Source organism: Acidiphilium sp. AL (assembly GCF_025499445.1).
In the GTDB taxonomy this organism is placed as follows: domain Bacteria; phylum Pseudomonadota; class Alphaproteobacteria; order Acetobacterales; family Acetobacteraceae; genus Acidiphilium; species Acidiphilium iwatense.
Window position 1 is genome coordinate 55,950 of the sequence record NZ_JAIMBZ010000002.1, and the last position, 56,566, is coordinate 112,515.

General features: G+C 65.1%; 51 protein-coding genes and 1 tRNA gene (1 of these 52 running past the window's edge). 19 read left to right on the forward strand and 33 right to left on the reverse strand.

Annotated elements, in window-relative coordinates; translation table 11 throughout:
- From AiwAL_RS01680 to AiwAL_RS01715, 8 genes are all read right to left on the reverse strand, one after another.
- Positions 1 to 389, reverse strand: partial view of an EipB family protein gene (locus tag AiwAL_RS01680; protein WP_235703473.1) — the 5' portion only. 442 nt of this gene lie to the left of the window's left edge; only the first 389 of its 831 coding nucleotides appear in the window; it begins with the start codon at positions 387 to 389; the stop codon falls past the left edge of the window.
- Positions 386 to 2,569 (reverse strand): excinuclease ABC subunit UvrB, encoded by a 2,184-nt coding sequence (uvrB, locus tag AiwAL_RS01685; RefSeq protein WP_235703474.1) that lies wholly within the window; start codon positions 2,567 to 2,569, stop codon positions 386 to 388. Before uvrB ends, AiwAL_RS01680 begins: the two co-directional genes overlap by 4 nt.
- Positions 2,570 to 2,599: 30 nt before the next feature.
- Positions 2,600 to 3,097: a phasin family protein gene (locus AiwAL_RS01690; RefSeq protein WP_235703475.1), complete on the reverse strand. Its 498-nt coding sequence runs from the start codon at positions 3,095 to 3,097 to the stop codon at positions 2,600 to 2,602.
- A gap of 102 nt (positions 3,098 to 3,199) precedes the next feature.
- Positions 3,200 to 3,847 (reverse strand): TetR family transcriptional regulator, encoded by a 648-nt coding sequence (locus tag AiwAL_RS01695; protein WP_235703476.1) that lies wholly within the window; start codon positions 3,845 to 3,847, stop codon positions 3,200 to 3,202.
- 52 nt (positions 3,848 to 3,899) lie between these two features.
- Positions 3,900 to 4,454: a demethoxyubiquinone hydroxylase family protein gene (locus tag AiwAL_RS01700; RefSeq protein WP_235703477.1), complete on the reverse strand. Its 555-nt coding sequence runs from the start codon at positions 4,452 to 4,454 to the stop codon at positions 3,900 to 3,902.
- Positions 4,451 to 4,930, reverse strand: coding sequence for a disulfide bond formation protein B (locus AiwAL_RS01705; protein ID WP_235703527.1), 480 nt, complete (start codon positions 4,928 to 4,930; stop codon positions 4,451 to 4,453). Before AiwAL_RS01705 ends, AiwAL_RS01700 begins: the two co-directional genes overlap by 4 nt.
- Positions 4,931 to 4,935: 5 nt before the next feature.
- A complete protein-coding gene (bcp, locus tag AiwAL_RS01710; protein ID WP_235703478.1) occupies positions 4,936 to 5,409 on the reverse strand; it encodes a thioredoxin-dependent thiol peroxidase in 474 nt (157 codons plus the stop codon).
- On the reverse strand, positions 5,406 to 8,330 hold the full coding sequence (locus AiwAL_RS01715) for a bifunctional [glutamine synthetase] adenylyltransferase/[glutamine synthetase]-adenylyl-L-tyrosine phosphorylase (protein WP_235703479.1): 2,925 nt from the start codon (positions 8,328 to 8,330) through the stop codon (positions 5,406 to 5,408). The genes bcp and AiwAL_RS01715 overlap by 4 nt, the downstream gene beginning before the upstream one ends.
- A 17-nt stretch (positions 8,331 to 8,347) precedes the next feature.
- Between AiwAL_RS01715 and AiwAL_RS01720 the strand changes: the two genes are divergently transcribed.
- The 6 genes from AiwAL_RS01720 to nagA all read left to right on the forward strand — a co-directional run bounded on the left by AiwAL_RS01720 (position 8,348) and on the right by nagA (position 15,512).
- Positions 8,348 to 11,407, forward strand: a complete 3,060-nt coding sequence (locus AiwAL_RS01720) for a DUF3971 domain-containing protein (protein WP_235703480.1) — start codon at positions 8,348 to 8,350, stop codon at positions 11,405 to 11,407.
- A gap of 118 nt (positions 11,408 to 11,525) precedes the next feature.
- Complete coding sequence (locus tag AiwAL_RS01725) at positions 11,526 to 12,275, forward strand: electron transfer flavoprotein subunit beta/FixA family protein (RefSeq protein WP_235703481.1); 750 nt, start codon at positions 11,526 to 11,528, stop codon at positions 12,273 to 12,275.
- Between the two features lie 2 nt (positions 12,276 to 12,277).
- Positions 12,278 to 13,213, forward strand: a complete 936-nt coding sequence (locus AiwAL_RS01730) for an electron transfer flavoprotein subunit alpha/FixB family protein (RefSeq protein WP_235703482.1) — start codon at positions 12,278 to 12,280, stop codon at positions 13,211 to 13,213.
- 1 nt (position 13,214) lies between these two features.
- Positions 13,215 to 14,090, forward strand: a complete 876-nt coding sequence (locus AiwAL_RS01735) for a 3-hydroxybutyryl-CoA dehydrogenase (protein ID WP_235703483.1) — start codon at positions 13,215 to 13,217, stop codon at positions 14,088 to 14,090.
- An 80-nt stretch (positions 14,091 to 14,170) separates the two neighbouring features.
- A tRNA-Met gene (locus tag AiwAL_RS01740) sits at positions 14,171 to 14,245 on the forward strand.
- 55 nt (positions 14,246 to 14,300) lie between these two features.
- Entirely contained in the window at positions 14,301 to 15,512 is a 1,212-nt protein-coding gene (gene nagA / locus AiwAL_RS01745; RefSeq protein ID WP_235703484.1) for an N-acetylglucosamine-6-phosphate deacetylase, read from the forward strand.
- Positions 15,513 to 15,528: 16 nt separating this feature from the next.
- Here nagA and AiwAL_RS01750 read toward each other — a convergent pair whose 3' ends face one another.
- The 5 genes from AiwAL_RS01750 to AiwAL_RS01770 form a co-directional block, all read right to left on the reverse strand.
- Complete coding sequence (locus tag AiwAL_RS01750; RefSeq protein WP_235703485.1) at positions 15,529 to 16,698, reverse strand: M20 aminoacylase family protein; 1,170 nt, start codon at positions 16,696 to 16,698, stop codon at positions 15,529 to 15,531.
- Position 16,699: 1 nt separating this feature from the next.
- Entirely contained in the window at positions 16,700 to 17,539 is an 840-nt protein-coding gene (locus AiwAL_RS01755) for an ABC transporter permease (protein WP_235703486.1), read from the reverse strand.
- A gap of 7 nt (positions 17,540 to 17,546) precedes the next feature.
- Positions 17,547 to 18,257: an ABC transporter permease gene (locus tag AiwAL_RS01760; RefSeq protein ID WP_235703487.1), complete on the reverse strand. Its 711-nt coding sequence runs from the start codon at positions 18,255 to 18,257 to the stop codon at positions 17,547 to 17,549.
- Between the two features lie 19 nt (positions 18,258 to 18,276).
- Positions 18,277 to 19,068: a transporter substrate-binding domain-containing protein gene (locus tag AiwAL_RS01765; RefSeq protein ID WP_235703488.1), complete on the reverse strand. Its 792-nt coding sequence runs from the start codon at positions 19,066 to 19,068 to the stop codon at positions 18,277 to 18,279.
- 66 nt (positions 19,069 to 19,134) lie between these two features.
- Positions 19,135 to 19,956 carry an ABC transporter ATP-binding protein gene (locus AiwAL_RS01770; protein WP_235703489.1) on the reverse strand — a complete coding sequence of 274 codons (822 nt, stop codon included), beginning with the start codon at positions 19,954 to 19,956 and terminating at the stop codon, positions 19,135 to 19,137.
- 228 nt (positions 19,957 to 20,184) lie between these two features.
- Here AiwAL_RS01770 and AiwAL_RS01775 point away from each other — a divergent pair, with 228 nt between their 5' ends.
- From AiwAL_RS01775 to AiwAL_RS01790, 4 genes are read left to right on the forward strand one after another with little or no spacing between them, the layout of a single operon-like run.
- Entirely contained in the window at positions 20,185 to 21,012 is an 828-nt protein-coding gene (locus AiwAL_RS01775) for a dimethylarginine dimethylaminohydrolase family protein (RefSeq protein WP_235703490.1), read from the forward strand.
- Positions 20,976 to 21,650 (forward strand): TetR family transcriptional regulator C-terminal domain-containing protein, encoded by a 675-nt coding sequence (locus tag AiwAL_RS01780; RefSeq protein ID WP_235703491.1) that lies wholly within the window; start codon positions 20,976 to 20,978, stop codon positions 21,648 to 21,650. Before AiwAL_RS01775 ends, AiwAL_RS01780 begins: the two co-directional genes overlap by 37 nt.
- A 2-nt stretch (positions 21,651 to 21,652) precedes the next feature.
- Entirely contained in the window at positions 21,653 to 22,852 is a 1,200-nt protein-coding gene (locus AiwAL_RS01785; protein WP_235703492.1) for a pyridoxal phosphate-dependent aminotransferase, read from the forward strand.
- A complete protein-coding gene (locus AiwAL_RS01790) occupies positions 22,849 to 24,453 on the forward strand; it encodes a 5-guanidino-2-oxopentanoate decarboxylase (RefSeq protein ID WP_235703493.1) in 1,605 nt (534 codons plus the stop codon). Before AiwAL_RS01785 ends, AiwAL_RS01790 begins: the two co-directional genes overlap by 4 nt.
- 9 nt (positions 24,454 to 24,462) lie before the next feature.
- Here AiwAL_RS01790 and AiwAL_RS01795 read toward each other — a convergent pair whose 3' ends face one another.
- Genes AiwAL_RS01795 through AiwAL_RS01805 form a run of 3 tightly spaced genes read right to left on the reverse strand, consistent with a single transcriptional unit; the run spans position 24,463 to position 26,002 of the window.
- Positions 24,463 to 25,110 carry an FMN-dependent NADH-azoreductase gene (locus tag AiwAL_RS01795; protein WP_262311977.1) on the reverse strand — a complete coding sequence of 216 codons (648 nt, stop codon included), beginning with the start codon at positions 25,108 to 25,110 and terminating at the stop codon, positions 24,463 to 24,465.
- Positions 25,107 to 25,541, reverse strand: a complete 435-nt coding sequence (locus tag AiwAL_RS01800) for a GNAT family N-acetyltransferase (protein WP_235703495.1) — start codon at positions 25,539 to 25,541, stop codon at positions 25,107 to 25,109. Before AiwAL_RS01800 ends, AiwAL_RS01795 begins: the two co-directional genes overlap by 4 nt.
- Complete coding sequence (locus AiwAL_RS01805) at positions 25,538 to 26,002, reverse strand: carboxymuconolactone decarboxylase family protein (protein ID WP_235703496.1); 465 nt, start codon at positions 26,000 to 26,002, stop codon at positions 25,538 to 25,540. Before AiwAL_RS01805 ends, AiwAL_RS01800 begins: the two co-directional genes overlap by 4 nt.
- Positions 26,003 to 26,090: 88 nt before the next feature.
- Here AiwAL_RS01805 and AiwAL_RS01810 point away from each other — a divergent pair, with 88 nt between their 5' ends.
- Positions 26,091 to 27,509 carry a PLP-dependent aminotransferase family protein gene (locus AiwAL_RS01810; protein ID WP_262311978.1) on the forward strand — a complete coding sequence of 473 codons (1,419 nt, stop codon included), beginning with the start codon at positions 26,091 to 26,093 and terminating at the stop codon, positions 27,507 to 27,509.
- Here AiwAL_RS01810 and tcuB read toward each other — a convergent pair.
- The 8 genes from tcuB to AiwAL_RS01850 form a co-directional block, all read right to left on the reverse strand.
- Positions 27,489 to 28,586, reverse strand: coding sequence for a tricarballylate utilization 4Fe-4S protein TcuB (gene tcuB / locus AiwAL_RS01815; protein ID WP_235703498.1), 1,098 nt, complete (start codon positions 28,584 to 28,586; stop codon positions 27,489 to 27,491). The two genes, AiwAL_RS01810 and tcuB, sit on opposite strands and share 21 nt — an antisense overlap.
- Complete coding sequence (tcuA, locus tag AiwAL_RS01820) at positions 28,573 to 29,955, reverse strand: FAD-dependent tricarballylate dehydrogenase TcuA (protein WP_268920155.1); 1,383 nt, start codon at positions 29,953 to 29,955, stop codon at positions 28,573 to 28,575. The genes tcuB and tcuA overlap by 14 nt, the downstream gene beginning before the upstream one ends.
- A 3-nt stretch (positions 29,956 to 29,958) precedes the next feature.
- The gene (locus tag AiwAL_RS01825) at positions 29,959 to 31,281 is read right to left on the reverse strand and encodes an MFS transporter (protein WP_235703499.1); all 1,323 of its coding nucleotides are present in this window, start codon (positions 31,279 to 31,281) and stop codon (positions 29,959 to 29,961) included.
- A gap of 66 nt (positions 31,282 to 31,347) precedes the next feature.
- Complete coding sequence (locus tag AiwAL_RS01830) at positions 31,348 to 32,745, reverse strand: amidase family protein (RefSeq protein WP_262311979.1); 1,398 nt, start codon at positions 32,743 to 32,745, stop codon at positions 31,348 to 31,350.
- 91 nt (positions 32,746 to 32,836) lie between these two features.
- Positions 32,837 to 34,252, reverse strand: coding sequence for a rhamnulokinase family protein (locus AiwAL_RS01835; protein ID WP_235703501.1), 1,416 nt, complete (start codon positions 34,250 to 34,252; stop codon positions 32,837 to 32,839).
- Complete coding sequence (locus tag AiwAL_RS01840) at positions 34,242 to 36,320, reverse strand: bifunctional aldolase/short-chain dehydrogenase (RefSeq protein WP_235703502.1); 2,079 nt, start codon at positions 36,318 to 36,320, stop codon at positions 34,242 to 34,244. Before AiwAL_RS01840 ends, AiwAL_RS01835 begins: the two co-directional genes overlap by 11 nt.
- Before the next feature lie 20 nt (positions 36,321 to 36,340).
- Complete coding sequence (gene rhaI, locus AiwAL_RS01845; protein ID WP_262311980.1) at positions 36,341 to 37,522, reverse strand: L-rhamnose isomerase; 1,182 nt, start codon at positions 37,520 to 37,522, stop codon at positions 36,341 to 36,343.
- Between the two features lie 7 nt (positions 37,523 to 37,529).
- On the reverse strand, positions 37,530 to 38,303 hold the full coding sequence (locus tag AiwAL_RS01850; RefSeq protein WP_235703504.1) for a DeoR/GlpR family DNA-binding transcription regulator: 774 nt from the start codon (positions 38,301 to 38,303) through the stop codon (positions 37,530 to 37,532).
- A gap of 248 nt (positions 38,304 to 38,551) precedes the next feature.
- On the opposite strand from AiwAL_RS01850, the gene AiwAL_RS01855 reads away from it, so the two are divergent.
- The 4 genes from AiwAL_RS01855 to AiwAL_RS01870 are packed head-to-tail and all read left to right on the forward strand — an operon-like array spanning position 38,552 to position 43,054.
- Entirely contained in the window at positions 38,552 to 39,565 is a 1,014-nt protein-coding gene (locus AiwAL_RS01855) for an autoinducer 2 ABC transporter substrate-binding protein (RefSeq protein ID WP_262311981.1), read from the forward strand.
- An 11-nt stretch (positions 39,566 to 39,576) separates the two neighbouring features.
- Positions 39,577 to 41,091, forward strand: coding sequence for a sugar ABC transporter ATP-binding protein (locus tag AiwAL_RS01860; protein ID WP_235703506.1), 1,515 nt, complete (start codon positions 39,577 to 39,579; stop codon positions 41,089 to 41,091).
- Positions 41,088 to 42,074, forward strand: coding sequence for an ABC transporter permease (locus AiwAL_RS01865; RefSeq protein ID WP_235703507.1), 987 nt, complete (start codon positions 41,088 to 41,090; stop codon positions 42,072 to 42,074). Before AiwAL_RS01860 ends, AiwAL_RS01865 begins: the two co-directional genes overlap by 4 nt.
- A 2-nt stretch (positions 42,075 to 42,076) precedes the next feature.
- Positions 42,077 to 43,054, forward strand: a complete 978-nt coding sequence (locus tag AiwAL_RS01870) for an ABC transporter permease (protein ID WP_235703508.1) — start codon at positions 42,077 to 42,079, stop codon at positions 43,052 to 43,054.
- A gap of 55 nt (positions 43,055 to 43,109) precedes the next feature.
- Here AiwAL_RS01870 and AiwAL_RS01875 read toward each other — a convergent pair whose 3' ends face one another.
- The 8 genes from AiwAL_RS01875 to uxuA form a co-directional block, all read right to left on the reverse strand.
- Complete coding sequence (locus AiwAL_RS01875; RefSeq protein ID WP_235703509.1) at positions 43,110 to 44,453, reverse strand: 8-oxoguanine deaminase; 1,344 nt, start codon at positions 44,451 to 44,453, stop codon at positions 43,110 to 43,112.
- 4 nt (positions 44,454 to 44,457) lie between these two features.
- Positions 44,458 to 45,831: a carbohydrate porin gene (locus AiwAL_RS01880; RefSeq protein WP_235703510.1), complete on the reverse strand. Its 1,374-nt coding sequence runs from the start codon at positions 45,829 to 45,831 to the stop codon at positions 44,458 to 44,460.
- 60 nt (positions 45,832 to 45,891) lie between these two features.
- Entirely contained in the window at positions 45,892 to 47,280 is a 1,389-nt protein-coding gene (locus tag AiwAL_RS01885) for a nucleobase:cation symporter-2 family protein (protein ID WP_235703511.1), read from the reverse strand.
- 278 nt (positions 47,281 to 47,558) lie between these two features.
- Entirely contained in the window at positions 47,559 to 48,395 is an 837-nt protein-coding gene (locus tag AiwAL_RS01890; RefSeq protein ID WP_235703512.1) for an SDR family oxidoreductase, read from the reverse strand.
- 30 nt (positions 48,396 to 48,425) lie between these two features.
- Positions 48,426 to 49,394, reverse strand: coding sequence for an ABC transporter substrate-binding protein (locus AiwAL_RS01895; RefSeq protein WP_262311982.1), 969 nt, complete (start codon positions 49,392 to 49,394; stop codon positions 48,426 to 48,428).
- A 29-nt stretch (positions 49,395 to 49,423) separates the two neighbouring features.
- A complete protein-coding gene (locus AiwAL_RS01900; RefSeq protein WP_262311983.1) occupies positions 49,424 to 50,470 on the reverse strand; it encodes an ABC transporter permease in 1,047 nt (348 codons plus the stop codon).
- The gene (locus AiwAL_RS01905) at positions 50,467 to 51,279 is read right to left on the reverse strand and encodes an ATP-binding cassette domain-containing protein (protein WP_235703515.1); all 813 of its coding nucleotides are present in this window, start codon (positions 51,277 to 51,279) and stop codon (positions 50,467 to 50,469) included. The genes AiwAL_RS01900 and AiwAL_RS01905 overlap by 4 nt, the downstream gene beginning before the upstream one ends.
- A gap of 107 nt (positions 51,280 to 51,386) precedes the next feature.
- Positions 51,387 to 52,577: a mannonate dehydratase gene (gene uxuA, locus AiwAL_RS01910; protein ID WP_235703529.1), complete on the reverse strand. Its 1,191-nt coding sequence runs from the start codon at positions 52,575 to 52,577 to the stop codon at positions 51,387 to 51,389.
- Positions 52,578 to 52,648: 71 nt separating this feature from the next.
- On the opposite strand from uxuA, the gene AiwAL_RS01915 reads away from it, so the two are divergent.
- Positions 52,649 to 53,374 carry a GntR family transcriptional regulator gene (locus AiwAL_RS01915; protein ID WP_235703516.1) on the forward strand — a complete coding sequence of 242 codons (726 nt, stop codon included), beginning with the start codon at positions 52,649 to 52,651 and terminating at the stop codon, positions 53,372 to 53,374.
- Between the two features lie 12 nt (positions 53,375 to 53,386).
- On the forward strand, positions 53,387 to 54,016 hold the full coding sequence (locus tag AiwAL_RS01920; protein WP_262311984.1) for a YncE family protein: 630 nt from the start codon (positions 53,387 to 53,389) through the stop codon (positions 54,014 to 54,016).
- 51 nt (positions 54,017 to 54,067) lie between these two features.
- Here the strand turns inward: AiwAL_RS01920 and AiwAL_RS01925 are convergent, their stop codons facing one another.
- On the reverse strand, positions 54,068 to 55,462 hold the full coding sequence (locus AiwAL_RS01925) for a PLP-dependent aminotransferase family protein (RefSeq protein WP_262311985.1): 1,395 nt from the start codon (positions 55,460 to 55,462) through the stop codon (positions 54,068 to 54,070).
- Between the two features lie 96 nt (positions 55,463 to 55,558).
- On the opposite strand from AiwAL_RS01925, the gene AiwAL_RS01930 reads away from it, so the two are divergent.
- Together AiwAL_RS01930 and AiwAL_RS01935 are read left to right on the forward strand one after the other, a co-directional pair.
- Positions 55,559 to 56,161 carry a LysE family translocator gene (locus AiwAL_RS01930; RefSeq protein WP_262311986.1) on the forward strand — a complete coding sequence of 201 codons (603 nt, stop codon included), beginning with the start codon at positions 55,559 to 55,561 and terminating at the stop codon, positions 56,159 to 56,161.
- A 4-nt stretch (positions 56,162 to 56,165) separates the two neighbouring features.
- Entirely contained in the window at positions 56,166 to 56,336 is a 171-nt protein-coding gene (locus AiwAL_RS01935; protein ID WP_262311987.1) for a hypothetical protein, read from the forward strand.
- The last annotated feature ends 230 nt before the right edge of the window (positions 56,337 to 56,566 follow it).

Sequence of the window (56,566 nt, forward strand, 5' to 3'; positions counted from 1 at the left end):
ACCGTATAGTTCACCACGCCGCCTTTTGGTCCGGTGGTCGCGGTGCCCTGATCCTCCACCTTGGTCTTGCCGTCCTCGCTCTGGCGCAGCAGGAAAGTCAGCCGATGGCCGGATTTGCTCTCCCAGGTATCGTAATCGCTGATCGTGCGGGTCAGGCTGCCATCCTGATTACGGATCAGTAATGTCATATGCTGGCTGACCGTATAGGCGCGGCAGGTTTCCAGAACGTCGAACCGCAGGCGCCCCGTAGCGCCGGTCACCGAATGGCCGCGCACTTTCGACAGGCTGAGCGTGTAGGTCGCATTCTGCCCGGTCAGCGTCACCGGCGATGCCGCGAATGCGCTCGAGCCCAACAACAGGCCACACGTTGTCAGGAAGATCCGCTTCATGGTCCGCGCCGCCTTCTGCCGCCGCGCCGTTTGTCCGGGTCGTAACCGCCGCCGCCCGGCCCCAGCGGTTCCGGCGTGCGGTCGCGCGAGCGGCGGGACGCACTCGGCATCGGCGCAGGCGTCAGGCCGAGTTCCAGCGCCTCCAGACGCTTGATTTCGTCGCGCAACCGCGCCGCCTCCTCGAACTCCAGATTGGCCGCCGCATTACGCATCCGTTTCTCCAGCTCGGTGATGGTGGATTTCAGATCCTTACCGATGAATTCGGTGGCCAGGCTGTCCTTGATCGGCGCGACGGTGACGTAATCCTGCTCGTAGACCGAATGCAGGATCTCGCCGACCTGCTTCTTCACGCTCTGCGGCGTGATGCCGTTCGCCGCGTTCCAGGCGGTCTGCTTGGCGCGCCGCCGGTCGGTCTCGTCGATCGCGTATTTCAGGCTGCGCGTCATGGTGTCGGCATACAGGATGACGCGGCCATCGACATTGCGCGCCGCACGGCCGATGGTCTGGACCAAAGAAGTCGCGGAGCGGAGAAAACCCTCCTTGTCGGCATCGAGAATGGCGACCAGCATGCATTCGGGAATGTCGAGCCCCTCGCGCAGCAGATTGATGCCGACCAGAATGTCGTAGACGCCGAGCCGGAGATCGCGAATGATCTCGATGCGCTCCAGCGTGTCGATATCCGAGTGCAGATAGCGCACCTTCACGCCATGTTCGGTGAGATATTCGGTCAGATCCTCGGCCATGCGCTTGGTCAGCGTCGTCACCAGTACCCGCCCGCCGGCCTGGGCGACGATGCGGCATTCGGCGAGAAGATCGTCGACCTGATGCTCGACCGGCCGCACCTCGACCTCTGGATCGACGAGGCCGGTGGGGCGGATCACCTGTTCGGCGAATACCCCGCCGGTACGTTCCATCTCCCACGGGCCGGGCGTTGCCGAAACGAAGGTGGTCTGCGGCCGGAACCTCTCCCATTCCTCGAATTTGAGCGGGCGGTTGTCGATGCAGGAGGGCAGGCGGAAACCGAATTCCGACAGGATCGATTTGCGCGCGAAGTCGCCTTTGAACATGCCGCCGATCTGCGGCACGGTGACGTGGCTTTCATCGACGATCAGCAGCGCGTTCTCCGGCAGGTATTCGAACAGAGTGGGTGGCGGCTCGCCCGGATTGCGCCCCGAGAGATAGCGCGAATAGTTCTCGATTCCCTTGCAGGACCCCGTGGTTTCCATCATCTCGATGTCGAAGGTGGTGCGCTGCTGCAGCCGCTCCACTTCGAGCGGCTTGCCCTGTGCGGTCAACTCGGCGAGCCGCGCCTGCAACTCCTGCTTGATCCGCCCGACCGCCTGCGCGAGCGTCGGCCGCGGCGTGACATAGTGGCTGTTCGCATAGACCGCGACCGACGCAAGCTCGGTGATGCGCTCGCCGGTCAGCGGATCGAACTCGGCGATGCTCTCGATCTCGTCGCCGAACAGCGTGACCCGCCAGGCGCGATCCTCGTACTGGCTCGGAAAGATGTCGACGGTTTCGCCGCGCAGCCGGAACGTACCGCGCTGGAACGCGGCGTCGTTGCGGCGATACTGCAACTCGACCAGCGCCTTGGCGAGGCGGTCGCGATCAATCCGGCCGCCGGTTTCAAGGCGCACCACCATCTGGCTGTAGGTTTCGACCGAGCCGATACCGTAGATGCAGGACACCGAGGCGACGATGACGACATCGCCGCGCTCCAGCAGCGCCTGGGTCGCGGCGTGGCGCATCCGGTCGATCGCCTCGTTGATCTGCGCGTCCTTCTCGATATAGGTGTCGGTGCGCGGCACATAGGCTTCGGGCTGATAGTAGTCGTAATAGGACACGAAGTATTCGACCGCATTGTCCGGGAAAAACCCCTTCATCTCGCTGTAGAGCTGGGCGGCGAGCGTCTTGTTGGGCGCAAGGATCAAGGCGGGGCGCTGCACCGCCTCGATCACCTTGGCCATGGTGAAGGTTTTGCCGGAACCGGTGACGCCGAGCAGAACCTGATCGCGTTCGTTGGCCGAAATTCCGAGCACCAACTCGGCGATCGCCTGCGGCTGATCGCCGGCCGGCTGATAGTCGGAAACGACGCGCAAAGGTTTGTGCAGCGGCCGCGCCACCTGGCGTTCGGGGATGAAAAGCGGCGACGGCGGCGCGGCAAGGAGCTGGGACATCGAATTGAGATCAGGTGTTCGGGTGACAGATCAAGATTTTTTGTCGATCAGCGTCTTCATTTCGTCCATCGCCTCGGAAAACCGGCGGTTGAGCTTCTCGACCGCGTCGTGATTCGAGCGCTGGATAAGGTCGCCGAGGTCGCGCATATTGGTCACAGCACTTTCATAGGCGTGCTTGAGCAGTTCCGCCTGCTTGGTGGCACGAATCTGCGGCGAATCATGCGCCGACACGCTGCGCAACTGCTCGGTGAGATCGGTCATGGTCTTCTGCATGATTTCCATGTGCCGCTTTGCCACCGCCTGCGCGCCTTCGAGCGCCACGCGGTTGGCTTCGGAAAGCGCCTCCAGATTCCGCCGATAGGCGCCGATCACGACCTCCATATCCGGCATGGCGGGCATTTTCAGCGCGCCGAAGGCCTTGGTGAAATCGAAATCCGGCATGAACATGGACCTCGTCTTCTGCGCCGAAGCGGTCTTCCTGGGATCGGTGCCGGCGCCGGACGGTTTCGGTTTGCTGGCATGGGCCATGGCTCGGTTCCTCTCGCTATGATCCGGGCGGTATTGCTTCCGGGATGACAGGTTAATCCGTCCGCCTTGGAATCGCGAGATGATAATGCAAGGATTTCCGCTTCAACCGGGCCGGTCGGGGTTTTCGGAATCGGGTTGGAAGGACGCGTCCGGCTCCGCGTCCGCCGCGGGCGCGGGGGTTGCGGCGCGCCCGTGCGCGCATTGTGCGGCGGCCCGATCGGCGCGCGTCAGCGCCTTGTCGAGCGCCGCCATGGTCGCCGCCAGATCCGCGCTCTCGTCACGCAGCCAGGCGCGCAGCGTCCAGGCCCACACCGCGAGCAGACCCTTTTTGCGGATTTCGCCGCGCAGGCCGCGCGCGGAAATGCCTGCACCTTCCAGCATCCAGCCCATCGCGGCGAGATTGGCGCGGGCGAGCCAGAGCGTCAGCGCGGGATCGAACGGCGCGTGGCGCAACAGCGCGATCACGCCATCGCGGTGCTGTTGCAGGAAATCGATCCGCCGCATCATGATATCGAACAGACGGTCGCGCACGACGCCCTCGGTCATCGCGCCGTCGAGCGCGTGGGCATCGGCGAGGCGGCCGAACCGCGCGAGGATCGAGACAGTGCCGGTGAAGCGGCGGCGCGCCTCGGCGAGATCGAGCCCACCATGCCGGGCGGCGGCGGCCACCGACACAAGCCGCCATCCCTGCTGTCCGGCCAGATCGAAAGCGGCCTTGACCAGATCGCGCTCGAAGGATGTCTCGCTCATGAGGCGAGATGTAGGACGGCGGCCATGGCTTGCCAACCGGATTATATCGTAATCAGATATTTTCGCTGAGCGCGATCGCCGTCTTGCAGCCGGTGCGGATCGCCGCCGAGAGCAAGCGGTAGAATGGCGCCTGCTCGGCCTCGTTGGCGAGGCCGATATCCCGGTGCTCCAGCTCCTCGGCGCGGAATTCCTCGATGGTTGCGCGCAGCACCGATTCATCCTCGCCGAGTGCTGCCGCCTGTCTTGCGTAATGTGCGTCGATCGTCTCCTCCACGGCGACGGTGCAGGCCATCGCGGCGCGCGGGCCCAGAGCCGCTGTCACAGCACCGAGGGCGAAGCCGGCGACGCGCCAGACCGGCAGAAGTGCGGTGGGCCGCACCCGCCGCTCGGCGATTAGGCGCGAGAACGTATCCAGATGATGCTGTTCCTGCTCCTGCATGTGGCGCAGGGTCTCGGCATGGCGCGAGCGGCCCAATACGGCGAGCTGGCCGGCATAGATCTGCTTCGCGCCGAATTCGCCCGCGTGATCGACCCGGATCATCCGCGCGACCGCCGCGCACGGAGCAGGGTCGCCCGGCAGGCGCGGCAAATCGGCAGGTTCGCTCATGGCAGGCTCCTTTTGCTGCGTTTCAGATAGGCAAGAATCGCCAGCGCGAAACCCAGCGCATAAACGAGATCCATGGTCGCGAACGAGACCGGAAATCCCGGAATCAGATAGGTCGGCGCGTCGCACGAGGCCGAAGGCCGCAGTGGCAGCGCGCCGAAGCCGGGCGGTGGCGCGTTGCATTCGGGCAGCGGGCTGTTCCACCAATGCTGCTCGGCGCCGACATGAACGAAGGCGATCGCCGCGTCACCGAGCATGACTAGGGCGGCGAGCGCAAGCAGCGCCCGCCCGGCGCGTGGCGGGGCGACGGCGACGAGAATCCCGAGCACGATCGCGATCCGGTAGGGCCAGCGCTCGATATAGCAGAGCGGACAGGGAACCAGATGGAGGACGAACTCGGCGTAATAGGCGATGCCGAGCGCAAGCGCGGCCGCCACGGCGGCGGCGGCTCCGGCCTGCCGGGATGAAATCGCCGTCATCGCGGTCACGATCTCGCCAGCGCCGATGCCGCGTCCATCACCGCCTTGGCGTGGCCGGGCACTTTCACCCCACGCCAGATGCGCGCGATCCGGCCGGCAGCGTCGATCAGAAAGGTCGAGCGGTCGATGCCCATGTATTTCCGGCCATACATCGATTTCTCGACCCAGGCGCCATAGGCTTCGACCACCGTGCCATCCTCATTCGAAGCGAGCGGGAACTTGAGGTCGTATTTTGCGGCGAATTTCTCGATCGCCGACATCTTGTCCTTGGAGACGCCCACCACCTCGATTCCGATATGGCCGAGTTGCGGCAGGGCTTCCTGAAAGGCGCAGGCTTCCTTGGTGCAGCCGGGCGTGTCGGCCTTCGGGTAGAAATAGAGCACGAAGGGCCTGCCCTTGAAGCCGGCGAGCGACACGCGCCGGCCGCTTGATGCCGGCATGTCGAATGACGGGGCCTTGTCGCCTTCGGTCACGCTCATGGTTGAACTCCCTGTTCGTCGCGTTGCGGGTCGCCGATATGGCGGAGAAACGCGCCGCGCACCAGTTCGGCCGCCGCCGTCATCCTGGCCGCGAGCGCCGCGAAATCGGCAGCCTCGGCGGCTTTCAGAATCGGCGCCAGCGCGCCCGGCGCCGAATCCGGGCCGGGTTCTGCGAGCCCGGTGATGCGCATCATGCCCTGGATCGTGCGGAACAGGCGGTCCGCCGCGATCAACTCAGCCGCTTCGGCCTCGGTCAGAATCTCCGCACCGGCGAAACCGGCCAGCGCATCCCGCGTGCCTGGATGAAACAAAGCGGGCGATGCGGGACCGTGGATGAGCTGCAGCGCCTCGGCGATGAAGCCAAGTTCCATCGTGCCCCCCGCGCGATGCTTGAGGTCGAAATCATCGCGCGGCGGGGCGTCGCGGGCCAGCCGGGCGCGCATCGAGGCGGTATCCCGCCGGATCGTCCCGGCGGGTATCGCGCGGCACAGCGCCGAGCGGATCGCGGCGTCGAGCACCGGCGCGAAACCGCGCGTGGCGGCCATCACCCGCGCGCGGGTGAGAGCGAGGCGCTCCCAGGTCCAGGCGTCTTCGGCATGATAGCGGCGGAACGCGGCGAGCGAGACGGCGACCGGCCCTTTATTGCCCGAAGGCCGCAGCCGCATGTCCACCTGGTAGATCGGTCCTTCCGCGCCGGCAGCCGTGATCGCGCCGACCAGCGCGTGGGCGAAGCGCAGAAAATACTGGCTTGCCGGCAGCCGCGCCGACGATGCATCCGGCGGATGATCGTAGATCAGCATAAGATCGAGATCCGACCCCGCGAGCATTTCCCCGGCACCGACCCGGCCCAGTGCGACGATGCCGAACCGCCCGCCGCGCAGCCTGCCGTAGCGCCGCGCGAAATCCGCCATCACCCTGGGCAGCAGGATACCGAGCGCGGCCTTCGCGAGTTCGGCCCTCAAGGTGCCCGCCGCGTCGACGTCGAGGCGGGATTCCAGGGTCGCGACCGACAGATGAAACTCCTCGCGTCGCACGAACCGGCGCAGCGTGGCGAGAGTTTCCTCGAGATGCCCGGCATCGCGCAGCAGGCGCCGCAGCGCGGGGGCTGGGTTGGTAAAATGCGCGACCGGCGCCAGCAGCGCGTCCAGCGCGCCGGCATGGGCGGCGAGATGCTCGGCCAGCGGCGGGGCGGCACCGAGCACGGCGGCGAGCCGCCCAAGCAGCGCCTGGTTGTGCTGAAACAGCGACAGCAGGGCAATCCCGGCGCGCTGGCGTTCGAGCAACTGGTCGAACCGGCGGAACGCGAGATCTGGGTCGGGCTGGCGGGACAATGAATCGAGCAGCGACGGCAGGATCGCATCGAGCAGATCGCGGGCCCGCGCCGCGCGCAGCGCGGGCAAGGCACCGCCGCGCCACGCCCGCAGCCGTGCGGCGAGATGCCGGACATCCCTGAACCCGAGCCCGGTCAGATGATCGCGGAAAGCCGCCGGCACCGCACCGTTTTCACCAACATTCAGCGCCGGTACCCCGCCATTGCCGTCTCCCGCGGTTCCGGCGTCGAAAAATATCGAAAAATGCCCGTGAACCGTCTCGAAGAGTTGATCAAGCCGTTCGGCGAAGCCTGTGGGTTCGGCCACGCCCATGAAGACCGCGAAGGCGGCGAACCCGGCCCCGGTCTCCGGCAGGCTATGCGTCTGCCGGTCCTCGACCATTTGCAGCCGGTGCTCGATGCGCCGCAGCGTGCGATAGGATTCGGCGAGTTCGCGCGCGACCTCGCGCGGCAAATGCAGCGCTGAAGCCAGCGCGCGCAATGCCGCCAGCGTGCCGGGAATGCGCAGCGCCGGTTCGTGCCCGGCCCAGACCAGTTCGAGCGTCTGGACGATGAATTCGATCTCGCGAATCCCGCCCCGGCCGAGCTTCACGTCGCGGCCGAGAACGGCACCGGGGGAATTGCGCCGGCGCTGATCGATCCGGCGCTTCATGTCGTGAATGTCGGCGATCGCCGCGAAATCGAGATTGCGGCGCCAGATGAACGGGCGGATTTGGTCGAGAAAAGCGGCTCCGAAACCGAGATCGCCGGCGACCGGCCGCGCCTTGGATAACGCGGCGCGTTCCCAGGTCCGGCCATGGCTTTCATAATAGGCGAGTGCGGCGCCGAGGCTGACGACCGGCGGCGTCGCGGCCGGATCGGGACGCAAGCGCAGATCGACGCGAAACACCATCCCATCGCCATCCCGCTCGGCAAGCAGTGGCACCAGATCGCGCGCCAGCCGGACCATGGCGGCTTGCGCATCGTCCCGATAAACGGGAGATGAAGGATCGAACAAGAGCACGAGGTCGATATCGCTGGAGTAGTTCAATTCGCCCGCACCGAGCTTGCCCATGCCGAGTACGGCGAAGCGGCACGCCCGCTCCGGGTCCGTGGGATCGGGAAGGCTGATCGTGCCGTTCTCGTGCAGGACGCGGAGCAGATGGCGCAGTGCCGCGGAAATGCTGACATCGGCGAGTTCGGACAGCGCCGCGGTGACTTTTTCCACACTCCAGGCACCAGCGAGATCGGCCAGCGCGATGGCGAGCGCCGCCCGGCGCTTGGCGCCGCGCAACGCGCGCGCGGTGGCGGCACGCGACGCGAGGGGATCGATGCCGCGAAGCTCCGCCACGATTCGCGCGAATGTCGGTTCGGGACCATCCCGCTGGACCGCGATCACGATATCCGGCTCGCGCAGCGCCAGCCCGGCGAGATAGGGCGCATTGCCGCCGAGGCACGCGAGCGCCGCCCGCCCGGCTCGGCTCTTGGCAAAGCGCGCCTCGGCCCGGCCAAGTTCGGCATAGGATTCGAGCAGCCGTGCGGCAGCCTCGCGGTCGGCCGGGCCGGGAAAATCCGCTTCGAAACCGTCCCGCGAAACGATGGATCTGTTCATGCCGAGGCGATCCTTCGATGAGGCGCCGGTTCCGTCAAGCGGGGCAGGTCGCCAGCCATGCGGGCCATCACGGCGCGCGGTTCGTCGGCACCATCGCCCTGGTGCTTCTGCTGCTGTTCGGCGCGGCGTCCTGGCGGCTCGCGCGCGGGCCGGTCGATCTGCCGCCGCTCGCGTCGCGGATCGCGGCGGCGGTGGCGCGAGCACTGCCGGGCTCGACGGTTACGGTGGGGCGCGCCGCTCTGGCCTGGGAGGGATTTCATCGCGGCGGCGCGCCGCTCGATCTTCGCCTGTCGGACATCGTGGTAAGCGGACCAAACCGGGCCGCCGCGTTGAAGATTTCCTATCTGCGCGTCACGCTGGCGCCGCTCGCCCTGCTGCGCGGACGGATCGCGCCGATTCGCATCATCGCCCATCGCACCGCGATCACGCTGCGGCCGGATCGGGCGGGGGCAACGCCGTCACAGTTGCGCAACGATCTGCTCGCGACGATCGCGATGAAACCGGGCACGCACGGCATCGATTTCACCGATCTCCGCGCCGTTCGGGTCAGCGGCGCGCTTCTCGCCCTGGACGACGACACGCTGCATCTCGAACTCGCGGCGCGGGATAGCCGGTTCGACCTGTCCCGCGCCGCCGACGGCACGATCACCGGCGCGGGACACGCGGTTCTGCGCCATGGCGGGGCGATCGCGCCGCTCACGGTCGAACTTCGCGCGGCGCAGGGGGTGGGACGGATTCGCGCAATGCTCGGTCCGGGCGATCCCGCCTCGCTCGCGCCACGGAACGCGGCGCTCGTGCGGTTCGACCTGCCCGTCACCCTGACCGCGCGCTGGCCGCTCGGCGCGGCGCGAGCCGGGCTCGAGGTTTCCGTCGATACCGGCGACGGCACGGTGGCGCTCGGGCAGAGCAAAATTCCGGTCGCCCATGCGGAACTCGCCGCGACGGTCGATGACCATGACCTTGAACTCACGCGCGGCCAAATCGCCCTCGCGCCGCGCGCGGGCTCGGCGCCGGTCATCGGCTTCGATGGCAGGCTCGGCCTCGCCCCGCCATTTTCCGGGGTGCTGCACGCGACGGTGGACCGGGTTTCCGCCGCCGCCCTGCCCGCCTACTGGCCGCAGGCGCTGGCAAGGCACGCAAGGCACTACGTTCTCGGGCATATTCCCGCCGGAACAGCGTCGGACGGCAAATTCACCGCGCATCTGAGTCTCGGCAAGGCGCCCTATCTCACGGGATTTTCGGGAGGCTTCGCCGCCTCGGGAGTTTCGCTCGACTGGTTCAAGGGTGCCGCGCCGATGACCGCGCTTGCCGGCACCCTGACCTTCCCCGACGAGGATACGCTGGTCATCGCCGCGACATCCGGCGCGCTCGGCGGGTTGGCGCTGCGCGGCGGGATGCGGATCACCGGGCTGAACCTGCACGACCAGATCGCCCACATCGCGGCAAGCCTCGGCGGCCCGATCACCGCGGCCCTGCCCTTGCTCGACGCGCCGCCGCTGCGCCTTGCCTCCCACGGCGTCGCGCTGGCGGGAGCGACCGGGCAGGTTGCCGGCACGATCAACGCGACCTTGCCGCTCGACAAGCATTTGCCGCTGGCGAAGGTCGATCTCGACGCGGCCGCGCAACTCACCGCGCTGCATCTGCCTTTGCCGGTGCACGATCTCGCGCTCGATGGCGGGACGATCGCGCTGACCGCGAGCCTGCACGATCTGGCATTGCGCGGCATCGGGCGCCTCGCCGGGCAAACTGCCAAGTTCACCGCCTCGATGAAGCTGCCGGGCGGCGATTTCGACCTGAAAGCCTCCACACGGGCGGGGCGCGCGCTGCTCGATTCGTTCGGCGCCGCGCCGGATTTCTGGCGTTACGGCACCGCACCGCTCACCATCGCTTACGACAACGATGGCGGTCATGGCACGCTCGATCTGAACGCCGATCTTACCCCGGTCGATCTGGCGCTGCCGATCTTCGGCTGGACCAAGGCGGCGGGCCAGCCGGGCCATGCCGCCATCCGTCTCGGCCTTGCGCAGGGCAGCCCCATCGATCTCACCACGCTCGATATCACAGCACCCGGCCTCGCCCTGAAGGGCCGGCGGCAGGGCGCTGCGATGACGATTGGCGAGGCACGGATCGGCGACACCAGAGCGACCGGCAAGCTGACCCCGCCCGACGGCTCCGGCCATCCCTGGACCATCGCGCTGGCGGGGCGGCTGCTCGATCTCTCCGCCCTGTTGCGCCGCGCGCGCGCCAGCGCGACCGCGCCGTCGAAAGCACAGGCCGAAACGGCCGGCGCCATCGGCCCCTCCTGGCGGCTGCAAGCGGCGTTCGATGCGCTGCGCCTGTATCCCGCCCCGGCGCCGCCGCTCGGGCCGGTGCATATCGCCGCCAGCAGCAAGGCCGGAACCCTCGACACCCTGGCCGCGACTGCGCTGGTCGGCGGCGCGCATCATGCCAATCTGACGGTCGGCCGTGAAGGCGCCGCGATGCGTGTGGCGTTGACTAGCGGCGATGCCGGCACGTTGCTCGCCGCTCTGGGCGCCACCACCGAAATCGCCCATGGCAGGCTCGACCTCACCGCTTCGAGTACCGGCGGCGCGACCAAGGGTCGCGCCGTGCTGACCGATTTCCGCCTGCGCCACGCGCCGGTGATGGCGAAAGTGCTGCAGGGCCTGTCGCTCTACGGCGTGCCGGCGGCAACCTCCGGGCCGGGTCTCGCGATCACCCGACTGACCGCGCCGTTCAGCATCGCCGGGCCGATCGTCACCCTACACAACGGCCGCGCCTTTTCCGCGTCCCTCGGCTTCACCGCCGCCGGGTCGGTCGATCTCGCCCGCAAACGATATGATCTGGCCGGAACCATCGTGCCCGCCTATGCGCTCAACACATTGCCGGGGCGAATTCCGGTCATCGGCAAATTGTTCAGCCCGGAGAAAGGCAGCGGCCTGTTCGCCGCACGCTATACGATCGACGGGCCGTTCGATGCACCGCGTATCATGGTCGATCCGCTCGCCGCCCTCGCACCCGGCCTGCTGCGCGACATTTTCGGCTTCGGACCGCCGGACAAAATGCCGGGCAAATAAATCCACGCCGTGTATGCCGTTAACGTCATAATATATCCGTATAGGTTGACTTGCGGCGACGCCGCCGATAGATCATCCACCGATCACCCGCCACGAAACGCAACCGCATGGTGAACCGATGAAGCTGCTCGTCCCCGTCAAACGCGTCGTCGATTTCAACGTCAAAGTCAGGGTCAAATCCGACGGCACCGGCGTCGAGACGGCCGGCGTGAAAATGTCGATGAACCCGTTCGATGAAATCGCCGTCGAGGAAGCCGTGCGTCTGAAGGAAAAGGGCCTCGCGACCGAGATCGTCGCGGTGTCGATGGGGGTCGCTTCGTGCCAGGAGACCATCCGCACCGCGCTGGCAATGGGGGCGGATCGCGGCATCCTGGTCGAGACCGATGTGGAGCTGCAGCCGCTCGCGGTGGCCAAGTTGCTGAAGGCATTGGTCGAGAAGGAACAGCCGCGCCTTGTCATCATGGGCAAGCAGGCGATCGACGACGACATGAACGCGACCGGCCAGATGCTCGCCGCCCTCCTCGGCTGGCCGCAGGGCACATTTGCCAGCAAGGTGGTCATCGAAGGCGACACCGCAACGGTGACCCGCGAGATCGATGGCGGGCTCGAGACCGTGGCGCTGACCCTGCCGGCGGTGGTGACGACCGATCTTCGTCTGAACGAGCCGCGCTACGCCTCGCTGCCGAACATCATGAAGGCGCGCAAGAAGCCCATCGAGACGATCAGGCCGGCCGATCTCGGGGTCGATCCGGCGCCGCGCCTGACCCTGGTGAGCGTCGCCGAACCGCCGAAGCGCAAGGCCGGCATCAAGGTCAAATCGGTTCAGGAACTCGTCGAGAAACTCCGCAACGAAGCGAAGGTGATCTGATCATGACACTGGTTCTGGTTCTGCTCGATCACGACGGCAAGAGCGTCAAACAGCCGGCGCGCAGCGCCATCGCCGCCGCCGCGAAGCTTGGCGAGGTCGTTGCGCTCGTCGCCGGCGAAGGCGTCGGCGAGGCCGCCAAGGCCGCCGCCGCCATCAAAGGTGTCGCGAAAGTGCTGGTCGCCGATCATGCCGCCTTCGCTCACGCGCTGGCCGAGCCACTCGCCGCTCTGATCGTCAAGCTCGCCGACGGCTATTCGCATATCCTCTCGGCCTCGACGGCGACCGGCAAGAACGTGATGCCGCGCGTGGCCGCCCTACTCGATGCGCAGCCGATCAGCGACATCGCCGCCGTGATCGACGCCGATACCTTCATCCGCCCGATCTATGCCGGCAACGCGATGGCGACGGTGAAGTCATCTGACACGAAAAAGGTGATTACCGTGCGCGCCGCGAGTTTCGATCCCGCGCCGGAAGAGGGCGGCTTGGCGGCGATCGAGGCGATATCGGTGCCGATCGAGAACGCGACGTCGAAATTCGTCGGCGCGGAACTCTCGAAGAGCGAACGCCCCGAACTCACGGCAGCGAAAATCGTGATTTCCGGCGGGCGTGGGATGCAGAACGGCGAGAATTTCGGCAAGCTGCTCGAACCGATCGCCGACCGGCTGCACGCCGCCGTGGGTGCCTCGCGCGCCGCCGTCGATGCCGGGTTCGTGCCGAATGATTATCAGGTCGGCCAGACCGGCAAGATCGTCGCTCCCGATCTCTATGTGGCGGTCGGCATTTCCGGCGCGATCCAGCATCTCGCGGGGATGAAGGATTCCAAAGTCATCGTCGCGATCAACAAGGACGAGGAGGCGCCGATCTTCCAGGTCGCCGATTACGGCCTGGTCGGCGATCTGTTCCAGATATTGCCGGAGCTGCAAAAGGAACTCGGCTGACATGGCGATCCAGCTTATCGGCGTGCTCGGCGCCGGCGCGATGGGCAACGGCATCGCCCATGTCGCGGCGACGTCCGGGCTCGATGTCGTCCTGGTCGATACCGCTCAGCCGGTGCTCGACAAAAGCCTTGCCACCATGGCGAAGAACCTGGAACGGCAGGTGCAGAAAGGCACGATCGACGGAGCCGCGCGGGACGTCGCCCTGGCACGGGTTAAAGCATCGACCGCGCATGACGCGCTGGGGGCGTGCGACGCCGTGATCGAGGCGGTACCCGAGCGCGAGGAGATCAAGCGGAAGGTTTACGCGCAGATCATCCCGCATCTCAAACCCGATGCCATCCTTGCCTCCAACACCTCGTCGATCTCGATCACCCGGCTGGGGGCGGCGAGCGGCATCGCGGATCGGTTCGTCGGGATGCATTTCTTCAACCCGGTGCCGATGATGAAGCTGGTCGAGGTGATCAGGGGCCTCGCAACCTCGGATTCGACGGTCGCCGCCGTCGAGGCGCTGGCGAAGCGAATGGGCAAAACCACCGTCGCCGCCGCGGATTTTCCGGGCTTCATCGTCAACCGCATCCTGGTGCCGATGATCAACGAGGCGGTGTTCGCGCTGCATGAGGGGATCGGCGACGTGATCTCGATCGACAACGGCATGAAGCTGGGCGCGGCGCACCTGATGGGGCCGCTGACGCTCGCCGATCTGGTCGGGCTGGATGTGGCGCTGGACGTGATGCGCGTGCTGCATCAGGGCTTGGGCGAGGACAAGTACCGCCCCTGCCCGCTTCTGGTGAACTATGTCGAGGCCGGCTGGCTCGGGCGCAAAACCGGGCGCGGCTTCTATGATTATTCGACCAATCCACCGACGCCGACGCGGTAAAATTGCTCACCAAAACAAAGAGTAACGCGGAAAGATTGACTTTGATGGACGCGGAAGCTACTTCCGCGTCCATCCGGTCTGGCGGCGTAGCTCAGCGGTAGAGCAGGGGAATCATAATCCCTTGGTCGGTGGTTCAAATCCGCCCGCCGCTACCAAGCCTCGCTGCCCTGCCGGCCGAACCCGACATCGCCGCGCAGCGACCGGAACGCCATGACCGACATCGACCGCCCCGAAAATCCCGTCGTGATCGCCGGCGCACGGATCTTTGACGGCGAGACCTGGCACGACGGCAAGGCTCTGGCGATCGGCGCCGATCGGCGGATTACCGGCATCGCCGATCCGCGCGAGCTTCCCGATGGCACAAGCCTGCTGACAGTCGATGGCGGGATGCTGATTCCAGGGTTCGTCGATCTGCAGGTCAATGGCGGCGGCGGCATTCTGCTGAACGACCGCCCCGATGCGGCCGGCATCGCGACCATCTGCGCGGCGCATTGCCCGTTCGGCACCACCGCCCTGCTCGCCACCCTGATCACCGATACCGTGGAAATCACAACCCGCGCCCTCGACGCCGGCCGCGATGCCGCTCAGCGCCAAATCCCCGGCTTTCTCGGGCTGCATCTTGAAGGTCCGCATCTCGCGCCCGCGCGCCACGGTGCCCATGATCCCGCGCTGATCCGGCCGATGACGGATGCGGATCTGCGGCGCCTGACCGAGGCCTCGAAAACCATGCCGGTGCTGCTGACGACCATCGCTCCGGAGGCGGTCAGCGGCGCGCGGATTGCGCATCTCGCCGAGGCCGGCGTCGTTGTCAGCCTCGGCCACTCCAACGCCTCCTGCGAGCAGGCGCGCGCTGCCGCCGACGCGGGTGCGACAATGGTGACCCATCTGTTCAACGCGATGAGCCCGCTCGCCCACCGGGAGCCGGGGATGGTCGGCGCCGCCCTTGATCATGGCGGGCTCCATGCCGGCCTGATCGCGGATGGCATTCATGTTGACGCCACCGCGGTCGCGATCGCGCTCCGGGCCAAGCGCGGTCCGGGCAGGGTATTCCTGGTCACCGACGCGATGGCGACGACCGGGACAACGCTCGACGCCTTCACCCTGAACGGGCGAGTCGTCTATCGCCGCAATGGGCGCCTGACGCTTGCCGACGGCACGCTGGCCGGCGCCGACACCACCATGATCGCCTCGGTGCGGTTCATGCACCATGCGATCGGATTGCCGCTCGGCGAGGCCTTGCGTATGGCGTCGCTCTATCCGGCGCAGGCAGTAGGAAAATCCGCCACGATCGGCCATCTGCGGCCCGGCGCCCGCGCCGATCTCGTCCATCTGTCGGATACGCTCGATATCCGCGCGGTCTGGATCGGGGGAAGTCGCGTTTTCACTGCCGTCCCATCCGCCCAGGACGCTTCTTTTTCATAACTTCCCGACACCGACATTATTTCGATTTCAGAAAATCCTCGACAAGTTCCGTCCAGAACGCTGCGCCGATCGGCAGAATATCGTCGTTGAAATCATAGGCCGAGTGATGCAACGGCTTGTCGTTCCGGCCCGACGCGGTGCCGAGAAAGAAATAGGAACCGGGACGGGCATTGAGCATATAGGCGAAGTCCTCGCTGCCCATGAAAGGCCGCGCCAGATCGACGACAGTGCCGCTGCCGGCGAAACGCCGCGCGCACTCGCGCAGATAGCCGGTCTGCACCTTGTCGTTGATCGTCGCGTCGTAGCTGCGCCGGTAGTCGATCTCCGCCGTCATGCCATAGCTTGCGGCCTGCAGGCTGGCGATTTCGGCGATGCGGCGTTCGAGATAAATCCGGGTGTCCGGGTCGAAAGAGCGGATGCCGAGAACGAGTTCGACCCGGCCTGGGATGATGTTGCTGGCCGTGCCGCCATGGAAGGAACCCACGGTGATGACCGCCGGCTCCATCGGATGGACGTTGCGCGAAACGATCGTCTGCAGCGCCATGACGATGCTCGCGCCGGCGACGACCGGATCGGCCGTGTTTTCCGGCTCGGCGCCGTGGCCGCCGCGACCCTGCACGACGATCGTCGCTTCATCGACCGCCGCCATGATCGGCCCGTCGCGCAAGGCGAATTGGCCGAACGGCAATGACGGTTCGTTATGTAATGCAAACACGGCATCGCAGGGAAACCGCTCGAACAGCCCCTCCTCCACCATGATCCGGCCGCCGCCGGCATTCTCCTCCGCCGGCTGAAAGATGAGATGGACGATGCCGTCGAAATTGCGGCGCGCGGCGATCGCCTGGGCGGCGCCGAGCAGCATCGTGGTATGGCCGTCATGACCGCAAGCATGCATGCGGCCGGGATTCCGGCTCCGATAGTCGAGCCCGGTTTCTTCAAAAATCGGCAGCCCGTCCATGTCGGCACGCAGGCCGATCGCGCGCGTGCTCGTGCCGTTCCGCAGCGTTGCGACCACTCCGGTTCGCGCGAGGCCGCGATGGACATCGTAGCCGAGAGCTTCAAGCTCATGAGCAACGAAATCGGATGTCCAGACCTCCTCAAGCCCGAGTTCGGGATTGGCATGGAGCAACCGCCGCATGGCGACCAGATCGGCGCGGTCGGTATCGAACAGTGAGGCTGCGACCATGTCAGGCTCCGGGGATGGGAATGCGTTTCTCCAGAAAACGGACGAGCATCACCAGAATTCCAGTCAGGCCCATATAGACGAACGCCAGGAACAGCAGCGGTGCGTAGACGAGATAGGTGTCCTGGCGGACATGCGAGATCACGCCATAGATATCGACGACAGTGATGGTCGCGACCAGCGGCGTCGATTTGAGCTGGAGAATCACTTCGCCGCCCAATGTCGGCAGCACGCGATAGAAGGCGCGCGGCAGCCAGATGCGGCGCAGCGCAGTAAAGCGGCTCATGCCGAAAGCGTGCGCCGCTTCCAGCTCGCCGCGCGGCACGCCCGCGAAAGCACCGCGCATGACCTCGCCTTCGTATCCGGCGAAAGATAAGGTGAGCGAGAGCAGTCCATAGGGCCAGGCCTCGCGCAGATAGGGCCAGAACACGCTGTCGCGAATCGCCGGAAACTGCGGAAACAACGAGCCGACGCCGAAATAGAGCAGCCAGAGCTGCAGCAGGAGCGGCGTGCCGCGGATCAGCGTGCAGAAACCGCGCGCCGGCCACGCGAGCAGCCTCGGTCCCGTCACCTGTACGAGTCCCAGGGGAACGGCGAAGCAAAACCCGAGAGCCACTGAAGCGACAAGCAGCCAGATGGTGCGCCAGAGACCGAGGCAAAGCTGGCCGGCATAGCGCGGCAGCCAATCCCAGCGCATCGACAGCACCATCAGAAGGATGAGCCCCGCCGCGATGAGAACGAGTACCACGCGATGCGGCCGGAGCCAGGCTCCGATCGCATCGCCGTGGGCTGGCTCGACGAGCCTCGTCATGCCCGGTTTGGTTTCGAGTGCCTCAGTGGTCATCGCTGCGTCACACTTTCGGCATACCGCGGCGTGCGCGTCGCTCGATGGCGTTGAAGACCTGGTTCGAAATCAGCGTCACCAGAAGATAGAGCATGCCTGCGGCACAGAAGAACAGGAAATAGGCCTTGGTAGCACCCCCCGCCTCCCGCGTCGCCATCGTGAGTTCGGTAAAGCCGACGACGGCGAGCAGCGCGGTGTCCTTGGTCGCGATCATCCAGAGATTGGCGAGCCCCGATATCGCATGGGGTATCATCGCCGGAAGCGTGATCCGCCGGAGCGCCAGTGCGGACGGCATGCCGAAGGCGCGCGCTGCCTCGATCTCGCCATACGGCACCGCCCGGATCGCACCGCGCAGAACCTCGGTCGAATAGGCGCCCTGCACCACGCCGATGACCAGAATACCGGCTGCGAGCCCGTTGATGTTCACCGCAGCATAACCGAGCGCCGCCATAACGCGGTTCAGCAGATCCGTTCCCGCGTAATAGATGAGCACGATCAGCACGAGTTCCGGGACGGCGCGCACGATCGTCGTGTAGCATTCGAGCAGATCGCGGCTCACCGCCCCACCATACAGCTTGCCGAACGCACCGCCGATACCGATCAAGAGGCCAAGCAGATAGCCGCCGACGGCGATCTCGAGCGTGGTGACGAGACCCCTGAGGAGCAGCCCGCCCCAGCCCGGCGGCGAAATCGCAAGAAGTGCCCAGTCGATCCTCATCGCGATGCCAGCGATCCTGTTATTTACCGTAGATATTGAAGTTGAAGTATTTCTTGGTGATTTTCTGATAGGTTCCATCCGCGCGGATCTTCGCGATCGCCGCGTTGATCTTGTGCCTCAGCTTGACATCGCTCTTGCGCAGCCCCGCGCCGACGCCCGAACCCAGAATCGCCGGATCGGGCGCGACGTCGCCTTTGGAGTCGCAGCAAGCCTTGCCTTGCGGCGTCTTGAGAAAAGTCTGGAGCGCGATGGCATCGGCCATGGTGGCGTCGATCCGGCCATCGACGAGATCCTGGTTGGCCTCGTCCTGGGTTTGATAAATCTTGAGGTGTGCGCCAGGAAAATGCTTTTTGGCATAGGTCTCGGAAACGGTGGATACCTGAACCCCAAGGATCCTGCCTTTCAACCCCTGCGGCGTTGCCTTGAAGTTCAGGTTTTTGGCGCCGGCGACCATGACCGGCGTGTTGTAGTATTTGTGGGAAAAGGCAATCTCCTTCTCGCGCGCCGGCGTGATCGACATCGAATTGAAGATCATGTCGATTTTCCCAGCCTGCAGCGCGGGAATGATGCCGCTCCAGGCGAGCGGAACGATCCTGCATTTCAGGTCGGCGGCCTTGCACACCGCGTGCATGATGTCGATTTCCCAGCCGGTCCAATGTCCGGCGGCGTCAAGCTCGCTGAACGGCGGATAAGGTTCGGCCGCAATGCCAACCTTGACGGTCTCGGCCTGCGCCGCTTTGGCGACATGCATCGTCCCGGCAAGCGGGATGGCGAACGCCAGAAAGGTCAATATCCTCAAAAAGAATTTCATGTCACGCCCCTGTTGGTTGCTTTCTTGGATGAACGGGAGATCAATCCCATCCGTGTTATCACTCCGTTACCGTATGGACCCGACGAATTTCCGCAGCCGCTCCGATCTCGGCGCGGAGAAAATCGTCACCGGATCACCAGCTTCCTCGACCACTCCCTGATGCAAAAAAACGACCCGGCTCGCCACGTCGCGCGCGAAGCCCATTTCATGGGTGACCAGGATCATGGTGCGGCCTTCCCGCGCCAGATCGCCGATCACCGTCAGCACTTCGCCGACCAGTTCGGGATCGAGCGCCGAGGTCGGCTCGTCGAACAGCATGACATCCGGCTTGATCGCGAGCGCCCGCGCGATCGCCGCTCGCTGCTGCTGGCCGCCCGAGAGAAATGCCGGATAGACATCGCGTTTTTCATAAAGCCCGACACGTTCGAGAAGCGAATCGGCGGCCTCGATCGCTGCCTTGCGCGACTGACCCAGCACCTGGACCGGCACTTCGATGACGTTTTCCCGTAGCGTCATATGCTGCCAGAGATTGAAGGACTGGAAGACCATGCCGAGCCGGGTCCGAATTCGCTGAATCTGCCGCCGGTCGGCGATCATCCTGCGACCGGGGCCGTCCGGCTTGAGCGCGATCTCCTCGCCGCGCACGCGCACCGCGCCCGAGCTCGGGATCTCGAGCATGTTGATACAGCGGAGCAGCGTGGATTTTCCAGAGCCGCTGGCGCCGATAATGGCAATCACATCGCCGTCATGGGCCGTCAGCGAAATCCCTTTCAGAACTTCGAGAGGGCCGAAATATTTGTGGATATCGACCACCTCGATCGCCGCGACCTGATGTTCCGCGTCCTGCGATCGTTCGCTGTCGAGACAAAGCCGAGTGTCGGCATTCATCGCCCGGTTTTCCGGCAAAACATCGACGGTCCTGATCTTTTATTCAAAACGATCGACGCCTCCTGTTTTGCGTAAGATTTCTTTACGGCCAGTAATGCACTTGCGCACCTGTTATGCAACTGTATAATTAGCCCGGCGTCAACAAAAATCTCACAACATCGCGAGGGCGACACGGCAATGGAAGGTTTTGGTTCGCAGTCGATGGCAGGGAGGTTGCGCCGAGTGCTGATGCGTCGCCCTGGCCCGAGCCTGCACGCGGCCGACCCGGAACAATGGCATTACGGCCGGAATTTCGACGCCGCGAAGGCGATCGACCAATACGCGGGCTTCGCCAGTCTCGTCATGGCATCCGGCTCGACTATTCTATGGATGGACGATGCCGGCGATGGGCTGGCGGACGCCATGTTCACCCATGATCCATCACTGGTGAGCGATGCGGGGGCGATCCTGCTCAACATGGGCAAAGCCCTGCGCCGAGCCGAGGTCGATGCGCATGAACGCGCATATGGCAACGCGCGAATCCCGATTCTCGGGCGTATCGTCGATCCCGGCACCGTCGAAGGCGGCGATTGCGTCTGGCTCGACGACAAAACACTGGTGGTCGGGCGCGGCATCCGCAGCAACGAGGCAGGGATCGCCCAGCTCCGCGCGATGCTGTCGGTCCGCGGTGTCGAGGTTCACGGGTTCGACCTGCCGCTATGGCAAGGCGAGACAGCTTGCCTGCATCTGATGTCGGTAATCAGCCCACTCGACGACGATCTGGCGCTCGTCTTCGCGCCATTGCTTCCAGCGCCCTTCTACCAACTTCTGAAATCGAGCGGCATCGCACTGATCGAAGCGCCGGAGGATGAGTTCCGTGCGAGCAACGGGCTCAGCCTCAACGTGCTCGCGACCGCCCCGCGCGACGTGATCATGATCGGCGGCTTCGATGCGACGCGGCGCGCCATGGAAGCCGCCGGCTGCCGCGTCAGCACCTTTGCGGGAGACGCGCTCTGCATCGCGTGCGAAGGCGGCCCGACATGCCTGACGCGACCAATCCTCCGGCAAGCGTCTTGACGCGCCGGACATTTCGCCGCGCGCCGGGCGATGAACGCCGGCAGGATCTGATCCGCGCCACGCTCGACTGCGTGACCGAGATGGGGCTGCATGCCGTCACCGTGCGCGAAATCGCTTTACGCGCCGGCGTCACCAATGGCCTGATTCGCCATTATTTCGATTCCAAGGACCGGATGGTCCAGGAGGCGTATCGTGCCACCATGGGCGAGATGACCACCCTGGTAAAGGCGGCGAGTATCATCGCGGGAGCCACGGCGCGGGAGCGGTTGCGCCGGTTCGTCGCGGCCAATCTCGGGGCGCCGGTCGCCGATATCAAACGGCTGACGCTGTGGGCGAGTTTCATCAGCATGGTGCATGTCGATGCGGCGATGGCCGCGATTCATCGCGAGCACTATCTGGCCTTCCGCAGGGAACTGGAAGCGCTGGTGGGCGAGGTTTTCGTCGAAGCCGGGCTTCCGGCGCGCAAAGCCAACTGCCGGCGCGCCGCGATCAAGATCAACGCCGTGATCGACGGGCTGTGGCTCGAAGGCACGCTCGCTCCCGAGATGTTCGCAAAAAAAGACCTGGTCGCCATGGGCATCGAGGCGGTCGAATCGATTCTGGGTCTGTCGCTGCGCGACTTCCGCAAGGAGAAATAGTTATGCGCTACGCGTTGATCACCGAAAGACTGGCTGGTCTTGGTTCCGATCGGTGGGCCTTGCACATCGCCGCGCGCCAGCGCGAAGCCGCCGGCGAGACAATCATCGAACTCACCATCGGCGAACCCGACATCGCGCCAGACCCGGCGCTGCTTTCCGAATGCACGCGCGCAATTTCGGCGGGACGGACGCGCTATTCCAACGGGCGCGGCGAGCCTGCACTGCTTGCCGCTCTCGCCGACAAATACGCCGGGCGCACGGGCCGCGCGATAACGCCGAAAAACGTGCTGTGCTTTCCCGGCACCCAGACCGCGCTGTTTGCCGTCATGCTCAGCCTGGTCGGGGCGGATGACGAGGTTCTGGTCGGCGATCCGCTTTATGCGACCTATGAGGGCGTGATCCGCGCGAGCGGGGCCCGGAAAGTCGCCGTGCCTCTCAGGGCCGAGCACGGTTTTCACATGCAGGCGAAGGATCTCGAAGCGGCGATCACGCCGAACAGCCGGGTTCTGCTGCTGAACTCGCCGCATAATCCCACAGGCGCTGTCCTGTCGGCGAATGAGATTGCGGCACTCGGTGCCGTCTGCGCCCGCCACGATCTCTGGATCGTCTCCGACGAGGTCTACGAGATGTTGATCTTCGGCGGCGATTTCGCCTCGCCCTTCGACAATCCGCATCTCGCCGACCGCACGATCGTCGTCTCCTCGATCTCGAAATCCCATGCGGCACCCGGCTATCGCAGCGGCTGGGCGATCGGGCCTGAGGAATTCTGCCGGCGTGTGTTGCCGGTCTCCGAAACCATGCTGTTCGGCAATCAGCCCTTCATCGCGGATATGACGGCCTATGCCCTGACGCATTCGTTCGATACCGCCGCGCGGATGCGAAACGCCTACGCAAGACGGGCACGCCTGATCGCGGATGCGCTCTCCGGCGCGCCTTGCCTTCGAACATTACCGCCGGAAGCAGGCATGTTCAGCCTTGTCGATGTCTCGGCCACCGGGCTGAGCGGCGATGACTTCGCCTGGGCGCTGCTCGACAATACGCGGGTCGCGGTGATGCCCGGTGCCTCGTTCGGCGATCAGGCACAGGGCTTCATCCGCCTCAGCCTCACCGTCCCGGACGATCACATCGCCGAAGCCTGCCGGCGCATCGCGGAGTTCGCAAAAAACCTGACGGATGCAGAGCCGAGAACGGCGCGCGCATGAACGGCGGAACCTGCACGGTCGGCGAAGCGCTGATCGAGAGCCTGGAAGCCAACGGCGTCGAGTTCGTTTTCGGCATTCCTGGAGTCCATACCGTCGAACTTTACCGCGGACTTGCCGGCTCCGCGATCCGGCACATAACGCCGCGTCACGAACAGGGTGCCGGCTTCATGGCGGACGGCTATGCGCGCGTCTCCGGCAAGCCCGGTGTCTGCCTGCTGATCACCGGGCCGGGGCTCACCAACGCGCTCACCGCGATGGCGCAGGCGCGCGCCGATTCGGTGCCGCTGCTCGTCATCTCCGGCGTCAATGCGCGGCGCAGCCTTAATGGCCGGCGCGGGGCGCTGCACGAATTGCCGGACCAACTCGCGATGACGCGCACGTTGACTAGCTTTTCCCACACGCTGCTGGAGCCTGCGGATTTGCCGGAGGTGATGACACGCGCCTTCGCGATGTTGGGATCGGCCCGGCCCGGTCCGGTGCATATCGAAATCCCGGTCGATGTCATGGCCGAACGAATCGAACGAACCTCGCCGAAACCAGCGACTTTTACCCGACCCTGCTCGGATGCCGCTTCTATCAAGCAGGCAGCCGGGCTTTGCGCGGCCGCCGAACGTCCGGTGATCGTGCTCGGCGGCGGCGCCAAGGCCGCGGCGGCCACGCTGCCGCGTCTCGCGGAACGGCTCGATGCGCCGGTGGTCACCACGGTCAACGCACGCGGCCTGCTCGCCGGCCATTATCTGCTTGTTCCGGCGAGCCCCAGCCTGCCCGCTATCCGGCAACTCCTCGGCGGCGCCGATCTGGTGTTAGCGCTCGGCACCGAAATGGGCCCGACCGATTTCGATATGTATGAGGACGGACAATTCCCCGCACTCGGCAATCTCGTGCGCGTCGATATCGACGCGGCGCAGCTTGCATGCGGTCCGGCGCCCCGGCTCGCGATTCTGTCGAGCATCGGCAATGCCGTGATTAGCCTGCTTGCGGCGCTGCCCGATCAGCCGGCCCATCGCACCGGGGCAATCCGCGCCGCTCGGGCGCGGCAGGCGGCACGCGACGCGCTGACCGACAAATTCCGGCGCGAAATCGAGATTATTGGGATCATTCGCGCTACGCTGCCAGGATGCATCATGGTCGGCGATTCAACCCAGCTCGTCTATGCCGGCAATCTCTATTGCGACATCGACCAGCCGGGCGGCTGGTTCAATTCCGCCACCGGCTACGGCGCGCTGGGCTACGCGCCACCGGCGGCGATCGGCGCCGCGCTCGCGGCACCGGACTCGCCGGTCGTGTGCATCGTCGGTGACGGCGGCATCCAGTTCTCGCTGGCCGAACTCGGATCGGCCGCCGATGCCGGCGTGCCGGTCATTTTCCTGGTCTGGAATAATAATGGCTACGGCGAAATCGAAGCCTATATGCGCGGTGCGGGCATCGAACCCGTCGGCGTCAAGCCGAGCGCGCCGGATTTTCCGCTGGTCGCGCAAGCGTACGGGCTCATGGCCGAGCGGCTGTCGAAGCTCGAAGACCTGCAAGCTGCACTGAAACGCGCGCATTCCAGCCGCCGTCCCGCGCTGATCGAACTCCACGAATCCCTGGTTCACCTCTGATAAGCGAAATTACCGCACAAAACATTGGACGGCGGCTTCGGCCGGCAGCGGCAGATTGGCATCCAGCCAGGCACGCGCCTGCGCCTCGGCGCGGAGCGGCAAATCCGCCTCGCCGTGCATCGCCTCGAGATAAAGAAAGCCGATCGTGCGAATACCCAAAGTCGCCAGCAAGGCGGCAAGATACGGCGTCAGGAAATCCGGCTGGCGTGCCCGCTCACCGGCAATCCATCCCCCGCTCGAAATAACAACATAGACGGGCCGGTCGGCGAGCAGGCCCTGCTTTCCTTGCGGCGTGGACCGGAACGTCCGGCCGATGCGCAGCACCTGATCGATCCAGGCCTTCAGAACCGCCGGGACGGTGAAATTATGCATCGGTGTGGCGATCACCAGCACATCCGTCGCCTCCAATTCACCGATCAGAATTTCCGATTGCGCGAGCGCCGCCCGCTCACTTGCGGATTGCCGGTCCGGCGGGATATACATCGCCTGGGTAAAAGCTTCATCCACGAAGGACGGCGGAACGCACGCGAGATCGCGCCGAAGAATCCTCATTCCGGGCTCGCGCCGGCGCAGGTGCTCCACCACCAGAGCGGCGGCGGCGCGGCTGATGGAATGCTCGAACCGTGGGCCACACTCCACCAGCAACAGATTTTTCACGCCAGCTCCTTGCGGAAATGCAGGGCGGCCGAAAGCATGCCCCACCGGAAATAGAACCGTTGCGCCCGTGCATTACCGAGGTCGGTATCGAGAGTCATCCAGGAGCACCCGGCATTTTTCGCCAATCGCGCGACCTCGTCCAGCAGAAGCGCGCCAAGGCCGCCGCTCCGTCGGCTCTCCACAACGACCAGATCGTCGACATAGACGAAGCGCCCGCGGATCAGGTTCTCCTGCAGCCGATAGCCGGCGGCGCCGGCGACACACCCATCCTGCCAGGCGGCCAGCAGCCGATAGCCCTCGCCCTGCTGGCGTCGCACCCGCGTCAGGAATTTCGCCTCGCTGGCAAGATGCGGCCGCAATTGCCGCATCACGACGAAACAGGCGACGATATCCGAATCAGTATCGGCGTGGCGGAATTCGAACGCGCTCACGCAACCGCTTCCGCGTGATCAGCCTCATGCTCAAAGCGCAGACCGATCGCGAGCCGGTTCCAGACGTTGATCAGCCCGATCAGAATAGTGAGATCGATGATTTCCTTATCCGAGAAATGCGCCCGCAGCGCCTCGTAATCGGCATCCGATGCATGCGTATCGCCAATCCGCGTCAGCGACTCCGTCCATGCCAATGCGGCGCGTTCGGCCGGCGTATAGATCGGCGATTCCCGCCAGGCGTCGAGCAGATAGAGCCGCTGCTCGGTCTCGCCGGCTTTGCGCGCCGCCTTGCTGTGCATGTCGAGGCAGAACGCGCAGCCGTTGATCTGCGATGCCCGCATTTTCACAAGCTCGATCAGGCCCGGCTTCAGGCCGCATCGCCGGATGTAGGATTCCACACCGCGCACGGCCTCGTATCCGGCGGGGGCAATCTTGGTTGGCAGCAGGCGTTTGGCACGCATCGTCCATGTCTCCTTTGGCGGAATGCTCTCGAATTAACCCGGATATGGCCTATATTCATGAGCCAAATCTGGCTAAAATGACCGAGCCATGTCGTCCGCATCCAGCACCTTGAAATCCGTCAGGCTCGACCACTCCTCGCGCGCTGCCCTGCACGACCAGATCTATGAGCGCATCCGGCGCGCGATCGCGAGCGGACGGCTATCTCCGGGGGAGCGCCTGCCCTCGACGCGCACGCTCGCAAGCGAACTCGGGATTTCCCGCGGCACAGTAGACGCCGCCTATGCAAGGCTCACGGGTGAAGGCTATCTGTTCGCGCGCGGCCAGGCCGGCACGATCGTCTCGCCGATGCTGCATCTCGATCCCGCTTCCGGCTCCGGCGCGCGAGCGAAGGCGCCAGTTCGGCAAGAAACGCCGCCAGTTCAGCCGCTGCCGTTCCAGATGGGATTGCCGGCACTCGACCTGTTTCCGCGCGTGCTCTGGGCGCGGCTGACCGCGCGGGCAGCGCGGCGGCAGGCGGGGTTCAGCCTTGCCTATCCCGATCCGGCCGGGCTGCCGGCCCTGCGCGAGGCGATCGCCGCCTATCTCGCGGTATCCCGTGGCGTCGCCTGTCAGCCGGCGCAGATCATGATCACCGGCGGCTACCAGGCGGCGATCGGCTTTCTGGCGCGGCTTCTGCTGCAACCGGGCGATCCGGTGTGGTTCGAGGAGCCGGGCTATTTTCTCGCCCGGCAGGCGCTGGAGGCCGCGTCCGCACGCCTCATCCCGGTGCCGGTGGATGAGGAGGGGCTTTGTGTCGAGATCGCCCAGGCGCACGCGCCGCGCGCACGCCTCGCGGTGGTGACGCCCGCCCATCAGAGCCCAAGCGGCACCGCTTTGTCGCTGCCCCGGCGCCAGGCGCTTCTCGCCTGGGCGGCTGCCTCCGGCGCCTGGATCGTGGAAGACGATTACGACAGCGAGTTCCATTATGTCGGCCGCAAGCTGCCCGCGCTGAAGAGCCTCGATACGGCGGATCGGGTGATCTATGCAGGCAGTTTCAGCAAGGTTTTGTTTCCCGGCCTGCGCCTCGGCTATCTGGTCATGCCGATGGCACTGACCGGCAAAATGACGGAGGCGCTGCATATCGGACGGCACGGCGAAGCGACGCTTGGACAATCGGTCGTCGCCGATTTCATGGCCGAGGGCCATTTCGCGCGACACCTCAAGCGCATGCGCGGGCTCTACGCGACAAGGCGGGAGGCTTTCGCTGGCGCCTTGCGCGCCACGTTCGGAACCCGCGCGCTGCTCGCCCGGCAGGCGGGCGGCATGCATCTACTCGTGCGATTTCCCGAATTCGGCGACGATGTAGAGATGGTGCGTCGGGCGCAGGCGCAAGGTCTCGCACCCACCGCGCTTTCCGCGCACTATATCGGGCGCAAGCGCCAGCACGGTCTGCTGCTCAGCTTCACCAACATCAAGGAGGCTCAGGCCCTCGAAAAATCTCGGGCGTTATTGCACGCGATCGGCTGAGTTGGCCGCATTGCGGATCAGCGCCAGCGTCCGATACGGCGCGTGGACGAATTTGCTGTAGGGCAGCAGAACGAACAGAGCGAGGATGACGCCGAGATGGATGGCGAGTAGTGCGCCCATCGCGGCGGTCGAGCGGAAAATCAGCAAAATCAGGCCGGTCGCCGCGGCGAGCCAGAGCAGCGCGAGCAGCGCGACATCGGCGCCTAACAGACGGCGTGCCGCCGGGACGGGATCGGCGGTCAGTTTCAGCGCCATCAGCCCCGACGCGCCGACCAGCAATCCGATGCCGCCAAGCGTGCCGAAAATCACCGGCAGGCTGAACAGCGGATACGGCGCCGGGCGGCCCAGCGCGTAGGCCTCGAACGCGGCGATGCAGGTGGCGGCGAAACAGGCGAGAAAACCGTAGGCCATGACGTGATGAAACCGGCGGCGCGCCATCGAGAAGGCTTCGTCGCGGTCGTTGCAGCCATGCCCGCCGCCGCCCAGATTCTTCAGCGTGACTGCATCATGCAAGCCGCGCAGCACGTCGCCTCGCCGCACCGGAACGCCGCCGCCGGAGGCGCGCCAGAAGCGAACGCCGCCGATGCCGAGCGCCAGCAGCGAAAACAGCAAGGTCGCGGCGGCAACGCCGGTCATCGCCACCCAGGGAATCACTCGATAGAAGGCATCCGGGCCAATCCAGGCGTGAGAGAGCGTGCCGGGAGCGACCAGCCATCCGGTGAGCAGCAGAACCAGGGCCAGCGCCGCCGCCGTAACCAGGGCGACCACCGTGCCGTTGCGGGCGAAGGCGCGCGCCAGCAGGCGCGGCCATGCGTGATTCCGATAGGTTTCGTCGCGCAGCAGCGAAAATGTCCGCGGCACGTTCACCCCGAACGGATGCGGCGGCGCATATTGGCAGGCATAGTAACAGGCTTTGCAATTATGGCAGAGATTGGCGAGATCGGTGAGATCGCCGTCGGAAAATGCACGCTGCATCTCCATCGCCGGAAACACCGCGCAGAATCCCTCGCAATAGCGGCAGGCATTGCAGATCTCCATGACCCGCCGCGCTTCCCGCATGGTTTCAGTTTCCGGCATGACGCGCCGCCTCCGCTCCGGCGATGCGGCCGAACACCGTGCCGATCGCCATGCCGAATCCCGCCAGATAGCCTTTTCCGAGAATATTGCCCGCCATGATTTCGCCGCTCGCCCATAAATTCGCAACCGGCCTGCCATTCCGCATCAGCACCTGGGCACGCTCGGTCACCTTCACGCCGAGATAGGTAAAGGTGATGCCCGGCCGCAGCGGGTAGCCGATGAAGGGCGGGGTGTCGATCGTCCGCGCCCAATGGGTTTTCGGCGGATCGAGCCCTTCGGTGCGGCAATCATCGAGCGCGGCGCTGTCGAAATTGCCGGGCCGCACCGACGCGTTGTAGCGGCTCACCGTTGTTTCCAGCGCCGCCGGATCGAGGCCGAGTTTTCCGGCCAGTTCCGCGATGCTGCCGGCGCGGATCGCCGGAAACACCGACGGCATGAACAGCTTCGCGGCCTTGGCGTCGAGGATCGCGTAGGCGATCTGGCCTTGGCGTTGCGCGACCAGCCTGCCCCAGATCGCGTAGCGTTTCGGCCAGACATCCTCGCCCTCGTCGTAGAAGCGCCATGCCGCGCGATCCACCACGATGCTGAACGGCACGCAATCGAGCCTTGTGACGATGCCGCCGTCGAATTTCGGCGCCCGCGCATCGATCGCGACCGCGTGGCACTGAGCCGGATCGCCAACTTGCTGAACCCCGTGCCCCAGCAGATCGCGCAGCACGGTGCCCTGGGCAAAGGGCGTGCCGCGAATGATGAAATTGTCGGCCGCTTCGCCCCAATATTCGCGCAGCCAGCCGATATTGGCCTGAAATCCGCCGCTCGCCGCCACCACCGAGCGCGCCTGCAAGGTCAGCGGAAAACCCCGGCTGACCGTGTTCACCGCGCGCACCGCGCCGTTATCGAGCTCAAGGTCGGTCACCTCGGTATCATAGAGAATCGTAACGCCCAATCGCTCGGCAGCGGCGAAATAGGCGTTCACCAGCGCCTTGCCGCCGCCGAGGAAGAAGGCATTGGTGCGGCCGAGATTGAGCGTGCCGGTCAGCGAGGGCTGAAAATTCACCCCATGCGCGCTCATCCAGGCCGGCGCATCCGCCGAGGCGCGGATCGTCATGCGGGCGAGATGCTCGTCGGTCGCGCCCCCGGTGACGCGCAGCAGATCGTCCCAGTATTCGGCCTCGCCATACACGTCGGTCAGCACGCCGGCGGGAGCGTCGTGCATGGCGCGCAGGTTGCGGGTGTGGCGCGAGTTGCCGCCGCGAAACGCGCGGGGTGCGTGTTCCAGCAGAACCACGCTCGCCCCCGCCTCGCGCGCCGTGATGGCGGCGCACAACGCCGCATTGCCGCCGCCCACCACGAGAACGTCCCACACCATGGGTCAGGGTTCGTGTTCGAGCCCGATCCCCTTGGTCTCGCCGGTATACAGGATCGCGATGATCGCCAGGATCGCATAGACCATCACCAGCAGGCCGATATAGATGAAGGCTCGATGAATCCCGGCCGCGTGGAGGATGATTCCGGCCAGGATCGGGATCAGCCCGCCGCCATAGACCTGGGAAATCTGATAGCCGGCGCTTGCCCCGGAGGCGCGATAGCGGGTCGGAAAATTCTCGGTGTAGAAGGCCGGGATCGCGCCATAGCCGAAGCCGAACACGAAGCCGAAGCCGATAATCTCGGCGATCGCCGCCAGGATGAAATCATGGGTGTTGAGAAGATAGAAATACGGAATCGCGAAGACCAGGAACACCACGGCCGAAATCAGCAGGACGGTTCGCCGGTTGATCTTGTCGGCGAGCACCGCACCCAGAATCATGAATCCGAGCATGAAGGCGGCCGCGATCAGGCCGATCGATTCGGCCTGGAAGCCGGTGAACCCGACGACTTTCATATAGCCTGTGCCGAACACGAAACACAGAAAAAATGCGCCGCTGAACATCGCATTCACCAGGGACGTGCGCAGAATCCGACCGGGCATCTCCCGCCATACCCGATTCGCCGGATAATCGAGAACTTTCCGGTCGCTTTTGAGGTGCTCGAACAGATAGCTGTCTTCGGTGCGCAGCCGGATGATGAGCCCGACGATCGCCACCGCGAATCCAATGAAGAAGAAAATCCGCCAGCCATAGGCAATGAAATCCTGATGCGTCATCAGCGATTTCACGAATATCACCGAGCCGAAGCCCAGCAGCAGCCCGATCGGGATCGCGAAACCGACCCACGCGCCCCACAGCGCCCGGTATCTGGAATGCGCTGCCTGCTCGATCACCCAGGTGGACGCGGTGCCGAATTCGGCCCCGAAACTGATGCCTTGAAGCAGCCGGAAAACGATCAGCAGCACCGGCGCCAGGACCCCGATACTGTCATAGGTCGGCGTCAGGCCGATCAGCAGCGTGCTGACGCCCATCAGAACAAGCGCATAGACCAGCGCGTCCTTTCTGCCTCGCCGGTCGGCGATATTGCCGAAAATATACGCGCCGACCGGACGAATGATGATCCCGATGCCATAGACGCCGATCGCGGCAGACACCGCCGCAAGCGCGTGCAGCTTGAAGAATATGCCGCCCCAGACCGTGGCCGCGATAACGCCGGTCACCAAAAAATCATATTGCTCGATGACCGAGCCGACAATGCTGGCAAATGCGATCCGCGATATCTGCCTGGTCGAAGGGTGCGCGCTCGCCTCATGCGTGTTTAAAGACATTTTCCCCGTTCCTGCAAAGAAAAAACGATCATACCACGCACGTCATGCCGGTAGAATGGCGGTACATCAAACCGGATCGATCGGCGCCGCCGGCACGCCGCCCGCTTCGATCGCCTCGCCCGCCAGCAGACACAAATCCTCGCGGTATGGCCGGCTGACCAACTGCACGCCGACCGGCGTGGCGCCGACAAGGCCGGTGGAGACGGCAAGACCCGGCAGCCCCATCAACGGCAGGCCGATCTGGGTCGCCTGAGCGCGCCAGACGCGCCGGAAACTCGCCTCGTCGCGCATGTCGAGACCGTCCTGGAATGGTAATTCCGCAGAGACCGGCAACAACAAAACCGGATGCGCATTGAGAAATCCCAGCCATTCGCGAGTCAAAGTGGCCCGCCGCACCAGAGCACGCGCGACGATATCCGGCGGCCAGGATTCGGCCTGTTCGCGAAATGCCGCGACCACCGCAAGCGCTCCCGGATCGCCTTCGCGCCGCGCCGCCTCCGCCAGGCCGGCGAACCCGTCGCCGAGCCAGAGCTGGACCTGCAATTCGCACGCCTCACGCAGAGACGGCACGTCGCCGATCGTCTCGACGATCCATCCCGCTGCCTCGAGCCGGCGCGCCGCGTCAAGCAGCGCCGCCTCTACCTCCGCCACGATCGGCAGGCCGTCCGGCTGGAGACACAGAGTGGCAACACGCGGCACCGGCGGCCCTTCGAGCGGCGCCGGCACCCACCAAGGATCGCGCGAATCGGGTGTGGCCATGGCGGCAAGTGCCACACGAAGATCGGCGATGCTGCGCCCGATCGGCCCGGAAACGGCCATGAGCTGCGCGCCGATCGAGCGCTCCGGCGAGGATGCGTTATAGGCGGCGACACGGCCGAGCGACGGGCGCAGCCCGTGGACACCGCAGGCATAGGCGGGATACCTGATCGAGCCGGCAATATCCGTACCGTGCGCGAGGCAGCCGATACCCGCCGCCGCCGCCGCCGCGGCACCCCCCGACGAACCGCCCGGCGTCAGCGACGGATCGCGCGGATTTCTGGTATTGCCGTGGATCAGGTTCGTGGTGAACCAGCGCAAGGAAAACGCCGGGGTATTGGTGCGTCCGAGAATCACCGCGCCGGCCCGTTTCAGATTATCCACCACGGGGCTGCTGGTTTGCGCGATCAGATCGCGCTGGAGCGTCACGCCGTTGGTCGTCGCGAAGCCCGCCTGATCGATATTGACCTTGACCGTCACCGGCACGCCCGCGAGCGGGCCGGGATCGTCCCCGCAGGCGATCGCCCGGTCCACCGCGTCGGCATCGTCCCGAACCTGATCGGGACGATGATCCACCACGGCGTTGATCGAAGGGTTGACGGCGTCGAGCCGCGCCAATGCCGCCTCGGCGGTCTCGCGCGCCGAAACATCGCGGCGCCGGATGCGGGATGCCAACTCGGTCGCGGTCAATTGCCAAAGTTCGGTCAAAACATGCTCTCCCCGTTCGTTCGCCTGCCGGCATATCAGCCTGTCCACCGCCGATGTTCAAGGGGTTGCCGGAGCCCCGCCGTGTTCTATGCTAACGATCCGGTGACGCGACGGTCAGGGACACCGAGCGGCGCATCACCACGCGTCCGGTTCCGCGCGGAATCGCCCCGAGGGCCTCCGCCTGGAGCAGAAGATTGCCGGAGGTGGTCGCCTCGATGGGTCCAGCGACCACCTCGGCGCCGGTTTCATTCGAAATCGCCTGATTGAACAGGGCGATGCGAGATCCACCGCCGACGATGTGGACGCGCTGTGTTCGCCGGCTGGCGACGCGATCGACATCGGCAAGACTTTGCGCGATTGCGCGCGCGAGGCTTTGCAGGATCATCCGGGTGATCGCGGCTTCGCTACCCGGTAAGGCGAGCCCGTGATCACGGCACCACGCGGCGATGCGTGATGGCATGTCGGGACCCTGACGCGCGAAGACCGGATCGGCGACGTCGATGATCGGGCCGGGGGGGACATCGGCGGCGGCGGCGAGGACGCGCTCGATCGGCGGATCGCCCCAGCCGCGCAGGCATTCCTGGAGGATGAACAGGCCGCTGGTATTCTTGAGCAATCGCGTGGTTCCGGCGACGCCCTGTTCGTTCGTGACATTCGCGGCGCGTCCTGCATCGGTGATGATCGGACACGGCGATTCGACGCCGGCGAGACACCAGGTGCCGCTCGACACATAGGCCCAATCCGCCACGCCGTCCTCGGCGGGAATCGCGGCAATGGCACTTGCGGTATCATGGGTTGCGGAGGCGACGACCACGGCGCCGGCAAGGCCGGTATCGCGGGCGATCTCGGGCAGAAGCGGGCCGAGGATGGTTCCCGGCTCGACCAGATTCGGAAACATCGTGCGCGGAATCTCGAATGCCCCGAGCAATCCGTCCGCCCAGGCACGGCGGACGGGATCGTAGAGCTGGGTCGTGCTCGCGTTGGTGTGTTCGCCGGCGATGATGCCGCAGAGCCAGAAATTGAGCAGGTCCGGCAGCATCATGAAATGCGCCGCGCGCTCGAACAGATGGGGCGAATCCCGTCTTGCCGCGACCAGTTGCGGCAGCGTGTTGATCGGCAGGAACTGGATGCCGGTGGCGCGATAGATCTCCGCGCGCGGCATGATCGCTTCGATCACATCGAAGACCCCGCCGGTACGGCCATCGCGGTAGCTATGCACCATGCCGATCGGAAGGCGGTCCTGGTCGAGCAGCGCGTAGTCCACGCCCCAGGTGGTAACGCCGATGCTCGCGACCGGCCCGTTCTGTGCCGCCAGACGCAACCCCACACGGATTTCGCGCCAGAGTTCCAGTATGTTCCAGTAGAGATGCCGGCCGATCGGCACGGCGCGGTTCGGGAAACGATGCAGGATGTCGAAATTCAGCACGCCATCCGTAATGCCGCCGAGCGCGACCCGTCCGCCCGAAGCGCCAAGATCGATGGCGATATGGCGCAGGCTAACGGACATAGGCCGCCGGCACGCCGCCATCGACGGTGAGAACGCCGCCGGTGGTTTTCGACGAGGCGGCGGATGTGAAGAAAAAAATCGCCTCGGCGACATCCTCAGGCAGCACGTTGACCTTCAGCGTGGTGCGCGCGCGGTAATGCGCTTCAAGCTGATCTTCCTCGATGTCGTAGGTCGCGGCACGTTCCGCGCGCCAGGTGGAGTTCCAGATCGACGAACCTGATAACACCGCGTCAGGCAGAACGGTGTTGACGCGGATTCCGGCGGAACCGCCTTCTTCGGCAAGACAGCGCGCAAGATGCAGCTCCGCCGCTTTCGCCGCCGAATAGGCGCTGGCGTTGCGCCCTGCCGCGACCGCGTTCTTGCTCGCGACGAACACGAGCGCGCCGCCTGAACCCTGCGCGCGCATCAGCCGGAACGCGGCGCGCGCGACCAGGAAATAACCTGTCGATAGAATGTCAAACTGCTTCTGCCAATCGGCGAGCGTGGTGGTTTCGATCGGCGCACTCATGCTGATGCCGGCATTGTTCACCACGATATCGACGCCGCCATAGGCAAGAACGGTCGCGGTGAATGCGTCACCGACGGCGGCTTCGCTGGTGACATCGACGGCAACGGCAATCGCGCGCCAGGCACCACGGTGTTGCGCGATCGCGTCGGCAACCGTCGCGGCACCCGGTTCGTTACGATCAACGATCACCACATGGGCGCCGTCCCGTGCGAGACGCGCGGCGGCGGCACGGCCAATGCCGCTCGCCGCCCCGGTAATCAGCGCGACACGCCCGTCGAGCGGTTTCGGCGGCGGCTTAAGGGATAATTTATAGAGCTCAAGCGGCCAATATTCGATCGCGAAACTCTCCGCCTCGGTCAGCGTCTCGAACCCGCCGACCGAAGCCGCGTTGCGCATCACCGCGATGGCACGGCGATAAAGTTGGCGAGACACGTCCGCCACCGCCGCGTCGCCACCGGAGGTAACCATGCCGAGGCCGGGGATCAGGATCACCCGCGGCCAGGGTGCTGCCATTCGGTCGCCTTCCTGGGCATGTGCCTTGAAATAGGTCTCGTAACGCGCGGCGAAGTCCGCGACTCCCCTGCGCGCAGCGTCCAGCAATGCGTCCCGCCCCTGTTCCGGCCTCCAGTCGAGCATGAGCGGAATGCGCTTGGTATGCACCAGATGATCGGGACAGGCCGCTCCTCGCATCGCAAGGTTGCGGCAGGCGGAGCCGCCGACAAAATCCAGCACTCCGGGATCGTCGTCGATGCGCAAAATCATCTTGCGGTCACCGCTCATCGCACCGCGCAGAACCGGCAGTACCGCCACGAACACGTCTCGCCGCTCGGCTTTGGGTAGCGCCGGCACCAGCGATTCGCCGAACGGTTCGGCCGCTTCGCGCGCGGCGAGCCAGGTTTCCGCCTCGCCGATGACCCGCAACGTCTTTTCATAGCACTCGGCCGAGGTCTCGCCCCAGGTTACCAGCCCGTGCTTACCCATTACCACGCAGTCGAGGCCGGGATTGTCGCGCACCGCCGCCCCGATCATCCGCGACAGCGAAAAGCCGGGCCGCACATACGGAACCCACGCTGCGCGGCTGCCGAAAATCTCGCGCATCAACTCCTGGCCGCGCGGGCTGCACGCGATGCTGATGATCGCATCCGGATGGGTATGATCGACATGGGGCGCCGGGATAAACGCATGCAACAGCGTCTCGATGCTCTGGCGCGGCCGGCCGGGTTCGAACGCGGTGCGTTCGAGCCAGTCGGTCATCGCCTCGTCGGTCATCTCCGCACGGGCGAACAGCGGTTCGATCTCATCAAGTTTCAGGGCGGCAAAATCCCTGTCCCTGATGGTCGCGAGATCGCTGCCCGAACCCTTCACCCACAACACGCGCGTCTCACGGCCGAGATGATCGCGCTCGGTCGATTTCATCGAGGTATTGCCGCCGAAAATATTGGCAATCCGCCGATCCGCACCGAGCAGGCGGGAACGATGCACCAATGCGGCAAGCCCGTCCACGCTGGGCGGATCCGACTCCGCCCAGGTCGAACAACGGATCTCGTCAGTTAACGTCACGTCTTTTATCATGATTTCCTTCAATCTCCGTAACCGCTCGCGGCGGAGGCGGTGCCGCGATCGCGGCGGATCGCGCGCAGATAATCGCCGCCCCGATGCGCGTCGAGCGGATCCTCCGGCAGGTTGCGCTGCCGGCGCCAGGCGGCGAGGATTGGGCGGACATCGGTACGGAACGCATCCATGACGATGCGGTTCGCGCCAAGCACGTCACCGTCCGCCTGCGCCGCCGCGAGCGCCGCATGATCGATCAGCAGCGCCTTGGCGAAGGCTTCCTGACAGTTCAGAATACTCGTGATCATGCCTTCGATTTTCGCTTCGATGTTGAAACTCTGGTCGATCATGTAGGAAACGCCGCGCGTGCAGGTTCTGGTTTGCGGATCGACTTCGGCCGCGACGAGTTCGGCATAGATCAGGAACAATTCAAGCGGATTGGTCGAACCGACGATCAGGTCGTCATCGGCATAGCGCCGCGCATTGAAGTGAAAACCGCCGAGCTTGCCCTCGTCGAGCAACATGGCGACGATCGACTCGATATTTGCGCCCTGCGCATGGTGGCCGAGATCGACCAGCACCTGGGCCTTCGGGCCGATCGCCCGCGCATGGGCAAGTGCCGCGCCCCAATCGGCAAGATCGGTATAGTAGAAGGCGGGCTCGAAGAACTTGTATTCGATCAGTATCCGCGCGTCTGCCGGCAGCCTCGCCGCACAGCCCGACAAGCCTTCGCGCATCCGCCGCCGCCGCGCGCGAAAATCGTCCTGCCCCGGATAATTGGTGCCATCGGCGAACCACAGGCTGAGATCGCGCGCACCGGTCGCCGCCATGATCGCGATGCAGTCTTCGAGATGTGCCGAAGCCTTTTCGCGAATCCGCGCATCAGGATGCGCGAGCGAGCCGAGCCGGTAATCGTCATCCTGGAACAGATTGGGATTGATCGCGCCGATGCCGATGCCACGCGCTTGCGCGAAACGGGCCAGTTCGCCGGGATCATCCACGCGGTCCCACGGAATATGCAGCGCGATGCGCGGCGCGATGCCGGTCATCCGATGCACCTCTGCCGCATCCTCGATCTTTTCCCATATGGTGCGCGCGGCTCCCGGCTGGGCAAATGTCTTGAACCGCGTGCCGGTATTGCCGAACGCCCAGCTCGGCGTTTCGATCGCCTGCACATCGAGGCGCTCCATCAAAGCTGCATCGTCCATCATCCCTCCCTCACGCGGCGACGATCACGCGGATATCGGCCGCCTCGAGCGCCGCCATGTCCTGATCCGAAGGCGGCGCGTCGGTCACCAGCACGTCGATCTCGGTCGTCGCGGCGATGGTCGCGAGCGCGCGCCGGCCGAATTTCGAGGAATCGACCAGCGCGATCGTCATCGCGCCCGAACGCAGCATGGCGCGCTTGGCGCCGACTTCCGGCAGATGCGAATCCGTCAGACCGAGCGCGGCATGGAACCCCTTGGTCGAGAAGAACACCTTGTCCGGGTGCAGCCTTGCCATCGCTTCCTCGAACAGCACGCCGGTGAAGGAACGCGCCGGCGCATGGAACGAGCCGCCGACCATGACGAAGGGCACGCCGCTCGCGGCGAGCGCCGCCGCCGCGTCGAGCCCGGAGACGATCGCCGATACATTGCGCCCTTGCAGCAGCCGCACCAGCGCGAGCGCCGTGGTCGAAGCATCGAAGGCGATCGTGTCGCCCTCCTCGATGAGCGCCAAAGCGGCGCGGGCGATCGCGGTCTTCGCTTCGATATTGCGGGCCGCCCGCAATTGATGGCTGAGTTCCTCGCCCATGCGCTCGCGCAGCCGCGCGCCGCCGCGCACCCGCTCCATCAGCCCCTGATCGACCAGCGATTCGAGGTCGCGGCGGATCGTCATTTCGTGGACGCCGAATTCGCCGGCGAGATCCTTCACCCGAACCAGCACGGCGCCCACGGCACGGCGCAGGATATCCTGCTGACGGCCCATAATCGGCAACGCGCCATCGCTCATGATCACTGCTTCCGTACCGGCCTTCGATCAAACAAATTTTCTGTGCATTTCAACATCATGATGTGGGTATATAAGACAGCGACAACCCGAATTGGCAAGATATTTTATAAAAATGGCTGAATTTCGTGCTGCGATGCACAATAAATGTTATTCTTCACATAATTCTTGACAATATTGATGTGAGATGATGCTAATTCCATGTGACAAGCAAACCGCCAATCGGGCGGTTCGGAACGAGGGGAGAGACAATGGCCGAAATCGAAAACCATGATCGTCGTGCGAGGCGCTTGGGCCGCATCGGACTGCTCGCCGGGGCGGCGCTGCTGGCCGGTGCGGCCGGGCAGGCCCGCGCCGCGCCGCCGACCATCGCCTTCGTGCCGAAACTGATCGGCATTCCATATTTCAGCGCGATGAAGCAGGGGCTTGACCAGGCCGGCAAAAAATTCGGCGCGCATATCATCTATCAGGGGCCGACCACCGCCTCGGTGTCCGGCCAGGCCGAAATCGTGCAGAGCCTGATCAACAAACATGTCGCTGCGGTCGGCGTTTCCGCCAACAGCCCGACCGCGCTGGAGGCCCTGGCGAAACAGGCGAAGGCTCAGCACATCCTGTTCTATTCCAGTGATTCGCAGGTGAACGGGCCGGACGTGGCGCTGCGCGTGCAGCAGACCAGCAATCGCGGCCTCGCCTATGCGGTGATGGACCAGCTCGCCAAGGCGATCGGCGGCAAGGGCGATGTCGCGTTCGTTTCCGGCGGCCCGACCGCGACCAATCTCAACGCCTGGATCGCGCTGATGAAGCAGCGCCTCGCCGCGAAATATCCGGGAATCAAGCTGGTCTCGATCCAGTATGCTGGCGAGGACATCAACAAAGCGACCCAGGTGACCGGACAATTGCTGTCCGCCTATCCGCATCTGAAGGGCATCGTCGGCATCAATTCGACGGCGGTGCCGGGCGCGGCGCAGGCGGTGCTGCGCGCCGGGCTGTCCGGCAAGGTCGCGGTCACCGGCATTACCGACCCGAACTCGATCCGCCCGTTCATCATGAACGGAACAGTCAAGAGCGTGGTGCTGTGGAATCCGATTTCGCTGGGGTATCTGACCGGCTGGGGGATCATGCAGGAGCTTCAGCACAAGCCGTTCCACAAGGAGAACACGGTGCCGGGGCTCAAGCAGAAAGTGCGGTATTTCGCGAAAACCCGCACGCTGCTGCTCGGCAAGCCGCTGGTGATCGACAAATCCAATGTCAGCCTGAACTTCTGATCGCGCAATCCATGTCTCGCGTCGAACTTGCCGGCATCGCCAAGCGTTTCGGCGGCGTCGTGGCGCTGGCCGGCGTCGATCTCGCGATCGCGCCGGGCGAAACCCACGCGTTGCTCGGCGAGAACGGCGCCGGCAAATCGACCCTGATCCGGGTTCTCACCGGCGCAATCGTGCCGGATGACGGCGAGATCAGGGTGGATGGCGGGGTGCGCCGCTTCGCCCACCCCAAGGACGCGCGCGCGGCGGGCATTGCCGCGGTGTATCAGGAGCCGATGATCTATCCGCATCTTTCGGTGCTGGAGAACATCTTCGCCGGCAACGAAATCACCCTGCGCGGCGGCATGATCCGCAAGGCGGCGATGGCGGAGCGGGTCCGGCCCTGGTTCGCCCGGCTGGACCTTTCGGACGATCTGCTGGATCGGCCGATGGGTCGGCTCAGCCTCGGTTATCAGCAACTGGTGCTGATCGCCAAGGCGCTGACCCAGGAGGCGCGGGTGATCATTTTCGACGAACCCACCTCGATCCTGTCGCAGTCGGAGACCGACCGGCTGTTCGCGATCATCCGTCGGCTGCGCGAGGATGGCCGTGCCATCGTCTATATCACCCACCGGCTCGATGAAATCGGCAAGATCGCCGATCGCGTCACCGTCCTCACCGATGGACGGGTGACCGGTGCCGCGCGCGCCGACGAACTCGACGAGACGAAATTGCTCGCCTTGATGGCGGGCAAAGCCAGCCGGAATTACGGCAAGCCGCGCCCCGACCGCAAACCGGCCACCGAGACTCCGCCGGCCTTCGAAATCAAGGGACTCTGCCGTGGCAATCTCTATCGCGATGTCGATTGGTCGGTGCCGGCCGGGCGGGTCACCGGAGTCTACGGCCTGGTCGGCTCCGGCCGCAGCGAGGTCGCGCTGGCGGCGTTCGGCGCTCTGCCGCCCGACCGGGGCGAGATCCGGCTGAACGGCGCGCGCATCGCACCACGCGACCCGGCCGAGGCGATCGCGCGCGGTATCGGCTATCTGCCCGAGGACCGGAAATCGCAGGGTATTTTCGCGACCAAGCCGCTGGAGGCGAACCTGACCGCGAGCGCGTTGTTTCGCTTCGTGCATGCGGCCTCGCGGCTCGACTTCGGCGGCCTGCGCGGTGAGGCGGCGCGGCTGATCGGGCGCTATCGGATCAAGGCGCGGGACGAGACGATCGCGATCGGCACGCTGTCGGGCGGCAACCAGCAGAAGGCGTTGTTCGCGCGATGGGCCGGCCAATCCATGAAATTGCTGATTCTCGATGAGCCGACGCGCGGCATCGATATCGGCACCAAGGACGAGATCCATGATTTCATCCGCGAGCTTGCCGCAAGCGGTCTGCCAGTGGTGGTGATCTCGTCGGATCTGCCCGAAGTGCTTGCGGTGAGCGACCGGGTAATCGTGATGCGGCGGGGTCGCGTGGTCACCGTGGCGGAGGGCGACGCCATGCACGCCGAAGCGATTCTCGCTGCCGCGGTCGGCACCCACGCACGGGCGGCATGAGCGAACGGGTAGCGACTGTGATCAAGCCGGTGTTGGCGTCGCGGCGCCGTCTTCCGGCGGGGCGCGAGGTGCTGCTGCTGGCAACACTTGCTGTTCTGGTCGGACTGATCAGCCTGGGTTCGCACGGCGCGTTCTGGAGCCGGGTCAATCTCGATAATCTGTTCGTCGGCAGCGCGATCACCGTGATTCCGGCGATCGGCATGACCGTGGTGATCCTGACCGGCGGGATCGACGTCTCTACCGGCTCGGTGCTCGGGCTGACCGCCGCGATCGGCGGCACCTGTTTCGCCGCTGGCTGGAGCCTCGCCGCGACGGTTCCGATATTTCTCGCATCCGGTGCCGTTCTCGGCCTGATCAACGCGCTGCTCATCATCAACGGGCGGATTCCGCCGGTGATCGCGACCCTCGGCACACTCAGCATCTATCGGATGCTCGTGTTCATCGTCCTGGGCAGCAACTGGATCACCGCGATTCCGCCCGCGCTGACGACGATTTTTGTGGTCGATCATCTCCTGTTCCTGCCGGTCGTCGCGGTCATCGCGCTTGTCTTTCTCATTGGCGCTGCCTTGTTCCTGCGGCATTTCCGCTGGGGGCGGCATGTCTATGCGCTCGGCAATAACGAGGAAGCCGCCCGGCTCGCCGGAATCCGGCCGGAGCGGATCAAGCTCGCTGCCTATGTGATGCTCGGCCTGCTGACCGGATTCGCGGCACTTCTGACCCTCGGTCAGAGCCCGATGGTGCAGACCTCGACCGGCAGCGGCTTCGTCCTCCAGGTCATCGCCGCCGTGGTGCTCGGGGGCACCGCGCTCTCCGGCGGACGCGGAACCATGCTCGGCACGCTGCTCGGCACGCTGGTGGTTCAGGTTGTCGATGACGGAATCGTACTGCTGCGGATTCAGCCCTTCTGGGGCGGCGTCGCACTCGGGGCGGTGATACTCGCGGCGATCGGCCTCAGCGCGCACCACGAAATCAGGGGAGCATAGGAATGCACGCGTCCGGCTTCGACCGAACCCGCCCGCTCCTGCTGCTGGTGATGGCGGCGGCAGCGCTCGGCGGCTTCGCGCTCGGCCATCCCGGCATCGTCTCCACGCAGAATCTCGACAGCATGGCGGTGTTCGGCATCGAAATCGGGATGATCGCGCTTGGCCAGACGCTGGTGATCTGCGGCGGGGACACGGGGATCGATCTTTCCGTGGGCGCGATCGCGGGACTGGCACAGGTGATCCTGGGCCGGCTGCTGCATCTCGACCTCGCCTGGCCTGTGGCGATCGGGATGACGCTGCTTGCGGGGCTTGTCCTGGGCGGGATCAACGCGGTGGCGATTTCGTGGTTCAGGATACCGCCGATCATCGCGACGCTGGCGACTCTGTTCGGCTACCAGGGGCTTGCCCTCGTCCTGACCGGCGGGATCAATATCGATCTTACCCATGAATCGCCGCTGTTTCTCGCGATCGGCCAAGGCCATGTCCTGGGTTTGCCGCTGCAACTGGTGGCACTCTATCTGCCGCTTCTTGCGGCTTTCGCCTTCCTTCAGCATGGCACGAGGTTCGGCCGCGCACTTTATCTGGCGGGCACCAACGACCGCGCCGCCGACCTCGCCGGGCTGCGCGCATCGCGCATCAGGGCAGCGACCTATGTGCTGTGCGGGCTGGTTTCGACCATCGCCGGCATTGTCGGCGCCGCGCGTCTCGGTACCGCGCGGCCGGACGCGGCGGGGGAAGCGAATCTGATCAGCATCGCCATCGTCGTGCTCGGCGGCACGGGAATTTTCGGCGGCACCGGCTCGGTGATCGGCACGGCGCTCGCGACGGTGGTGATCGGGATCGTCGATTACGGGCTGAGTTATAATGATTTCAACCCGATCTATCAGGCCGGAGTGATCGGGGTGATCCTGATCGGGGTGATTCTGGTCGAAAACCCGTTCGTCGCCTGGCGGGATTCCCGGAGAACGAATGGGGCATAAACGCTGCTCTTTGTTTCACGTGAAACAAAAAGTAGTTATTATGACTAATTTATAGTTAGGCAACATGCTTCCGGATTCGCGCCGCCGCCGCCCGATGCGCGGCGGTAAGGGCGGCGAGATCGAGCCCCGGTATCGCGCCGTCGATCACCCGCCAGGCACCGCCGACCATCACCCGGTCCGCCCGGTGCGCGCCGCAGACGATCAGCGCCGCGAGCGGATCGCCGGCGCCGGAAAACCGCAACTCGTCCAGGGCGAACAGGGCAAGATCGGCCTGCATTCCCGGCGCGATCCGGCCGAGATCGGGCCGCCCCAGGCAGCGCGCCGAACCTTCGGTCGCCCAGCGGATCGGATCGGCAAAGCCGGCGGCACCGATGCCGCCGCCGGCACGCTGGAGTAGCAGCGCCTGACGCAGTTCCTGGATCATGTTGGAGCCGTCATTGGAGGCCGATCCATCGACCGCGAGTCCGACCGCGACACCCTGCCGCTCCAGCGCGCAGGCAGGGCAGATGCCGGAGCCGAGAATCATGTTGGAACTCGGGCAATGCGCGATACCGATGCCGGCGCGCCCCATCCGCGCCCGCTCCGCCTCGGTGAAATGGATACCGTGGGCAAACCAGGTATGATCGTTCAGCCAGCCGAGTTCCTCGACGTAATCGAGCGGTCGCTTGCCGAAACGGGCGAGGCAGAATTCGTTCTCATCCTCGGTTTCCGCCAGATGGGTATGCAGCCGGAGGCCGAGACCTGCCGCCTGTCGCGCGGTTTCGCGCATCAGATCGGCGGAGACCGAAAACGGCGAGCACGGCGCAAGCGCAACCTGGCTCATCGCACCCGGACCGCTCTGGTGCCAGCGTTTCGCCAGACGCTCGCTGTCAGCCAGAATGACGTCGATCGATTGGGTGACCGATCTGGGCGGCAGGCCACCATCCTCCTCCGAAAGATCCATCGAACCCCGGCACAGCACCGCGCGCAGCCCGAGCGCCGCCGCCTCCTCCATCTCGATATCGATCGCGTGCGGCAGGGCGGCGGGAAACAGATAATGATGGTCGGATGCCGTGGTGCAGCCCGAGAGCAGAAGCTCGGCGAGCGCGACCCGGCAGGCGAGGCGGAATTCATTCTCGGTGATGCGTCCCCAGACCGGATACAGTGCGATAAGCCAGTCGAACAGTTTCTTGTCGAGCGCCGGGGCGAAAGCGCGCGTCAAAGTCTGGTAAAAATGATGATGCGTGTTGATCAGTCCGGGCAGCACGACGTGGCGCGACGCATCGAAAACCTCGTCGATTGGCCCCGATGGTTGATGCTCGGCGCGGAGGAGTTCGGCAATGATCGGACCATCGACGACGATACCGCCCTCCCCGCCTTTCGGCATCCCGCCGAGCGGAGTCTTGATCCAGAGACGCATGGTTTCAAAGTCCGATATTGAGCTGGGTTCCCACCGCCAAGGCGTAATGGATGCGTGGATTCGGCGCCGGCACGTCGAACAGGAACTGGTCGGGATTCACCGTGAGGTCGATGAACGGCTTGACGGTCAAGCCGTAACCGAGATCGATCCCGTAATTCGCCTCGAAAATCGCTTCGGTGTTCGAAAGATGGCCGGATTTACCGGCGGCGGCGACTTCGTCGTTAACAGCGCCGGTCACGCGCTGATTGAAGACATAGTAGGTCGCGAGCAATCCGGCGGTGTCGTTCGGCCTGCCGGGAAACGTGCCCTGCATGACCGCGCCGAGCTGGTAATAGGATTTCACCGGCGCGCGGCCCGACACGCCGAATTGCGCGGCGGCGAATCCCCAGAGCCGCCTTGCACCTTTGGCATTACCAGAACGCCAGAGAACCCGCTGGGCTTGCAGGTAGACGACGCTTTGCGGACCGTCGGAAGCCGGAACGCCGCCCGCGAAAGCGAGCTTGCCGCCTTGGGCGTTGTAGCGCGGATCGGTGAATTGCGATGAGTCATAATAGAAACCGACATTGTAGCGGCCCGGATAGAGCGCGCCGGTATGTTCCGTCGTGTAGCCGAATTCGGCCGGCAGGAACACGCCGGTCGCGTGCGCGACGGACCATCCGCCATTCCACGGAAAGCCGCCGCCAAAATATTGCTGGGGATTCGATTCCGATGCGCCGATTCGGAAATAGGTCTGCCGGGTCGGCGTGACTTTCAGTTCCCCGGCCCAGACCGCGATCGGGTAGAACGGTTCGTTGCTGTCGAGCGACCAGTTGAATGGTACCAGATTGCTGCAGAGCGATGTTTCGAACTGACAGTAGAGCGAGGATGTGCCGAAATAATTGGCGAGCGTGGTCCGCCCGATCGCGTAGGACAAGGCGCCACCCGCGAGTTTCTGACCGAATGTCAGTTCGGTCAGGCGCGTCTGGTTGTCCGGCCCGGCGCCGCCAAGATAGCCGACCGAACTTCCGGTGAGATCATTGACACCTTGGGGCAACCCGCCGAAGCGGGAATCGATCGAGATATCGAGCATGGCACCGGGAATGCCGGCGAGCTTGGCGAGATCGAGATTGGCGCCGAACGCAAGATCGCTGAAATAGACATTGGTTTTTTTGAGGCCGCCGGCGACGTTTGCGTAGAAATTGCCTTCGTAATAGCCGGTAATGTCGATCCCGTCGGTTTTCAGTTGCTGGCGCGCCGTGGCGAGGCTCTGCAACGGGCCGGATTGCGGCGCGGTTTCGGCGGTGCCCTGTGCGCTGGCCATGACGGGAGCCATGATCAGAAGCGCGATCGCGGTCGCGCGCGCAGCCGGGACAGAGTCACGGGCGGATGTTATTGCCATTGAAATTTCACTCCCGGTTTTTTTTGGTTGAATCGTGCGGCAGGTTTTGCGGAAATCGTTTCAGTGAAGCGTCGAGACCGCCTTCGGGTCTCCCTGGATCTCGACAGAGTGCGCCACGGTGCTGCCGCGCCCGGAGTCGCGTTTTGGCGCCATTCCGTTGAACCAGAGATTGCTCAGAACCGCGGTTAGGGCGGAGAGGAAAATACCGCTCTGCACGAAGGGTTGCAGGTTGACCGGAACCGCCTGGAAGAAATGCACGGCGACCACCGGGATCATCGAAATGCCGAGACTGATCGCGACGATGTAGGAATTATGCTGTTGTTTTTCGTAATCGACATGGCTCAGCACGCGAATGCCGGTCGCCATGACCATACCGAACATCACGATGCCGGCGCCGCCCAGGACGAATTGCGGAATCGACGCGACGATGAACGACATTTTCGGAACCAGGCCGAGCAGCACCAGGATCACGCCGGCCGCGGCGCAGACCCAGCGGCTCCGCACGCCGGTGATCCCGACAAGTCCGATATTCTGCGAAAACGAGGTGTGCGGAAAAGAGTTGAATGTGCCGCCGATGACGCTCGCAAGACCATCGACCAAAAGCCCTCGGCGAATATCCGTGTTTTCGACCGGATGATCGACGATCATCCCGAGAGCCATGAACATGCCGCTCGATTCGATGAACGTTACCAGCATGACGACGACCATCGTGGCGATCGCGATGGGATGGAACGTCGGCAACCCGAAATGAAATGGCGTGATCAGGCCGAACCAGCCGACCGCGCCGATGCCTGTAAGCCGCACACGGCCCAGCAGCACGGCTTCGGCGAAACCGAAAATGAGCCCGAGCAGGACCGCGACATTCGCCATGAATCCCTTGCCGTATTTCGCGAGCACCATGATGAACAGCAGGACGCTGAGCGACACGCAGAGATAGATCGGCGCGCCGTAATGTGGGTTGCCGAAACCGCCGGCGGACCAGTTGATTCCCACCGGAATCAGATTCGCGCCGATCGCGGTGATGACGATTCCCTGCACCAGAGGCGGAAAAAACCGAAGCAGCCGGCTTGCGAACGGCGCCAGGCCCATCGCGATGAGGCCAGCGGCGATGGTGGCGCCGTAAATGCCCGGCAGGCCGAGCGCGGGATCGCCCACCATCACGATCATCGGGCCAACCGCGGCAAAAGTGACCGCCATGATCACCGGCATGCGGATGCCGAACGGACCGAGTCCGACCGACTGGAGCAGCGAGCCGATACCGCAGCAGAACATGTCGCTGCTGATCAGATAGCCGGTCTGGGCCGTGGTCAGATGCGCGGCGCCCGCGACGATGAGCGGCACGGCCACGGCACCGGCATACATGACCAGGACATGCTGAAACCCCAGGATGAACAGTCGCCCCGGTGGCAGCCATGCATTGATACCGCCGCTCTCCTCGAATCGAGACATTCGATACGTCCTCACCTTTGGCCGGCTTTTGCCGTTGAATTTGCGATTGCGCCGTCCGCGTTATTTGCGTTCCTGATCTGCGCTTATGGATCGCTTCGCCGCGCAGTGAGTCTCAATATGCATCATAAGTGAAATCGTATAATGCGCGGCTCATGATGGTCGCGCCGATGCGTCGCTGGATTGCTTCGGTCGTGACGTGCAAATGCACGCCTTCGCGTGACGCGGCCGCGCAAGGACAGTCGTGGTCGGGTTTTACCCCTGGCAGGTTTGGCTTCGGCTTACGATGCCCAGTTCTGGGCGAAGTCACCGTAGAGCGACAGCCCGCCGCAGGCCATGATGGTCTGGCCGGTGACGTAGCTTGCGTCATCCGATGCGAGAAACGCTGTGACCGCCGCGATTTCGGCGGCCTCGGCGGGGCGGCCCATCGGGATATGCGCACACACCGCCGCGCGGCGGACAGAATCGTCGATCCACGATGCATTCATGTCGGTAATTGTCGCACCGGGACCGACGGCGTTCACCCGAACGCCTCGCCCGGCATATTCGAGTGCCAAGGTGCGGGTGATGTTGCCGACGCCGCCTTTCGCCGCCGAATAGCTGAGATAACCCGGTTTCGGCACGATTTCATGCACGCTCGAGATGTTGACGATCACCCCGCCGCCGTGATCCAGGAAATGCCGGATGGCGCGCGCCGCGCAGGATGCGACCGAAATGAGATTGACCGCGATCACCCGCTCGAACGCAGCGAGATCCAGTTCATGGCCTTGCGTCTGTTCCTTCTGGATACCGGCATTGTTGACCAGAACGTCGAGCCGGCCAATCGCGAATGCGCGCGCGAAGACCGCATCCATCGCCGCTTCATCCGCCACATCGGCATCCTCCGCGCGATGCGCGACCGCGTCGAATCCCGCCGCATGGCTGATCGCGGCAAGGCGTTCGAGCGTGGCGGCGGCCGCCGCGCCGTCGCGGAAATGGGTAATGATGGTCGCCGCACCCTCCGCCGCGACGCGTTCGGCGATCGCCCGGCCGATCCCGCGCGAGCCGCCGGTGATCAGCACGCGCCGCCCCGCGTAGCGTGCCGGGCAAGTCGCGGCGCCGTGCTGATTTTCCGTCATGGCCTCTCCCCGATACCGATCATCGCCCTCTCAGTGCGCGAGTTCGGATTTGTAGAAATACTTGGAGATATCGGGATCGTTCGCATTCTTCGTGGTCGCGGTGATGTTGTCGAGCAGCTTGGATTTCGGCACGCTTCCGGCATGGCCGGAAAGAATGTCATAGGCGTATTTCACGCCGAGCTTGCCTTCGAGCGCGGGTTGCTGAACGATCAGCGTGGTGACGACGCCCTGTTTGAGCAGCTTCACCTCGCCCGGTTCGGCATCGTAACCGACCACGTTTACCCGGCCTTTCTTGCCCGATGAATCGACCGCCTTGCCGGCGCCCTGGGCGGAGAACACGTTGGTGCCGAAAATGCCCTTCAGGTGCGAATATTTCAGCAGCAAAAGCTGGGCTTCGGTGAACGCCTTGGTCGGGCTGTCATTGTCGTATTCTATCGCGACGACCTTCATGTTCGGATAGTGCTTCATCTGCGCGAGGAAGCCTTTCTGGCGCGCGTCCGTCGTCGAAATGCCGGGCTTGACGTTGATCACCGCGACATCGCCCCTCTCATGCGCGAATGTTGCGATCGCCTTGGCGGCGGCGGCGCCGCCCTGGGTGTTGTTGGAGGTGATGCGCGACTTGAGCAGACCGTGATCGCTGATCGTGGTATCGACCGAAATCACCGGAATATGCGCGCTCACATATTGCTTGATCGGGTTGATCAGCGCCTTCTTGTTGGTGGGCGCGATCACCAGGGCATCGGGATGCTTGGCAAGCAGGGCCTGCAGGATCGGTATCTGGGTTTCCGGCGAGAAGGACGCGCCGCCCTGCCAGATCAAGTGCACGCCGAGCTTTTTCGCCTCGGCGGCGGCGCCGCGCTGCATGGTGATGTAGAACGGATCGGTCGCGATTCCGGGCACCAGCGCGATCGTGTAGGTTTTCGCGTTTGCATTGGACAAGCCCATCGCGGCCAGAACGGCACCCGCCGCCAATGCAGTGCGGAATTTTTGTCTCGTCATCGTCGTCTCCCCTTGTTGTCGGTCGGTTTCTAAAACGCATCGAGCAGCCGGTCGCGCAACTGGTCCATCGCGACGGCGAAAATCAGGATGGCACCCACCGCGACCTGCTGCCAGAACGGCTGCACGCCGATCAGGATCAGCCCGGTCACCATCACGGTGATCACGAAACTGCCGATCACCGTGCCGAGCACGGTGCCGCGCCCGCCGAACAGGCTGGCGCCGCCGATCACCACGGCGGTGATCGCGTCGAGTTCGTCATTGGCGCCGGCCTGTACCGAGGCGGAAGCGAACCGCGCCATCACCATCAGCCCCGCCACCGCCGCGAGAAAGCCCGACAGCATGTAGATTTTCACCAGATGCTTGCGCACATCGATGCCGGCGCGCGCCGCTCCCTGCGGATTTGAGCCGATCGCGTAGGTGCGCAACCCGAACCGGGTTTCCGCCAGCAGCAGGGCGGACAGCACCGCGAAAACCGCAGTGACCAGCACCGTCACCGGCAGCCAGCCGCCGATCGCGAAAGAGCCCAGCGTGCCGACGATATCGGGAATCGTGCCGACATTGCCACCGTTGTTGAGCAGATAGATGCCGCCGGTGCACATGCTGAGCATGCCGAGCGTGACGACAAACGGCGTCAGCCGAAGGCGGGTGATCGCCTGGCCGTTCAGCCAGCCGACGAAGGTGCCGGCGGTCAGGGCGGACGCGATTCCGGCGATGAGATCGAGATCGGTCGCTACATGGCGATAAATCATGGCGCGCATCACCATCGCCCCCACCATGCCGGAAAAACCGAGAATCGCGCCGACCGAAAGATCGATCCCGCCGGTGACGATGACGAAGGTTTCACCCAGTCCGAGCAGCAGATATTCGACCGCGAATTGCGAGGTCGCGAGCCAGCTCGCCCGGCTGAAGAAATCCGGGCTCAATATGCCGAATATCGCGATCAGAACGATCAGGATCGCGAGCGTCCAGAGTTCTCCCGCGCGCGAGAGAAATTCGAGGGACGCGGCGCGCGAGACGCGCCGCGCGGCGGGAGCGGGCATTGCAGCCTCGCGCGACGGGGTCGGCGCGTCGCTCATGCGTGCATCTCCCGTGTGCCCGTAATGCCGGCGCCGGTGATGCAGGCGATGATGTCGGCGATCGTCATGTCCGATGCCGGCCGGTCGGCGATCTTGCGGCCCTGGAACAGCACCACGATGCGATCGCAGAGGTCGTGAACCTGCGGCATGTTGTGGCTGACCAGAATGACCGGAATGCCGCGGGCGCGCACCGCCTCGATCAGCTTGCCGACCTTGGCCTGCTGTTCGACGCCGAGCGCCGCCGTGGGCTCGTCCAGCAGCAGAAGCCGCGACCCCCAGATCAGCCCGCGCGCCACCGCGACCGCCTGACGCTGCCCGCCGGACAGCGCGCGGCAGCGCGTGCGGATCGAACCGACGCGGATCGCGGTACGGCCAAGCTCCTCGGCGGCGCGGCGCTGCATCGCGCGCTTGTCGAGCCAGCCGAGGCGGCCGAGCAGGCCGGGGCGCAACGTCTCCCGGCCGAGAAAGATATTCGCCCAGATGTCGAGATCGAGCGCCAGCGCCAGATCCTGATACACCGCCTCGATTCCGGCGGTGCGCGCATCAAGCGCGGAGGCGAAGGCGACCTCCCGCCCCTCGATCCGCAGCGTGCCGGCGGAGGGGCGGATCGCGCCGGCGATGATGTTGACCAGGGTGGATTTGCCGGCGCCGTTATCGCCCACCAGTCCCACCACCTCGCCGGCATGAATGTCGAGCGTGACGCCTTCGAGCGCCCTGATATGGCCGTAGGATTTGGCGACGCCGACGACTTCGAGAACCGGCTTCGCCTGGAGCGGGCTCACCGCCCGGCTGATCGCATCGGCAGGCATTCGGCGTCCCTCCTCGCGTTTCTCGTGCGGCGGAAACTGCGCATTATCGATAGCCCGGCAGAAATATACTACCATGGCAGTTTGTCAATTCACGTTCCCGTCCCGGATCACGACGCCATCTCGCCGGTCAGGGCGAGCATCGCGCCGCGCAGTTCAGCGAGACCGCGCAGCCGCCCGATCAGCGGATAGCCGGGATGGGTGTTGCGGCCGGCATCGCCGAGCAATTCATGGCCGTGATCCGCGCGCATCGGGATGCGCCAGCGCTGATCGCCGGCGGCGCGGCGCCGAGCCTCGGCACCGAGCAGCGTGCGGATCACCTTCAGCATCGGCACATCACCGGCAAGATGGTCGGATTCCATGAAGGAGCCATCCGGTTCCTTCGTCACGTTGCGCAGATGGGCGAACCAGATCCGGTCGGCGAAGCGCCGCGCGATGGCAGCCACGTCGTTGCCCACGCCCGCACCGAGCGAGCCGGTGCAAAGGGTCAGGCCGTTGGCGGGGCGATCTAGCGCATCCAGGATGAACGCGATGTCGGCTTCGGTCGAGACGATTCGGGCAAGGCCGAAGATCGGCCGCGGCGGGTCGTCGGGGTGGATGCAGAGGCGGATGCCCAGTTCCTCCGCCGCCGGCACGACCTCCTGGAGAAATCGCACGAGATTGCCGCGCAATGCGGCATGGTCGATGCCGGCGTAGCTGTCGAGCATCCGGCGCAGGCCGGGGATGTCGTAGCGGTCATAGGCGCCGGGCAGCCCGGCCATGATGCTGGCGAGCAAAGTGCTCCGTTCGGCCTCGCCCGCCGCGTCGAACCAGGCGCGGGCGCGGGCAAGCAGCGCCGGATCGTACTCCGCCTCGGCGCCGGGACGCGCGAGCATGAAGCAATCGAACGCGGCGATCTGATGCGCGTTGAAGCGGAGTGCGGTGCCGCCGCCCGGCAGTGGCGCCTGCAATTCGGTGCGCGTCCAATCGAGGATCGGCATGAAATTGTAGCAGACGGTACTGAGGCCGCATCGCGCCAGGTTGCGCAGCGATGTGCGGTAGGCGCCGAACAGATGGTCGAGCCTGCCGGCGCCGCGCTTGATATCCTCATGCACCGGCAGGCTTTCGACCACACTCCAGCGCAGCGCGGGAACCGGGCCGCGCGCGATCAGCGCCTGCCGCGCGGCGATCGCTTCCTCGGTCCAGACCGCGCCATAGGAGATATCATGAAGGGCGGTGACGATGCCTTCGGCGCCGGTCTGCCCGATCTCGTCCAGAGTAATGGCATCTTCGGGGCCGAACCAGCGCCAGGTTTGTTCCATGGTCGTCCTTGTCATCACCATACTAGTCGGCTAGTTATTCATGACGACGCCGAACGGTCAAGGTTTCGATCATGCCGCCCCAAATTGCCGCCCGGAGGACAGACAGAAGTGCGACCGAACTCGGTTCCGAAGAGCCGGGGCCGGTTGGGCTGCGGGTGCGGCGGATCATCGAGGAGCGCATCATCACCAATGCGCTGCGTCCCGGCGAGCGCCTTTCGGAAAACGATCTCGCAGCACAGCTCGGGGTCAGCCGCCAGCCGGTGCGCGAGGCGCTGATCCGGCTGTCGGAAGCCGGGCTGGTGCAGGTGCTGCCGCAGCGCGGCACGGTGGTGACGCGGATTTCCGCGGCACGGGCGGAAAGTGCCCGCTTCCTGCGGGCTTCGGTGGAATGCGCGGTCGCGCGCGAAGCCGCGGCAAAGGCCGACGCTGCCGCGATCGCGCGGATGCGGTCGCTGATCGCCGATCAGGCCGACGCCGTGCGCGCCGGCGACCATGCCGGTTTTCTGGCGTTGGACGACGCGCTGCACCGCGCTTTCGCCGCCGCGACCGATCACGAAGATGTCTGGCGCATCCTGCACAATGTCAAACTGCAGATGGACCGGGTGCGCTATCTGAGCCTGCCGGACGCAACCCCGGCGGCGCGGCTGCTCGAGCAGCACGCCGCGATCGTCGATGCGATCGAAACGCGCGATCGGGATGCGGCCGAGGCGGTCATGCGGCTTCATTTGTCCGAGTTGCTGACCTCCCTGCCCCGGCTGATCGCGGCCATGCCTGAATATTTCGACGAGAAACGCTGAGGCAGTCGCGAGGTGTTCGCCTTTGGCGGCAACGCCCATGCGGCCAGCGCGATCGATCCGGCGACCGACACGGTGGTTGCCACGGTCCCACTCGGCGGATCGCCCGAGGAAGCGGTGCCGGACGGCGACGGCAACGTGTTCGTCAATATCAGCGACCGCGCCAGGATCGCCCGGATCGACGCCAGGACCAACACGGTCACCGCGATGTGGAACGTGCCGACGTGCCCGGATATCCACGGCCTCGCGATCGATGAGCGGACGCACCGGCTGTTCGCGAGCTGCAAGGGCAACGTCAGGATGGTCGTGGTCGATTCGAATAGCGGCAAGGTTCTCGCCCAGTTGCCGATCGGCCTCGGCACCGACGGCGCAGCCTTCGATCCGGCTTCGCATCTCGCCTTCAGCTCCAACAAGGACGGTACGCTCTCGGTGATCGAGGAAGACGGACCGGACAGGTTCACCGGTCTCGGCAATGTCGAAACCGCGCCGGGTGCGAAGAACATGGCGATCGACCCGAAAACCGGTCGAGTCTTCCTGGTGACCGCCAAAATCCTATCCGAACGCAAGGGCAAGCCCGGCAATGCCCCGGATTTCCGGTTCGTGCCGGGAACGGTGCATGCGCTCATTCTCGATCCGGCGCGATGATCCGGTCCCCGGCATCCGCCGCCTGCCTCGTGGCGATCTGGGTTCGAGGCATCAGCCGCGAATGATCGCGGCGAGCCGGGCGATCGCGTCATCAGCCGCCTCGGCCGGGATCGCGGCGAAACCGACCCGCAGGAACGGCGCTTCGGGTTCTCCCGGAAACCAGTGCCGGCCGGAGCTGACCAGGATATCGGCCCTGGCGCAGGTTGCGGCGACATCCTCATCGACAGTCCCGTCGGGCAACCGCACCCAGAGATGCAGACCGCCCTCCGGCACATGAGCGAGGCAGTCCGGCCCGAGATGCATGCGCAACGCCTCGACCAGCGCGTCCCGCTGCGCCCTCAGCGCCGCGCGCAGCCAGCGCAGATGGCGCGGCCAGCTCGGCGCGGTGAGCAGTTGCAGGGCGATTTCCTGCAGCAGGCCGGGGACGAAAAAATCATCGGTCAGCCGGGCCGCGCGCAGGCGGGCATGCGCCGGGCCGCGCGCGCAGATCACGCCGATCCTGAGCCCCGGCGCCGCGCATTTGGTGACCGACCGGACATAGACCACGTGGCCGTCGCGATCGTCGGCCGCGAGGGCTGGCGGCGGGGTGCCGGAGTCCAGTTGGAAATCCCGCGCCCAGTCATCCTCGATCAGGAAGGCGCCGAACTCCCGGAGCAGATCCAGAACCGCGCCGCGCCGCGCCGCCGAGAGCACAGCGCCGGTTGGGTTGGAATAGGTCGGCTGGCAGTAGAACAGCCGTGCCCCGCTGGTGCGGAACGCATCGGCCAGAAGCTCGGGCCGCACCCCGTCCCGATCGATCGGCACCGGGACGGGACGCAGGCCGGCCGCGCGCGCCGCCGCGATCGCCCCGATATAGGTCGGGCTTTCCATCAGGACCGGATCGCCGGGATTCGCGAGGGCCCGGAACGACGCCGCGAGAGCCGACTGGCTGCCCGGACAGATCGTGACCTCGTGCGCCCGGTAGGAACCGCCGATCGCATCGGCGAACCATGCGCGCAGCGCATGAAGCCCTTCGATCGGCATCCGCCCCCATAAACCCTGCCGGCGCAGCGCCCGCGTGGCCGCCGCCGCCAGCAGGGAGGTCGCCTGCAAGGCTTCGGACAGATAGCCGGCGTTCAGCGGGACGGCATGCGGCGGGGGAACATGCGCCAGGGCGCCGAGCGCCTCGGCCTGGGACCGGCCGGGACCGAGGGCGACGCTCTGCCAGGCCATGTCGGCCAGCACGGCCGCGCCGTCCGGCGCCCGTCCGGCGACGAAGGTGCCGCGCCCCGGATGCGCTTCGATGATCCCTTCATGGGTCAGGCGATCCAGCGCCCGCTGAACCGTGACCGGGCCGGCGCCGAATTCCCGCATCAGCGCCCGCACCGGCGGCAGGCGCGATCCCGCCGCCTGCCCGGCCGCGAGAACGCGCAGATGTTGAATGACGCGCTGGGTTGTGTTATCCATTTTCATGAGAATTACCAATAACGTTATCAGACCTGTCGCGGTAACGCAACCGCCCTACACCAGTGCCGCCATGAACGGGTGCATGGAAACCGGACGATGACCGCGCTGCCGGGCCTGGTTCTCTTTGCCGTCGCGATGTCGGGCACCCCCGGCCCGAACAACGTTATGGTCACTGCCTCCGGCGCGACCTTCGGCCTGCGGCGCACCATGCCGCATGTGCTCGGCATCTCGGTCGGGTTTCCGGTGATGATCCTGATGATCGGCCTGGGGCTCGGCCCCGTCCTGATCGCCAACCCGGCGGTTCACCGTGGGTTCAAATGGCTCGGCATCGCCTATATGGTCTGGCTTGCCGCCAGAATCGCGACGGCGCGGCGCCCCGACGCGAAGGGTGCTAACCGCCGGTCGCGCCCGCTGAGTTTTCTCGAGGCGGCGCTGTTTCAGTGGGTCAACCCGAAAGCATGGGTCATCGCCGCGGCGGCGATGAGCACATTCGTCAGCCTCGCGGACAATCTCTGGGTGCAGACCGGCATGATCGTGATCGTGTTCCTGCTCGTCACCCTGCCCGTCGTCTCGGCCTGGGCGGGCATCGGCTCGGGCATCGGTTCGGTGCTGCGATCCGACCGGCAGTTCCGGGCTTTCAACCTCGCGATGGCGGCGCTGCTCGTCCTGTCCATCGTTTCGCTGTTTTTCGAGCGGTGAAATCATGATCCGCCGGTTCCTGGCCGATTTCTTTCATCAAGGCATGCTGTACTGGGCGCGCGTCGCGATGTTCGACACCGCGATCGACCCGCTGCTGCCGCGCGAGGGGCGGGACTTGCGGCACGCGGTGGCGCGGAAACGGGAAAGCCGGATCGCCTCGCGGGGTGCCGACTGAGCCGACCCATGATCGCCGACCAGTTTATTATAGATAACGACAAACTCGGCAGCGCGGGCATCGTCAGTGTGACGCTACGTAAAAGTTACGTCTGAAGTTACACCGGCACGGCCGATATGGCCGTCAGGCCATATCCCGTAATGCCTTAAGAAATCATGAATTTCTGGAAATCACCGCTGCGCATCGCGTTGGCACGCTGCTTGCGTTGATCCTCATCGGCGGCAGAGGCG

Excerpts from the sequence above, each read along its gene's own strand:
- AiwAL_RS01725 (WP_235703481.1), top strand. The coding sequence starts at position 11,526 with ATGAAGCTGCTCGTCCCCGTCAAACGCGTCGTCGATTTCAACGTCAAA.
- uvrB (WP_235703474.1), bottom strand. The coding sequence starts at position 2,569 with ATGTCCCAGCTCCTTGCCGCGCCGCCGTCGCCGCTTTTCATCCCCGAA.
- AiwAL_RS01785 (WP_235703492.1), top strand. The coding sequence starts at position 21,653 with ATGCGCTACGCGTTGATCACCGAAAGACTGGCTGGTCTTGGTTCCGAT.
- AiwAL_RS01860 (WP_235703506.1), top strand. The coding sequence starts at position 39,577 with ATGTCTCGCGTCGAACTTGCCGGCATCGCCAAGCGTTTCGGCGGCGTC.
- AiwAL_RS01790 (WP_235703493.1), top strand. The coding sequence starts at position 22,849 with ATGAACGGCGGAACCTGCACGGTCGGCGAAGCGCTGATCGAGAGCCTG.
- AiwAL_RS01750 (WP_235703485.1), bottom strand. The coding sequence starts at position 16,698 with ATGGTCGCAGCCTCACTGTTCGATACCGACCGCGCCGATCTGGTCGCC.
- AiwAL_RS01765 (WP_235703488.1), bottom strand. The coding sequence starts at position 19,068 with ATGAAATTCTTTTTGAGGATATTGACCTTTCTGGCGTTCGCCATCCCG.
- AiwAL_RS01735 (WP_235703483.1), top strand. The coding sequence starts at position 13,215 with ATGGCGATCCAGCTTATCGGCGTGCTCGGCGCCGGCGCGATGGGCAAC.
- AiwAL_RS01885 (WP_235703511.1), bottom strand. The coding sequence starts at position 47,280 with ATGTCTCGATTCGAGGAGAGCGGCGGTATCAATGCATGGCTGCCACCG.
- uxuA (WP_235703529.1), bottom strand. The coding sequence starts at position 52,577 with ATGGAACAAACCTGGCGCTGGTTCGGCCCCGAAGATGCCATTACTCTG.
- AiwAL_RS01855 (WP_262311981.1), top strand. The coding sequence starts at position 38,552 with ATGGCCGAAATCGAAAACCATGATCGTCGTGCGAGGCGCTTGGGCCGC.
- AiwAL_RS01880 (WP_235703510.1), bottom strand. The coding sequence starts at position 45,831 with ATGGCAATAACATCCGCCCGTGACTCTGTCCCGGCTGCGCGCGCGACC.
- AiwAL_RS01715 (WP_235703479.1), bottom strand. The coding sequence starts at position 8,330 with ATGAACAGATCCATCGTTTCGCGGGACGGTTTCGAAGCGGATTTTCCC.
- AiwAL_RS01905 (WP_235703515.1), bottom strand. The coding sequence starts at position 51,279 with ATGCCTGCCGATGCGATCAGCCGGGCGGTGAGCCCGCTCCAGGCGAAG.
- AiwAL_RS01805 (WP_235703496.1), bottom strand. The coding sequence starts at position 26,002 with ATGCGTGCCAAACGCCTGCTGCCAACCAAGATTGCCCCCGCCGGATAC.
- AiwAL_RS01780 (WP_235703491.1), top strand. The coding sequence starts at position 20,976 with ATGCCTGACGCGACCAATCCTCCGGCAAGCGTCTTGACGCGCCGGACA.
- AiwAL_RS01755 (WP_235703486.1), bottom strand. The coding sequence starts at position 17,539 with ATGACCACTGAGGCACTCGAAACCAAACCGGGCATGACGAGGCTCGTC.
- rhaI (WP_262311980.1), bottom strand. The coding sequence starts at position 37,522 with ATGATGGACGATGCAGCTTTGATGGAGCGCCTCGATGTGCAGGCGATC.
- AiwAL_RS01850 (WP_235703504.1), bottom strand. The coding sequence starts at position 38,303 with ATGAGCGATGGCGCGTTGCCGATTATGGGCCGTCAGCAGGATATCCTG.
- AiwAL_RS01770 (WP_235703489.1), bottom strand. The coding sequence starts at position 19,956 with ATGAATGCCGACACTCGGCTTTGTCTCGACAGCGAACGATCGCAGGAC.
- AiwAL_RS01695 (WP_235703476.1), bottom strand. The coding sequence starts at position 3,847 with ATGAGCGAGACATCCTTCGAGCGCGATCTGGTCAAGGCCGCTTTCGAT.
- bcp (WP_235703478.1), bottom strand. The coding sequence starts at position 5,409 with ATGAGCGTGACCGAAGGCGACAAGGCCCCGTCATTCGACATGCCGGCA.
- AiwAL_RS01825 (WP_235703499.1), bottom strand. The coding sequence starts at position 31,281 with ATGTCTTTAAACACGCATGAGGCGAGCGCGCACCCTTCGACCAGGCAG.
- AiwAL_RS01935 (WP_262311987.1), top strand. The coding sequence starts at position 56,166 with ATGATCCGCCGGTTCCTGGCCGATTTCTTTCATCAAGGCATGCTGTAC.
- AiwAL_RS01730 (WP_235703482.1), top strand. The coding sequence starts at position 12,278 with ATGACACTGGTTCTGGTTCTGCTCGATCACGACGGCAAGAGCGTCAAA.
- AiwAL_RS01930 (WP_262311986.1), top strand. The coding sequence starts at position 55,559 with ATGACCGCGCTGCCGGGCCTGGTTCTCTTTGCCGTCGCGATGTCGGGC.
- AiwAL_RS01720 (WP_235703480.1), top strand. The coding sequence starts at position 8,348 with ATGAGGCGCCGGTTCCGTCAAGCGGGGCAGGTCGCCAGCCATGCGGGC.
- AiwAL_RS01705 (WP_235703527.1), bottom strand. The coding sequence starts at position 4,930 with ATGACGGCGATTTCATCCCGGCAGGCCGGAGCCGCCGCCGCCGTGGCG.
- AiwAL_RS01890 (WP_235703512.1), bottom strand. The coding sequence starts at position 48,395 with ATGACGGAAAATCAGCACGGCGCCGCGACTTGCCCGGCACGCTACGCG.
- AiwAL_RS01915 (WP_235703516.1), top strand. The coding sequence starts at position 52,649 with ATGCCGCCCCAAATTGCCGCCCGGAGGACAGACAGAAGTGCGACCGAA.
- AiwAL_RS01925 (WP_262311985.1), bottom strand. The coding sequence starts at position 55,462 with ATGGATAACACAACCCAGCGCGTCATTCAACATCTGCGCGTTCTCGCG.
- AiwAL_RS01760 (WP_235703487.1), bottom strand. The coding sequence starts at position 18,257 with ATGAGGATCGACTGGGCACTTCTTGCGATTTCGCCGCCGGGCTGGGGC.
- AiwAL_RS01865 (WP_235703507.1), top strand. The coding sequence starts at position 41,088 with ATGAGCGAACGGGTAGCGACTGTGATCAAGCCGGTGTTGGCGTCGCGG.
- AiwAL_RS01690 (WP_235703475.1), bottom strand. The coding sequence starts at position 3,097 with ATGGCCCATGCCAGCAAACCGAAACCGTCCGGCGCCGGCACCGATCCC.
- AiwAL_RS01895 (WP_262311982.1), bottom strand. The coding sequence starts at position 49,394 with ATGACGAGACAAAAATTCCGCACTGCATTGGCGGCGGGTGCCGTTCTG.
- AiwAL_RS01810 (WP_262311978.1), top strand. The coding sequence starts at position 26,091 with ATGTCGTCCGCATCCAGCACCTTGAAATCCGTCAGGCTCGACCACTCC.
- AiwAL_RS01870 (WP_235703508.1), top strand. The coding sequence starts at position 42,077 with ATGCACGCGTCCGGCTTCGACCGAACCCGCCCGCTCCTGCTGCTGGTG.
- AiwAL_RS01835 (WP_235703501.1), bottom strand. The coding sequence starts at position 34,252 with ATGTCCGTTAGCCTGCGCCATATCGCCATCGATCTTGGCGCTTCGGGC.
- AiwAL_RS01700 (WP_235703477.1), bottom strand. The coding sequence starts at position 4,454 with ATGAGCGAACCTGCCGATTTGCCGCGCCTGCCGGGCGACCCTGCTCCG.
- AiwAL_RS01775 (WP_235703490.1), top strand. The coding sequence starts at position 20,185 with ATGCGTCGCCCTGGCCCGAGCCTGCACGCGGCCGACCCGGAACAATGG.
- AiwAL_RS01900 (WP_262311983.1), bottom strand. The coding sequence starts at position 50,470 with ATGAGCGACGCGCCGACCCCGTCGCGCGAGGCTGCAATGCCCGCTCCC.
- AiwAL_RS01875 (WP_235703509.1), bottom strand. The coding sequence starts at position 44,453 with ATGCGTCTCTGGATCAAGACTCCGCTCGGCGGGATGCCGAAAGGCGGG.
- nagA (WP_235703484.1), top strand. The coding sequence starts at position 14,301 with ATGACCGACATCGACCGCCCCGAAAATCCCGTCGTGATCGCCGGCGCA.
- tcuB (WP_235703498.1), bottom strand. The coding sequence starts at position 28,586 with ATGCCGGAAACTGAAACCATGCGGGAAGCGCGGCGGGTCATGGAGATC.
- tcuA (WP_268920155.1), bottom strand. The coding sequence starts at position 29,955 with ATGGTGTGGGACGTTCTCGTGGTGGGCGGCGGCAATGCGGCGTTGTGC.